At 46.3% G+C, this 55,877-nt stretch carries 62 protein-coding genes and 1 other RNA gene (2 of these 63 cut by a window edge); 21 read left to right on the top strand and 42 right to left on the bottom strand.

All coding sequences use genetic code 11. From position 1 onward, the window contains the following. The 8 genes from ACXADP_RS06170 to ACXADP_RS06135 form a co-directional block, all read right to left on the bottom strand. A protein-coding gene (locus tag ACXADP_RS06170; RefSeq protein ID WP_474969313.1) for a thioredoxin family protein crosses the window boundary here: on the bottom strand, positions 1-103 show its 5' portion. 206 nt of this gene lie to the left of the window's left edge; only the first 103 of its 309 coding nucleotides appear in the window; it begins with the start codon at positions 101-103; its stop codon lies beyond the left edge, outside the window. Between the two features lie 9 nt (positions 104-112). Continuing rightward, positions 113-460, bottom strand: a complete 348-nt coding sequence (locus ACXADP_RS06165; protein WP_027956410.1) for a toprim domain-containing protein — start codon at positions 458-460, stop codon at positions 113-115. Positions 461-588: 128 nt separating this feature from the next. Then, on the bottom strand, positions 589-972 hold the full coding sequence (gene gcvH, locus ACXADP_RS06160) for a glycine cleavage system protein GcvH (RefSeq protein ID WP_027956409.1): 384 nt from the start codon (positions 970-972) through the stop codon (positions 589-591). Between the two features lie 84 nt (positions 973-1,056). Then, a complete protein-coding gene (locus tag ACXADP_RS06155; RefSeq protein WP_474969314.1) occupies positions 1,057-1,416 on the bottom strand; it encodes an arsenate reductase family protein in 360 nt (119 codons plus the stop codon). A 238-nt stretch (positions 1,417-1,654) separates the two neighbouring features. Next, positions 1,655-3,436 (bottom strand): acyl-CoA dehydrogenase family protein, encoded by a 1,782-nt coding sequence (locus tag ACXADP_RS06150; protein ID WP_474971097.1) that lies wholly within the window; start codon positions 3,434-3,436, stop codon positions 1,655-1,657. A gap of 16 nt (positions 3,437-3,452) precedes the next feature. Then, positions 3,453-4,628, bottom strand: a complete 1,176-nt coding sequence (locus ACXADP_RS06145) for an acetyl-CoA C-acetyltransferase (RefSeq protein ID WP_474969316.1) — start codon at positions 4,626-4,628, stop codon at positions 3,453-3,455. A 30-nt stretch (positions 4,629-4,658) separates the two neighbouring features. After that, the gene (locus tag ACXADP_RS06140; RefSeq protein WP_474971096.1) at positions 4,659-7,061 is read right to left on the bottom strand and encodes a 3-hydroxyacyl-CoA dehydrogenase/enoyl-CoA hydratase family protein; all 2,403 of its coding nucleotides are present in this window, start codon (positions 7,059-7,061) and stop codon (positions 4,659-4,661) included. Between the two features lie 225 nt (positions 7,062-7,286). Further along, the gene (locus tag ACXADP_RS06135) at positions 7,287-8,204 is read right to left on the bottom strand and encodes a proline dehydrogenase family protein (protein ID WP_474969318.1); all 918 of its coding nucleotides are present in this window, start codon (positions 8,202-8,204) and stop codon (positions 7,287-7,289) included. Positions 8,205-8,401: 197 nt separating this feature from the next. Between ACXADP_RS06135 and ACXADP_RS06130 the strand changes: the two genes are divergently transcribed. After that, positions 8,402-8,665 carry a hypothetical protein gene (locus ACXADP_RS06130; protein WP_474969319.1) on the top strand — a complete coding sequence of 88 codons (264 nt, stop codon included), beginning with the start codon at positions 8,402-8,404 and terminating at the stop codon, positions 8,663-8,665. An 11-nt stretch (positions 8,666-8,676) separates the two neighbouring features. Further along, positions 8,677-9,012 (top strand): spore coat protein, encoded by a 336-nt coding sequence (locus ACXADP_RS06125; protein WP_474971095.1) that lies wholly within the window; start codon positions 8,677-8,679, stop codon positions 9,010-9,012. Positions 9,013-9,173: 161 nt separating this feature from the next. Here the strand turns inward: ACXADP_RS06125 and ACXADP_RS06120 are convergent, their stop codons facing one another. From ACXADP_RS06120 to ACXADP_RS06080, 9 genes are all read right to left on the bottom strand, one after another. Further along, the gene (locus ACXADP_RS06120) at positions 9,174-9,380 is read right to left on the bottom strand and encodes a copper ion binding protein (protein ID WP_474969321.1); all 207 of its coding nucleotides are present in this window, start codon (positions 9,378-9,380) and stop codon (positions 9,174-9,176) included. Between the two features lie 89 nt (positions 9,381-9,469). After that, positions 9,470-10,234: an STAS domain-containing protein gene (locus tag ACXADP_RS06115; protein ID WP_474969322.1), complete on the bottom strand. Its 765-nt coding sequence runs from the start codon at positions 10,232-10,234 to the stop codon at positions 9,470-9,472. Next, a complete protein-coding gene (locus tag ACXADP_RS06110) occupies positions 10,221-10,889 on the bottom strand; it encodes a cobalamin B12-binding domain-containing protein (protein ID WP_474971094.1) in 669 nt (222 codons plus the stop codon). Before ACXADP_RS06110 ends, ACXADP_RS06115 begins: the two co-directional genes overlap by 14 nt. Then, positions 10,886-11,254 (bottom strand): hypothetical protein, encoded by a 369-nt coding sequence (locus ACXADP_RS06105; RefSeq protein WP_474969324.1) that lies wholly within the window; start codon positions 11,252-11,254, stop codon positions 10,886-10,888. The genes ACXADP_RS06110 and ACXADP_RS06105 overlap by 4 nt, the downstream gene beginning before the upstream one ends. Then, the gene (locus ACXADP_RS06100) at positions 11,251-11,556 is read right to left on the bottom strand and encodes an antibiotic biosynthesis monooxygenase family protein (RefSeq protein ID WP_474969325.1); all 306 of its coding nucleotides are present in this window, start codon (positions 11,554-11,556) and stop codon (positions 11,251-11,253) included. Before ACXADP_RS06100 ends, ACXADP_RS06105 begins: the two co-directional genes overlap by 4 nt. 171 nt (positions 11,557-11,727) lie before the next feature. Then, a complete protein-coding gene (locus ACXADP_RS06095) occupies positions 11,728-12,534 on the bottom strand; it encodes a VLRF1 family aeRF1-type release factor (protein ID WP_027956395.1) in 807 nt (268 codons plus the stop codon). A gap of 65 nt (positions 12,535-12,599) precedes the next feature. Continuing rightward, positions 12,600-12,827: a DUF4129 domain-containing protein gene (locus ACXADP_RS06090; protein WP_474969326.1), complete on the bottom strand. Its 228-nt coding sequence runs from the start codon at positions 12,825-12,827 to the stop codon at positions 12,600-12,602. A gap of 175 nt (positions 12,828-13,002) precedes the next feature. Beyond that, a complete protein-coding gene (locus ACXADP_RS06085; protein WP_474969327.1) occupies positions 13,003-13,890 on the bottom strand; it encodes a glycine betaine ABC transporter substrate-binding protein in 888 nt (295 codons plus the stop codon). Positions 13,891-14,047: 157 nt separating this feature from the next. Next, a complete protein-coding gene (locus ACXADP_RS06080) occupies positions 14,048-14,230 on the bottom strand; it encodes a YfhD family protein (RefSeq protein ID WP_027956393.1) in 183 nt (60 codons plus the stop codon). 299 nt (positions 14,231-14,529) lie between these two features. Between ACXADP_RS06080 and wrbA the strand changes: the two genes are divergently transcribed. Next, positions 14,530-15,141, top strand: coding sequence for an NAD(P)H:quinone oxidoreductase (gene wrbA, locus ACXADP_RS06075; RefSeq protein ID WP_474969328.1), 612 nt, complete (start codon positions 14,530-14,532; stop codon positions 15,139-15,141). Between the two features lie 54 nt (positions 15,142-15,195). Here wrbA and ACXADP_RS06070 read toward each other — a convergent pair whose 3' ends face one another. After that, on the bottom strand, positions 15,196-16,359 hold the full coding sequence (locus ACXADP_RS06070) for an MFS transporter (protein ID WP_474971093.1): 1,164 nt from the start codon (positions 16,357-16,359) through the stop codon (positions 15,196-15,198). A gap of 132 nt (positions 16,360-16,491) precedes the next feature. On the opposite strand from ACXADP_RS06070, the gene ACXADP_RS06065 reads away from it, so the two are divergent. Then, positions 16,492-17,250, top strand: a complete 759-nt coding sequence (locus ACXADP_RS06065) for a TrmB family transcriptional regulator (protein ID WP_474971092.1) — start codon at positions 16,492-16,494, stop codon at positions 17,248-17,250. Positions 17,251-17,348: 98 nt separating this feature from the next. Here ACXADP_RS06065 and ACXADP_RS06060 read toward each other — a convergent pair whose 3' ends face one another. Further along, positions 17,349-17,588: a hypothetical protein gene (locus ACXADP_RS06060; protein ID WP_206933550.1), complete on the bottom strand. Its 240-nt coding sequence runs from the start codon at positions 17,586-17,588 to the stop codon at positions 17,349-17,351. A gap of 72 nt (positions 17,589-17,660) precedes the next feature. Further along, positions 17,661-18,254: a serine/threonine protein kinase gene (locus ACXADP_RS06055; protein WP_474969331.1), complete on the bottom strand. Its 594-nt coding sequence runs from the start codon at positions 18,252-18,254 to the stop codon at positions 17,661-17,663. A gap of 143 nt (positions 18,255-18,397) precedes the next feature. Between ACXADP_RS06055 and ACXADP_RS06050 the strand changes: the two genes are divergently transcribed. After that, entirely contained in the window at positions 18,398-18,775 is a 378-nt protein-coding gene (locus tag ACXADP_RS06050; protein WP_474969332.1) for a hypothetical protein, read from the top strand. 49 nt (positions 18,776-18,824) lie between these two features. On the opposite strand, the gene ACXADP_RS06045 is transcribed toward ACXADP_RS06050, so the two are convergent. Then, the gene (locus ACXADP_RS06045) at positions 18,825-19,019 is read right to left on the bottom strand and encodes a YozQ family protein (RefSeq protein WP_474969333.1); all 195 of its coding nucleotides are present in this window, start codon (positions 19,017-19,019) and stop codon (positions 18,825-18,827) included. 117 nt (positions 19,020-19,136) lie between these two features. Between ACXADP_RS06045 and ACXADP_RS06040 the strand changes: the two genes are divergently transcribed. Next, positions 19,137-19,274: a hypothetical protein gene (locus tag ACXADP_RS06040; RefSeq protein ID WP_474969334.1), complete on the top strand. Its 138-nt coding sequence runs from the start codon at positions 19,137-19,139 to the stop codon at positions 19,272-19,274. Positions 19,275-19,805: 531 nt separating this feature from the next. On the opposite strand, the gene hpaB is transcribed toward ACXADP_RS06040, so the two are convergent. Beyond that, the gene (gene hpaB, locus ACXADP_RS06035; RefSeq protein ID WP_474971091.1) at positions 19,806-21,245 is read right to left on the bottom strand and encodes a 4-hydroxyphenylacetate 3-monooxygenase, oxygenase component; all 1,440 of its coding nucleotides are present in this window, start codon (positions 21,243-21,245) and stop codon (positions 19,806-19,808) included. Between the two features lie 118 nt (positions 21,246-21,363). Continuing rightward, a complete protein-coding gene (gene aceA / locus ACXADP_RS06030; protein ID WP_474971090.1) occupies positions 21,364-22,650 on the bottom strand; it encodes an isocitrate lyase in 1,287 nt (428 codons plus the stop codon). Positions 22,651-23,188: 538 nt separating this feature from the next. Between aceA and ACXADP_RS06025 the strand changes: the two genes are divergently transcribed. After that, entirely contained in the window at positions 23,189-23,599 is a 411-nt protein-coding gene (locus ACXADP_RS06025) for a VOC family protein (RefSeq protein ID WP_474971089.1), read from the top strand. Positions 23,600-23,676: 77 nt separating this feature from the next. Here ACXADP_RS06025 and ACXADP_RS06020 read toward each other — a convergent pair whose 3' ends face one another. The 3 genes from ACXADP_RS06020 to ACXADP_RS06010 form a co-directional block, all read right to left on the bottom strand. Continuing rightward, positions 23,677-24,249 (bottom strand): histidine phosphatase family protein, encoded by a 573-nt coding sequence (locus ACXADP_RS06020; protein ID WP_474969339.1) that lies wholly within the window; start codon positions 24,247-24,249, stop codon positions 23,677-23,679. Positions 24,250-24,360: 111 nt separating this feature from the next. Beyond that, the gene (gene ilvD / locus ACXADP_RS06015; RefSeq protein WP_474969340.1) at positions 24,361-26,061 is read right to left on the bottom strand and encodes a dihydroxy-acid dehydratase; all 1,701 of its coding nucleotides are present in this window, start codon (positions 26,059-26,061) and stop codon (positions 24,361-24,363) included. 192 nt (positions 26,062-26,253) lie between these two features. Beyond that, entirely contained in the window at positions 26,254-26,412 is a 159-nt protein-coding gene (locus ACXADP_RS06010; protein WP_084163208.1) for a DUF1540 domain-containing protein, read from the bottom strand. A gap of 245 nt (positions 26,413-26,657) precedes the next feature. Here ACXADP_RS06010 and murB point away from each other — a divergent pair, with 245 nt between their 5' ends. Then, a complete protein-coding gene (gene murB / locus ACXADP_RS06005; protein ID WP_474971088.1) occupies positions 26,658-27,578 on the top strand; it encodes a UDP-N-acetylmuramate dehydrogenase in 921 nt (306 codons plus the stop codon). A 35-nt stretch (positions 27,579-27,613) separates the two neighbouring features. On the opposite strand, the gene ACXADP_RS06000 is transcribed toward murB, so the two are convergent. Both ACXADP_RS06000 and ACXADP_RS05995 read right to left on the bottom strand, forming a co-directional pair. Further along, the gene (locus ACXADP_RS06000) at positions 27,614-28,591 is read right to left on the bottom strand and encodes a zinc-binding dehydrogenase (protein ID WP_474971087.1); all 978 of its coding nucleotides are present in this window, start codon (positions 28,589-28,591) and stop codon (positions 27,614-27,616) included. Between the two features lie 155 nt (positions 28,592-28,746). Beyond that, the gene (locus ACXADP_RS05995; RefSeq protein ID WP_474971086.1) at positions 28,747-29,340 is read right to left on the bottom strand and encodes a YpjP family protein; all 594 of its coding nucleotides are present in this window, start codon (positions 29,338-29,340) and stop codon (positions 28,747-28,749) included. A 202-nt stretch (positions 29,341-29,542) separates the two neighbouring features. On the opposite strand from ACXADP_RS05995, the gene ACXADP_RS05990 reads away from it, so the two are divergent. The 3 genes from ACXADP_RS05990 (at position 29,543) to ACXADP_RS05980 (ending at position 31,723) form a co-directional block, all read left to right on the top strand. Next, positions 29,543-30,163, top strand: a complete 621-nt coding sequence (locus tag ACXADP_RS05990) for a spore coat protein (protein WP_474971085.1) — start codon at positions 29,543-29,545, stop codon at positions 30,161-30,163. A gap of 127 nt (positions 30,164-30,290) precedes the next feature. Then, complete coding sequence (locus tag ACXADP_RS05985) at positions 30,291-30,914, top strand: LysE family transporter (RefSeq protein ID WP_474971084.1); 624 nt, start codon at positions 30,291-30,293, stop codon at positions 30,912-30,914. Positions 30,915-30,976: 62 nt separating this feature from the next. Further along, positions 30,977-31,723, top strand: a complete 747-nt coding sequence (locus ACXADP_RS05980) for a YqcI/YcgG family protein (RefSeq protein ID WP_474969346.1) — start codon at positions 30,977-30,979, stop codon at positions 31,721-31,723. Here ACXADP_RS05980 and ACXADP_RS05975 read toward each other — a convergent pair. After that, the gene (locus ACXADP_RS05975; protein WP_474969347.1) at positions 31,712-33,031 is read right to left on the bottom strand and encodes an amino acid permease; all 1,320 of its coding nucleotides are present in this window, start codon (positions 33,029-33,031) and stop codon (positions 31,712-31,714) included. The two genes, ACXADP_RS05980 and ACXADP_RS05975, sit on opposite strands and share 12 nt — an antisense overlap. A 122-nt stretch (positions 33,032-33,153) precedes the next feature. On the opposite strand from ACXADP_RS05975, the gene ACXADP_RS05970 reads away from it, so the two are divergent. After that, positions 33,154-34,095 carry an arginine deiminase family protein gene (locus tag ACXADP_RS05970; RefSeq protein ID WP_474969348.1) on the top strand — a complete coding sequence of 314 codons (942 nt, stop codon included), beginning with the start codon at positions 33,154-33,156 and terminating at the stop codon, positions 34,093-34,095. A gap of 68 nt (positions 34,096-34,163) precedes the next feature. Here ACXADP_RS05970 and ACXADP_RS05965 read toward each other — a convergent pair whose 3' ends face one another. Further along, positions 34,164-37,313, bottom strand: coding sequence for an efflux RND transporter permease subunit (locus tag ACXADP_RS05965; RefSeq protein WP_474971083.1), 3,150 nt, complete (start codon positions 37,311-37,313; stop codon positions 34,164-34,166). A gap of 106 nt (positions 37,314-37,419) precedes the next feature. On the opposite strand from ACXADP_RS05965, the gene ACXADP_RS05960 reads away from it, so the two are divergent. After that, positions 37,420-38,265 carry a TetR/AcrR family transcriptional regulator gene (locus ACXADP_RS05960; protein ID WP_474971082.1) on the top strand — a complete coding sequence of 282 codons (846 nt, stop codon included), beginning with the start codon at positions 37,420-37,422 and terminating at the stop codon, positions 38,263-38,265. Between the two features lie 35 nt (positions 38,266-38,300). Here the strand turns inward: ACXADP_RS05960 and ACXADP_RS05955 are convergent, their stop codons facing one another. From ACXADP_RS05955 to smpB, 5 genes are all read right to left on the bottom strand, one after another. Beyond that, positions 38,301-38,453: a hypothetical protein gene (locus tag ACXADP_RS05955; protein ID WP_474971081.1), complete on the bottom strand. Its 153-nt coding sequence runs from the start codon at positions 38,451-38,453 to the stop codon at positions 38,301-38,303. A 27-nt stretch (positions 38,454-38,480) separates the two neighbouring features. Further along, the gene (locus tag ACXADP_RS05950; protein ID WP_474969353.1) at positions 38,481-39,131 is read right to left on the bottom strand and encodes a GTP pyrophosphokinase; all 651 of its coding nucleotides are present in this window, start codon (positions 39,129-39,131) and stop codon (positions 38,481-38,483) included. Continuing rightward, positions 39,124-39,558 (bottom strand): DUF5392 family protein, encoded by a 435-nt coding sequence (locus ACXADP_RS05945; protein ID WP_474969354.1) that lies wholly within the window; start codon positions 39,556-39,558, stop codon positions 39,124-39,126. The genes ACXADP_RS05950 and ACXADP_RS05945 overlap by 8 nt, the downstream gene beginning before the upstream one ends. Positions 39,559-40,132: 574 nt before the next feature. Continuing rightward, positions 40,133-40,495: a transfer-messenger RNA gene (gene ssrA / locus ACXADP_RS05940) on the bottom strand. 97 nt (positions 40,496-40,592) lie between these two features. After that, complete coding sequence (gene smpB, locus ACXADP_RS05935) at positions 40,593-41,057, bottom strand: SsrA-binding protein SmpB (protein ID WP_027956362.1); 465 nt, start codon at positions 41,055-41,057, stop codon at positions 40,593-40,595. 159 nt (positions 41,058-41,216) lie between these two features. Between smpB and ACXADP_RS05930 the strand changes: the two genes are divergently transcribed. Together ACXADP_RS05930 and ACXADP_RS05925 are read left to right on the top strand one after the other, a co-directional pair. Beyond that, positions 41,217-42,089, top strand: a complete 873-nt coding sequence (locus tag ACXADP_RS05930; RefSeq protein WP_474971080.1) for a GNAT family N-acetyltransferase — start codon at positions 41,217-41,219, stop codon at positions 42,087-42,089. Positions 42,090-42,161: 72 nt separating this feature from the next. Then, positions 42,162-42,581, top strand: coding sequence for a Thoeris anti-defense Tad2 family protein (locus ACXADP_RS05925; RefSeq protein ID WP_474969356.1), 420 nt, complete (start codon positions 42,162-42,164; stop codon positions 42,579-42,581). 346 nt (positions 42,582-42,927) lie between these two features. Here the strand turns inward: ACXADP_RS05925 and rnr are convergent, their stop codons facing one another. From rnr to secG, 3 genes are all read right to left on the bottom strand, one after another. Next, complete coding sequence (rnr, locus tag ACXADP_RS05920) at positions 42,928-45,222, bottom strand: ribonuclease R (RefSeq protein WP_474969357.1); 2,295 nt, start codon at positions 45,220-45,222, stop codon at positions 42,928-42,930. A 36-nt stretch (positions 45,223-45,258) separates the two neighbouring features. Beyond that, positions 45,259-46,002 (bottom strand): alpha/beta hydrolase, encoded by a 744-nt coding sequence (locus tag ACXADP_RS05915; RefSeq protein WP_474971079.1) that lies wholly within the window; start codon positions 46,000-46,002, stop codon positions 45,259-45,261. Between the two features lie 335 nt (positions 46,003-46,337). Beyond that, on the bottom strand, positions 46,338-46,568 hold the full coding sequence (gene secG, locus ACXADP_RS05910) for a preprotein translocase subunit SecG (protein ID WP_027956357.1): 231 nt from the start codon (positions 46,566-46,568) through the stop codon (positions 46,338-46,340). Positions 46,569-46,772: 204 nt separating this feature from the next. Between secG and ACXADP_RS05905 the strand changes: the two genes are divergently transcribed. From ACXADP_RS05905 to ytzI, 6 genes are read left to right on the top strand one after another with little or no spacing between them, the layout of a single operon-like run. Beyond that, on the top strand, positions 46,773-47,522 hold the full coding sequence (locus tag ACXADP_RS05905) for a DeoR/GlpR family DNA-binding transcription regulator (RefSeq protein WP_474969359.1): 750 nt from the start codon (positions 46,773-46,775) through the stop codon (positions 47,520-47,522). Further along, positions 47,519-48,433, top strand: a complete 915-nt coding sequence (pfkB, locus tag ACXADP_RS05900) for a 1-phosphofructokinase (RefSeq protein WP_474971078.1) — start codon at positions 47,519-47,521, stop codon at positions 48,431-48,433. Before ACXADP_RS05905 ends, pfkB begins: the two co-directional genes overlap by 4 nt. Positions 48,434-48,447: 14 nt before the next feature. Beyond that, positions 48,448-50,349 (top strand): PTS fructose transporter subunit IIABC, encoded by a 1,902-nt coding sequence (locus ACXADP_RS05895; protein WP_474971077.1) that lies wholly within the window; start codon positions 48,448-48,450, stop codon positions 50,347-50,349. A gap of 57 nt (positions 50,350-50,406) precedes the next feature. Further along, the gene (locus tag ACXADP_RS05890; protein WP_027956353.1) at positions 50,407-50,673 is read left to right on the top strand and encodes a phosphocarrier protein HPr; all 267 of its coding nucleotides are present in this window, start codon (positions 50,407-50,409) and stop codon (positions 50,671-50,673) included. A 4-nt stretch (positions 50,674-50,677) separates the two neighbouring features. Then, positions 50,678-52,396: a phosphoenolpyruvate--protein phosphotransferase gene (ptsP, locus tag ACXADP_RS05885; protein WP_474971076.1), complete on the top strand. Its 1,719-nt coding sequence runs from the start codon at positions 50,678-50,680 to the stop codon at positions 52,394-52,396. Between the two features lie 54 nt (positions 52,397-52,450). Further along, positions 52,451-52,642 (top strand): YtzI protein, encoded by a 192-nt coding sequence (ytzI, locus tag ACXADP_RS05880; RefSeq protein WP_474971075.1) that lies wholly within the window; start codon positions 52,451-52,453, stop codon positions 52,640-52,642. Positions 52,643-52,655: 13 nt separating this feature from the next. Here the strand turns inward: ytzI and ACXADP_RS05875 are convergent, their stop codons facing one another. The 4 genes from ACXADP_RS05875 to gpmI all read right to left on the bottom strand — a co-directional run. Next, positions 52,656-53,234, bottom strand: a complete 579-nt coding sequence (locus tag ACXADP_RS05875) for a nitroreductase family protein (RefSeq protein WP_474969364.1) — start codon at positions 53,232-53,234, stop codon at positions 52,656-52,658. 10 nt (positions 53,235-53,244) lie between these two features. After that, on the bottom strand, positions 53,245-53,829 hold the full coding sequence (locus tag ACXADP_RS05870) for a YdcF family protein (RefSeq protein WP_206933510.1): 585 nt from the start codon (positions 53,827-53,829) through the stop codon (positions 53,245-53,247). A gap of 92 nt (positions 53,830-53,921) precedes the next feature. Then, the gene (gene eno, locus ACXADP_RS05865; RefSeq protein ID WP_474969365.1) at positions 53,922-55,208 is read right to left on the bottom strand and encodes a phosphopyruvate hydratase; all 1,287 of its coding nucleotides are present in this window, start codon (positions 55,206-55,208) and stop codon (positions 53,922-53,924) included. Positions 55,209-55,221: 13 nt separating this feature from the next. Next, positions 55,222-55,877, bottom strand: the 3' portion of a protein-coding gene (gene gpmI / locus ACXADP_RS05860; RefSeq protein WP_474969366.1) for a 2,3-bisphosphoglycerate-independent phosphoglycerate mutase. The gene runs 883 nt beyond the window's last position; 656 of the gene's 1,539 nt are visible here — the last part of the coding sequence; its start codon lies beyond the right edge, outside the window; it ends in the stop codon at positions 55,222-55,224.

Raw genomic sequence — 55,877 nt, 5'->3', positions numbered from 1 at the left:
GGGCAAGGTGGCACGTCCCGCAAAAAGGGCTGTGAATAAATGTCATCGTTTTTTCATCCGAGGACAGCACCCAGGCTGCCTCATTTTGTATTAAATTCTGCAAAGCTTCCTCCTAAATTAAATACATCGACTTCACGCTGAAATGACGGCTTAACAGGGCACGGGCGAGTTCCGGCTCGGGAGTAGCCGCCACTTCTCTAAAGGCTTTATCAATATAAATATGCTCTGCGTGCGGAAGTTCCTCTGTCAGCATCTTCCGTAGTTTAAAACCGGAATCATCTTCATCCACAAGGATATAGACCGATCGTTCATCCAGGTTATGTTCAAAGATCATTTCTTCCATTCGCTCAATACCGAGCGTCCCATGGGTACAGATGATTTCGATTTTCTCATCCAGTACTTTGTTCAATTTCTTCTTATCTGTAATCCCTTCAACAATCAAAATCCGTTCTCCATCCATCTTCATCACCTACTATATAGAAACAGACCATGCCATATGGCATGGTCTGAACATGATTAAGATCAAGCACGATCATGTCAGACAAGGAATCATCAGTCCTGCCTGTACAACGGGCTTACTTGTTTTGATTAATCTTCATCAATCATCGCTTCATATTCTTCAGAAGACATCAGCTGCTCAACTTCTGAAGAATCGCTTGGTTCAACAACAACCATCCAGGCTTTATCATAAGGAGACTCATTCACAAACTCAGGGCTGTCTTCCAAATCTTCATTCACTTCTACAACTTTACCGCTGATCGGTGCATATAATTCGGAAACGGTTTTTACAGATTCCACACTTCCGAAAGGCTCGTCTGTTTTTAGTTCTTCTCCCACTTCAGGAAGCTCAACAAAAACGATGTCGCCAAGTTCAGATTGAGCAAAATCCGTGATTCCGACTCTGACTTTTTCTCCTTCTTCTTTCACCCATTCGTGTTCCTGAGAATAACGTAGATCTTTTGGTAAGCTCATATTCGATTACCTCCACAGTTCTTGTTTTTGTTTAATGACAGTTATAAACATAAAAGCCTTCTGCTTTTATTTCCAATGTTCTGCTCATCGGCCCCAGACGTTTTCAAATTCATCGGCTTTGAAACCAACAGTGACATTTGTTCCATCAGTGACGATGGGCCGTTTGATGAGCATCCCGTCTGAAGCGAGCAGGCGCAGCATTTCTTCTTCATCTGCATCTTTCAGCTTTTCCTTCAGGTTTAACTCCCGATACTTCTTCCCACTGGTGTTGAAAAATTTCTTAACCGGTCGTTCACTCCTGGCCGTGAGGTCCTTCAACTCTTCCTGTGAAGGGGGATGTTCAACAATATGTACAGATTCGTAAGGAACCCCTTCATCATCCAGCCATTTTTTCGCTTTTTTACAAGTACCGCAGTTTGGGTACCAGTAGAAGGTAACAGGCATATGCTCCTCCTCCTTCCAACTTGTTACGTCTTATTTTATCACAATGGAGACAATCTTTTCATTGAAAATTACTTTTCCCTCCAATTCCTTTTTCATTCTTTTACATCCTTCCTTCTCTTTATTCAAATGCCTCCAAAAACACTTTTTCCCGGGAAAATTGAATGTCCCTGTGAGGAGAGGATCCCTTCCTCTCTACATGCCAAAAGCCCGCACTTTCAAGTGCGGGCTGGTCACTGATTTATACGTAATATCTTTCGGACTCAATTAATCCCTGGGCAATTTCCCGCTTCTTCGGAATGACGTTCGTCGGTGTATGACGTGTCAGTTTACGAAGAGCACCAAGCATCATACGCAGGGAGTCGCCGGTTTCAGACGCAATCAACGTTTCTTTCGCATGGGCCTCGATTCTGTTAAAGGCTTCCTGTACATACACCTGCGTGTAGAGGAGCTTCTGCTTATTCTTTTCTTCACCAGAACGATGGATGGCTTTCTCCGTACGAAGCAGGGCTGATTCCATGTTATAGATTTCACCGACCATATCAGCGATATTGACGAGCACTTCCTGTTCTTTATCGAGCTTTTCTCCGTACTTCTGAGCGGCAAGGCCGGCGGCAAGAAGTCCGATTTTCTTGGCATTTTTAACTAAATACTTCTCCTGCTCCAATGGCTCCAAACCAGGTTCTTCCGGCATCATCATCATGATTTCCTCCTGGAGTGTCTGAGCTTTTTGGAGGAGAGGAAGTTCCCCTTTCATCGCTTTCTTAAGCAGTGTACCCGGGACGATCATCCGGTTGATTTCATTCGTTCCTTCAAAAATACGGTTGATCCGGGAATCGCGGTACATCCTTTCAACTTCGTACTCCGCCATGAAACCATAACCCCCGTGGATTTGTACGGCTTCATCGGAAGCAAAGTCGAGCAGTTCGGTACCGAACACTTTATTCAAGGAGCATTCAATCGCATATTCAGCAATAACCTTCGCAACAGCTGCCCCGTCTTTCAGCTCTTCATCAGTAAGTTTGCCCATGCTCTGTTCAAACAGCCCGACGGTCCGGTAAACGGAACTTTCATTGGCATACGTGTTTGCGGCAACCGAACCAATTTTCTCCTGGATCAATGGGAACTGTGCAATCGGAGTTTTAAACTGTTTTCTTTCTTTGGCGTATTTCACAGACAGTTCAATCGCCCGTTTCGCTCCGCCAACACCACCGATGGCCAGCTTGTAGCGACCAACATTCAGTATGTTAAAGGCAATAACATGGCCTTTTCCGATGTCCCCAAGGACGTTTTCCACCGGAACTTCTGCATCTTCAAGAATCAATGTACGGGTGGAAGAACTCTTAATTCCCATTTTCTTCTCTTCCGGACCGGTAGATACACCTGGATACTCTCTCTCTACAATAAATGCTGTGAATTTGTCTCCATCAATCTTGGCATACACAACAAATACATCAGCAAAGGCGGAGTTGGTAATCCACTGTTTTTCCCCGTTCAAAATGTAGTGGGTGCCCGATTCATTAAGCTTCGCTGTCGTTTTAGCTCCAAGTGCATCAGACCCTGATCCCGGCTCTGTCAGGGCATAAGCGGCAATCTTTTCACCTGTAGCGAGTACAGGGAGGTATTTATTTTTCTGATCATGATTCCCGAAGAACACAATAGGAAGAGACCCGATCCCCACGTGCGCACCATGAGTGACGGAAAACCCGCCGGCACGGGAGAACTTCTCCGTAATTAAGGATGAACTGATTTTATCCAGCTGGAGACCGCCATATTCTTCAGGTACATCGGCACCGAGCAGTCCAAGATCGCCCGCTTTCTTCAAAAGAGCGACAGAATGTTCAAACTCATGGTTTTCCAGATTCTCAATCTTTGGAACAACTTCACCAAGAACAAAGTCTTCAGCCGTCTTGGCAATCATCAAATGTTCATCTGTAAAGTCCTCCGGGGTAATGACCTGATCGGCCGTTACATCCTCGACAATAAATCCGCCACCTTTAATCATCTCTTTTAATTCACTCATTGGTTGAGCCTCCCCATTAGATTAATTCAAATACCCCGGCAGCACCCATACCGCCGCCGATACACATCGTTACGACACCAAATTGCTCGTTTCTTCTCTTCATTTCATGGATAAGACTCAGCGTCAATTTCGTCCCTGTACAGCCCAGCGGATGGCCAAGGGCAATCGCTCCTCCATTGACATTGACTTTCTCAGGATCAAGACCCAGCTCACGTATGACGCGCAGCGACTGAGAAGCAAACGCTTCATTCAGTTCAAATAGACCAATATCCTGAATGGACAACCCTGCTATTTTCAATGCTTTAGGCACCGCTTCAATGGGGCCGACCCCCATAATTTCTGGTTCTACACCTGCGACAGCAAAAGATCGGAATTTCACGAGTGGCTGGAGCCCCTCTGACTTCGCTTTCTCATGATCCATCACCAGAACGGATGCAGCGCCGTCGCTCATCTGTGAAGAGTTTCCTGCTGTCACGGAACCTCTGGTAGAAAATGCCGGCTTCAGCTTTGCAAGTATTTCCTGTCTTGTGCCGGGACGCACTCCTTCATCGACTGTAAACATCGTTTTCGTTTCCTTCACTTTGTGATCAGCACCAAGTTCTCGATTTGTCACTTCCACCGGTACGATTTCGTCCTCGAATTTCCCTTCCTGAATCGCACGTGCCGCACGTTCATGACTCTGAACAGCAAAAGCATCCTGGTCTTCTCGCGAGATCCCGAAGCGCCCGGCAACCTCTTCAGCTGTATGACCCATGGACATGTAATACTCAGGGGCCTGCTCCACCAATTCAATATTCGGCTTGATCACGTGTCCACCCATAGGGATCAGGCTCATCGATTCGGCTCCTCCCGCAAGTGCGGTGTCACTGTGTCCAAGCATGATTTTTTCAGCGGCGTAGGCGATACTCTGAAGACCTGAAGAACAGTATCGGTTTATCGTAATCGCAGGAACTTTATGATGCAGCCCTGCCAGCCCGGAAATATTGCGGGCCATGTTCATTCCCTGCTCAGCTTCAGGCATGGCGCATCCGATAATGACATCATCAATATTCCCTTCATAACCTCCGGCTCTTTTTAAAGTTTCTTTTATCGTTAAAGCGGCCAGATCATCCGGTCTTGTATGAGCGAGTGCGCCTTTTTTAGCGCGTCCCACCGGTGTTCTTGCTCCCGCTACAATCACTGCTTCTTTCAATGTATGTCCCCTCCTCTATGTCCTCTCCTTTTAGTTACGGAGCGGCTTTCCTTTCATAAGCATGTGCTGCATACGAGCCTGCGATTTCGGCTCACCAATCAGGCTGAGGAATGCCTCTCTCTCCAAGTCCAGCAAATACTGCTCATCGACGAGTGTCCCTTGTTTCAGTCGTCCGCCAGCCAGTACAAAGGCCAGCTTTTCAGCAATTTTCATGTCATGCTCACTTGCGTATCCGCTTAAAACGAGAGACTTCGCTCCAAGAATCATTGTAGCCAGCCCTTGTTCTCCTGTGACGGGGACCTTCGTCCGCTTTGGTGCTTTGTATCCGGAACCGGCCAGACCAAGAACCTTCTGCTTGGCATCATGCAGCAGATGATCTCCGTTTGTACTTACTGCATCTCTTTGATCCAAAAATCCGTTTTCAAGAGCTTCTTCTCCAGAAGTAGATACTTTCGCCATCGCAATCTTTTCAAAGACACTGACGGCCGCCTTTTGAAGGTCAACCTCCACACCCTCAGGGATATTCCGCAGGTGTTTGATATACAGCTCCTTGTTTCCACCACCGCCGGGGATCAGCCCGACTCCTGTTTCGACAAGACCCATGTACGTCTCTGGAGAAGCTTGAATCGCAGCAGACGGAAGGCAGACCTCCGCTCCTCCGCCAAGCGTCATTCCGAATGGTGCTGCAACAACCGGCTTATCGGAATACTTCAATTTCATCATGCTGTCCTGGAAGTTCTTTACGACCATTTCAATTTCAAAGAAGTTGTAATCCTGAGCTTCCATCAGCATCATGCCGAGGTTGGCACCCACACAGAAGTTCTTGGCCTGATTGCCGACGACGAGACCGTGCCAGTCATTCTCATCTACATAATCCACAGCGAAGTTCATCATCTGTACAATATCCAGCCCTATCGCATTACTTCGGGAATGAAATTCGAGAGCAGCCACTCCATCACCTAAGTCAATGAGGCTCGCACCTGCATTTTTCTTAATCACATCTCTTTTCTCTTTCAGACGCTTCAGATTGATTTGTTTTTTATTAAAGACCTTCTCTTTGTACTCCCCATTGTGGTAGTAGTAAACTTTTCCATTTTCGTGTTTATAAAAGGATGGATTCTTATGATCGACCAGCTGCTCCACCCATGAAGGAACCGTTTCCCCTTCGGCCTTCATCCGTTCAACGGAAGATTCAACACCAACAGCGTCCCATATCTCGAATGGACCTGCTTCCCAGCCGAACCCCCACTTCATGGCATCGTCAATAGCAGAAATATCATCAGCGATTTCTCCTGCCAATTCTCCTGAATACAGCAGCACCGGTTTGATGATGGACCAGATCAAGTCACCGGCACGATCTCCTTCTGCCTGAACGAGGGTTTTGAGCTTGCGGTGCAGCCCTTTCTCTTGTTTGGCCGCCTCTGTTGCTTTTGTTTTTAATTTTCCACGCGGCTCATAATCAAGCGTTTCAGGATTCAACTGAAGAATCTCACTGCCTTCTGCTGTTTTATTTTTCAGGAAGAACCCTTGACCGCTTTTCGATCCGAGCCATCCTTTTTCAAGCATCGCCGTCATAAAACCTGGAACTTCAAAAGCTTTCTTCTCGTCTCCTTCCACCTGTTCATAGACATTGTTGGCGACATGGATAAAGGTATCCAGGCCTACAACATCAAGCGTACGGAAGGTTGCGCTTTTCGGACGGCCGATCAACGGGCCGGTTACAGAATCCACCTCACCGACGGAGTATCCTTTTTCAAGCATCTTCTGCACGGTGATGAGGAGGCCGTACGTACCGATACGGTTGGCAATAAAGTTCGGTGTATCCTTGGCTTCCACCACACCTTTACCAAGCACATCCTCTCCAAATGTTTTCATAAACGAGAGGACTTCCGGATCTGTCGCAGCCGTCGGAATCACTTCCAGAAGCTTCAAGTATCGCGGCGGGTTGAAGAAATGCGTTCCGAGAAAATGCTTCTTAAAATCATCGCTGCAGTCGGCGGACATGGCCTCAATGGAGATGCCGGATGTATTGGAGCTAACGATCGAACCGGGCTTACGGTATTGATCCACCTGGGCAAGCACTTTCTTTTTGATATCCAGGTTTTCGACGACGACTTCTATAATCCAGTCGACCTCGCCCAGACGGCTCATATCGTCGGTAAAGTTGCCCGTTTCAATCAAATCAAGATTTTTTTTACTTGTCAGTGGAGACGGCTTCTGCTTTAGGAGAGCTTTCTTATTCTCAACGGCTATACGATTCCGCACCGCTGGGTGTTCAACCGTCAACCCTTTACTCTTTTCCTGCTCGGATAATTCCCGGGGTGCAATGTCCATCATCAGCACAGGGATTCCTGTGTTGGCCAGGTGGGCAGCAATGCCGGCCCCCATCACCCCTGAGCCTAAAACTGCAGCCCGTTTAATTTTTTGTTTCATCATTTCTCCCCCTATCTCTTTGAATGAATACTCATTCATTTTACGGTCAAAAAAATATAGTGCTGAACCGGTATCTACGTCTAATATAAAATATATTCAGACATTTCGCAATCCTTTTCTCCATAAATCTTAAAAATTCTTCCAAGTCCATTTCGTTATGTTAGTGTATGAGCGTCCGGCCGGTTTTGATTAAAAAAAGGAAAGACCGTGCGGGACAGCCCTTCCTCATCTTCCAAATACTCCTTTTAGCACGAAAGCGACGTTTGCCGGCCGTTCTGCGAGACGACGCATGAAGTATCCATACCAATCATTCCCATAAGGTACGTACACACGCATTTTATACCCTTCCTCCACCAATTCTTTCTGACGTTCCACTCGAATCCCGTACAGCATTTGAAATTCAAACTGATCTTTTGATAGGCCTTCACTCTCCACCAATTTCTTTGTATACTCGATCATTTCATCATCATGTGTAGCTACTGCTGTATAATGGCCGTTCATCAAGTGGATCCGGATAATTTTCTTTAAGTTGTCATCCACGTCTTTCTTATCCGGGAAGGCCACTTTGGCAGATTCCTTATAGGCTCCTTTCACAAGTCTCAGGTTCGGGGAATACTCATCAAGCGATTCTATATCTTCAACCGTCCGGTACAAATACGACTGGAGGACGGTTCCGATATGATCATATTCCTCCCTCAACTGCTTGAAAATCTCCAGGGTTCTGCCGCAGCGTTCGTAATCTTCCATATCAATGGTCACAAACACATCATTTTTTTCTGCCGCATCAAGGATCTTCCTCATGTTCTCCATCACAAGCGATTCGGAAATATCCAGCCCCATGGACGTCAGTTTAAGGGAAAGTTGTGAATCGAGATGATGTTCTGCTATGGCTTCAATCGCGGCGATACATCCTTCCGCTGCTTCTCTGGCTTCTACCTCACTGTCAATGAACTCTCCAAGGTGGTCAATCGTGACTGCCATACCCTGGTCATTCAAAAGCCGGATGGTTCTCACAGCATCAGGTACAGAAACACCAGCGACAAACTTACCGGCACCAAAACGGAGTCCATATTTTTTCGCAAGCTTTGTAAAGAAACGGTTTTTCGATAAAAAAAGAAAGAAATTGCGCATCACCTTTTCCATCATGAAGCCCCCTGACTTGTGGTGGGTGTGTTTTTTATAATTTTCAGAAATGTAAACGTTTGTGATTCTATCTTATCATTTTTCTTAATAAAGGGTGAATATTTTCATCTGATATTCGACAAATAAAACCCATCTTTCATTTATACTTCATCCTTAAACAGCCATACTAACAGGGAAAACATAAAGGAGGGAGTTCCATGCAGCAGAACCCGGCAACTGGGTCCATGCAGGGCGCACAGCCGATGGCTCAGGCCCCTGATGTTGTGACCATAAAAGATCAACTATATCTTGCGGACATGCTTTCCTGGAATTTAAACGCTTGTAAAAAAGCTCATTTTTTCGCTCAAAATTGTCAAACCCCTGAAATCCAGGCGGCGTTGGACGAAGCCGGCCAAATGCACCAGCGTCACTACAATAGAATACTGGAGCACCTGAATACACAGGCCAGTAAACCGAATTGAGGAGGGCCGTTATGAATCCGAACCAACCACAAAAAATTCAAAATCCTGAAACGACTGTACCACAGACACCGCAGATGAATGAGCGGGATTTCGTCAACGATCTACTGGCTACGGAGAAGTACATGACATCGTCGTACAGTACAACATTGAATGAGGCGAGTAACCAAGCGATTTATCAGGATCTGGCAACCATCTTCAAGGAAACACAAGACTGTCAGAGAAACCTGTATAACCTCATGTTCAAACACGGATGGTATGCTCTGGAGCAGGAAGAGAACCAAAAGCTTGACCAGGCCTATCAGAAATTTTCCGGTTATCAATCACAGCTTCCTTATACAGTGCAGTAAAAAAAGCCCGGGGCCCCGGGCTTTTCTTATTGTTAAGTATGTGATTAAGGTGGCTTGCGTCCATCATCCCGGTTCCCTATCCTGCTCTGCATCCCATTAAAAAAGCTGTCGGGATCCTTCCCGACAGCCTGAACAGGCCTGGAAAGCCAGGCCCTTTATCCTTATCCAACGACCTCATACCCTTGGGCATGGATGGATTCTTTAATTAGATTTTTACCGACATAGGCTTCGTCGTACACCACATTGACCTTACCACTGTCGAGATGAACCTCTGCTCCGTGCACACCTTCAAGTTTTTCTACTGTATCTTTAACCGTTTTCTGGCAGTGCTCACATGTCATACCGTTCACTTCAAGCGTCATTTCCATTACAAAACACCCTTTCTATTTTCTCGTTTACTTTACCTATTCCACATTGGAAGAGGGGAATAAACCGAAAATCAGCAGAAAGCAGCGCTTTACTGCACACAGTATTTGTAAATGGCTTGCTGAAGAGAATGAAGATAAGAAACTTCAATAGGAAAACGGATATGCTGGAGTTTTGGAACCTGTTCAGGCCGTACTCCTGTAATGACCACAGCGGCTCCCATATAAAATAAAGAAGCGGTCAGACTTTTCAAAGCCTGAGCCCCATCTTTCGGAATATCTCCAACGGCAGTGAAATCCAGCAGCACCCGTTCAATACCACCTTGATTGACACGTTGGAGCAGCGGTTCTTCGACGACATCCATTTTATCCAGGGATAAATCACCAAACAAAGGGATCAACGCCGTTTCCTCTGTAAGAGTAATAAAAGGAGCCGAAAGACGGTTGTTCAACTCCAACGCTTCCTCCAGTTTTTCTTTTTCCTCAAGAAGTTGAAAATTCGTATCATTCAGGCGGGCGCGCAGTTGATTCATCATCGTGGTGACACGCTCCATCTGGTCATCCTTCAATATGAGCAGAACTTCTGCATGAAGGTCATTACTCCATTTGACGTGCAGATCACACGTTACAGGGTTCCTTGCGTTTCCAAAAGGCTTCAGCTGGACTTCCAATGTTACCTTTTTCACTTCCGGATTGATCCACTTTTTCAGCTTGGAAAGACTGCCTTCATCAAATAAGTCCAGGAAATTCTGCGTGATGACAAAGCTGTCTTCTGCTTCCTTGGAATAAGATTGCAGGATGAAGTTTTTGTTGATTGTAAAAACGGGCAGAGGAAAAGAATGGTCAACTCGTTTCATTGATGGATTCTTCCCTTCCTTTTTTGAACCAATGCGTCAGATGTCCGATATTTTTAATTACCATAACCTTCTCGGATTCAAACTCCGACAAGTCAAACTTATAAGCAAGACGGCCGCCGATCATGATGGTCGGCTTCCAATCCAGCTGGGTGAAGGCCTCGATGGATTTCTTTATGGCAGGAATACGATAGGACAAAGCCGCTGATATTCCTATTACATCAGGCTGGAATTTTTTAATTTGTAACATGGAATGTTCCATTGGAAGATCCGGCCCTAAATAACGGACGCGCCAGCCATGCTCTTTGAAAGTGTCGGCGACCATTTTCAGCCCGATATAATGCTGCTCCTCTTCCACTCCGAAGAGAAGGACTTTATAACTTTGCTGCTGACGGCGTTTAGGAGCCCGGTGGTCAGACTCGATTTTTGAAAGAACAAAATCACATATGGCTGTAGCCAGATGCTCATCCGCAACCGATATTTCATTGTTCTCCCACAGCTTTCCCACATGGTACATTGCCGGGGTGATCAGATTTTCAAACACGTAGGCCCTTGGATGGTTCTCCAGGAGACGATACGTGTAGTTCAATGCTTTCTCTTCATCTCCACTCAAAAAAACTTGAGCAAGTTGTTCATGATCCAGATCCAAAATAGTCACCTCTCGTTCAGAGTATGAAGTCGTTTGAGAGCCTGGTCTAAATAGACGATGAACATCTGCTTCTCGTCCTCATCCACAAGAGACTGTCCATCCAGCAGGCGGACGAGCCGCTGAAAATTATCAATAATCAGTCCGGTCGGCACGTTTCTGGACGTCAATACGTTGTTGAGCCAGTCCGTATAGTCCATAAAAAAGTCTACACTTCTCATCTCGTAAGCCGCAGCCAGATGGTCCAAATGATGATGATTGTCTTCTTCGGTCCGGTCTCTCCCATTCTGGCCGAATTTCTCCCAAAGATAGGGATAGGCTTCATAGATTTCTTCTGTTACGATCCGGACAAGGTGGGCCTGTTCCGTGTTATTCATGTTGCCACCACCTCATACTTCTTCACTATTGGAACAATTCCCTTCAACTCTTCGTCAGGGTAATGTTTTTCAAGCTCATGAATTTTCTTGAACTGCTCACTTCTTGCCCAATTCAAATAAGCTTGTTTAGATTCCCACTCCAAGTGAACCGTCAACTCTCCCCGCTTCCGATCGTTCTGGAGAAGCTGAAAAGATAAGAATCCCTCTGCTTCATCTACGAGGCGGGAGCGATTCCGATAAATCTGTATGAGATCATCAGCTTTGTGTTCCGGGACCACTACAGTGGAGTCTACAACAAACATGTCCATTTCCCCAATCTCATTTATTTTCGCTGTATACTATTTTACCATAGCCTCTGAAAATCTGTATAATGGAAAGATTAAACGGGCCTGTGCCGGTCCATATCCAGTTTGGATGGTATGTATAAAATGACACATGAAAAAGCACCGGTTCCCCGGTGCTTTTCTAATAAATTATTGGACAACCTCATCGAGCACATGCATCTCTTCATGGTCCAGAAGGTTTTTGTTAATCATGTCTTCCGCTTCCTTATTCATATGGTCCTGAAGGTCTTTCAATTCTTCCTTGTCACCAACGAGGTAGAAGCGCTCCCAGCCATATTGTTTAGCGGCGCGGTCAATCTTTGGAGCTACGCTCTTATACCAGCGGTAACGGTTGGCTTCGAAGCGCTCTTCAAATTGATCCTGCTTCGAATTCTTCGCTCCGCCTGAACCCATGGACGCCTGGGCTCTGTCTGGACCCTGGTGCATGCGCCAATCCTCTGTATTCAAGTCAAGCTCAAACAATTGTGTATCCTTCAACGTTCCCAGTTCAGCATCCAGCAGCTTAATCTGGTTTTTCTGAGTCAGGACGACACCGGTTTTCGGGAATTTCTGCTGCATTTCCTTCAGCTGATCCAACACTGGAGCTTCCTCCCAGTAGAATTCAGTCTTAACCGGCATCTGGAATCTTTCAGCAAACCAGACCGTATCATCACCTGTAGCAAACAATACGACACTTTTTGCAAAATGCTGCTCGTTTTCTTCTATGAAAGTTTCAACTTTTTCTTTCACTGCCCAGTAGTTTCTTTTCTCATCTGAGTCCCCATCTTCCTGAAGGTAGGACTCAAAGTTGTTCAACCCATTCTTCAAATGGATTTTCCATTCGCCGCCTTGTTGATCAGGGTCGGATGGATCTGTATTCAAATACATCGTAAATACTTTTTGTGGCTTTTCTAAGTGAATATGCTCTAGTTTCTCTAATTCTTTGTTTAAATCCATAATTCAGCGACTCCTTTCAATAGTTCAACTAGCTATATTGTCTATGTTTCCTGAAAGATGATCGCTTAAACTTCTTTTCTACAGGCAAGCTGCTTCTTCAATCCATCCAGCTGGTCTGCGAACTGTTTTGACTCCTGCTCGGTGAGGTTTATTCCTCCGTAACGGGCTTTTTCATAGATCTCAACGACAGGATAGGAGAGCTCCAGCCTCCGGAACCACGCTCCTGCGGATTCACAGGTATGCCTGGGGAACCCAAGCTTTTCTGCTTCCTTCTCGAATCGGCGGAACTGCACTGAATTTTTTAACGGAAAACCGGACCTGCCAAAGAGAAGATTTCTGTTTCTCCCCTCGGTCTGACTGTCCTTTTCTTATATCCGGCATAATCCGATCTTCATGCCGGATATAAGAAAAGCTGCCGATTGGATCATCGGCAGCTCGGAGATCCACCAGGGGCAGATCGTTTCAGAGTTATTCTTTTGTCCATTCATCTACAAGATCCTGATGCTCATCCAGCCATTGGCGGGCACCTTCTTCCTCAGAATCCGCTTCATTTATGGAAGCCATGAGACTCCCAAGCTGATTGTCATCAAGCTTGAAGCTGTCCCACCACTTCACCACTTCAGGGTGATCCTCTTTCAATCCAAGTCTTGCTGCATAGGAAATATTTTCAGAATCCCCATAAACATTTTTCGTATCTTCCAGAATCTTCACATCCATTTCTGCAAAGACCCAGTGCGGCTTCCAAAGTGTCGCTACAATCGGCTCTTCATCAGCCATGGCATTTTTAAGTTCTGTAATCATTGTCGGCTCTCCAGAAGAAAGCAGGGAATAGTCCAAGTCGTATTCTTTAATGGCTTCCTCTGTCAAATTCATAATGCTTGCTCCGGCAGAAATCCCTACAATTTGATTGTCGGAAAACTGATCTGTATTTTTCAGGTCCTCGACCGTATTGATATCTTCCATATAAGACGGAACGGCCAAACCAAGTTCTGTTCCCTCATACCATGTCTCGCGCCAATCGATCTCATCTTTATATTTTTCATAAAAAGGCTGGTCTGTATTCGGAAGCCAGATTTCTGTTCCGATATCGAGGTCACCACTCGCTAGTGCTTCATATAGAAACCCTTTTTCAACCTGTTCCAGCTCCACCGAATATCCTTGATCTTCAAGAATAAGCTTCCACATGTTCGATACAGCCACATTCTCAGCCCAGTTGTTCATTCCAATATGTATCGTGCCTTTATCACCATCACTGCCTGCGTCTGTGCTGCTTTCCTCTGTGGATTCTCCACAGGCCGTCAATACGATCAAACCGGCCATCAGAAAAACGGGCAGCCATCTTTTCCACTGTTTCATACGAACGCCTCCTTTAAAACATTCATCCATTTCTTATGCGTTTCACTCACAATTTCGAATTATACCATAAACATAATTAAGTTCAAACAATTTATTCTGTATAAAAAATATATACAAAAACAGTCTCCAGGATGAAACCTGAAGACTGTTGTTTTTCTTACATACGTTTATGAGCTCTGCGGTCGGCCGCTTTCGCTCGTTCTTGAGCGATCTTATCTTCCCTGTCAGCCAGTTCTTCAGAAAACTCAACATCGATGTTCGCATGTTTTTGACTTTTAGGAGTCTGCGGAAGCTTTCGTTTCTGCTTCCCTTTTCCTTTGTGATGTTCATCTCTGCCCATCTCAATCGCCTCCTCACATGTGGAACAATCTTATTATGCGCCGCTCCAAGGTACCTATTCTTAAGGATGCCAGCCAAAATTTTTCCCTTTTTCCAAAATCATTTCTTTTTGTGTTGACACCCCGGAAGACTCGATATATAATTAATCTCGAATTCAAGATAAATAACCACACATTTTTACCCATATATCTCGAATTCGAGAGTATGGATAAAAAGATGCGCAAGTCATTCAGCAGGAAGGTGAACAAAATGGGATTTATGAAAAAGTTATTCAATAATCAACCAAAGGAGAGGGAGCATATGTCAAACGTAAAAGCAGCTGTGATTTTTTATACAATGGGTGGAACCAACTATACAATGGCTCAATGGGCGGCCAAAGGAGCAGAAGAAGCCGGAGCTGAAGTTAAATTGCTGAAGGTGGATGAACTCGCACCTCAATCCGTGATTGAAGCGAACGAAGGATGGAAAGCGACCGTAGAAAAAATCAAGGATATCCCGACCGCCACATCTGAAGATATTGAATGGGCTGATGTCATCATCTTCAGTATGCCGACGCGCTTCGGAAACCTTCCTTCTCAAATGAAGCAGTTCATCGATATGCAGGGAGGGCTCTGGGCAAACGGCAGAACGATTAATAAAGTGGTCAGCGGCATGACTTCTGCCCAGAACCCTCATGGCGGTCAGGAAGCGACTCTTCTTTCCCTCTACACCTCCATGATGCATTGGGGAGCAATCATTGCGGCTCCCGGATACACGGACCCGGTAATTTTCGGTGCCGGTGGGAACCCATATGGAACGAGTGTTTCTGTCGATCAGGAAGGGAACATGGTCGAGGATGTAGAAGCTGCTGCCAAGCATCAGGCCGCCCGGACGGTTCAAATCGCTCAAACGATGAAAAAAGGACAGCAGTAACAAGCAACGAATCGAAAAAACAGGACATCTGCATTCAGATGTCCTGTTTTTTTGTCAGGCTGCTTTTTCTTCCTTCGATTCGGTTTTACGAGTGATAGAGAAGCCAGCCGTCAGCAGTGCTGCAAGAATAAAGAATCCACCTACTGTCGGGTTAAGAGAAACCGTCCCCTGTTCAATGACGAAACCGCCAATCAATGATCCAAAAGCGATTCCGAAATGAAGAGCTGAATTATTTAAACTCTGCTGTATGTCTGCCGATTCTGGTGCTGAAGAAATCAAATAATTCTGCTGCGCAGGTGTTACAGCCCAGCTGAGCGCACTCCAAACGACGAGGACAACAAGGAAGACCGGCAGTACAGATGTCGTGAAGGGAATCGTAAAAATAGCTGCTGCAAACACAAGGATAATTCCGATGATACTCTTTCCCGAGCCGAATTTATCAGAGAGCACACCTCCGATTCCCCCGCCGATCACCGCTGCCGTTCCAAATACGAAATAAATCACACTGACCCATGTACCGTTCATTCCCATGACCGTTTTCAAATAAGGCGTTAAATAAGCATAGAGGGTCAAATGCCCGGTTAAAAATAAAAAGGAGGTCATTTGAGCACTCCATATTTTCTTATTTTTCAACGTCTGAAGCTGTCTCCTCACGGATAAGACAGGTTTAGGGGCTACGCTCTCAAGTAGAAGCATGACCGCTGCCATGGATAAGAGTGTCAGGATGCTGATGAGTAGAAATGGAGCGCGCCATCCAAACGCATTTCCTATCGTCAGACCGATGGGGACACCGAGCACGAGCGACCCGGAGATGCCCATGAAAATGGTGCCGATCGCTCGACCTCTGTACTTCTTGTCAACGACTGAAGATGCCATTGTTACAGCCAGCACTACAAGAAGTGACCCTGTTGCTGCAGTCAGGACTCTTGCTGCCATGATGATGGAATAAGTAGGACTCCAAAAGGCAAGCAGATTGCCGATAAAGAATATTACTAAGGTGGTCATCATCAATTTTTTACGTTCTACGCGGGCCGTCACTGTTAAAAGGACCGGGGAGGATACAGCGAAGACTAAGGAAAAAACAGAAATGAGAAGTCCCGCTTTTCCAAGGGAGACATTCAGATCTTCCGCGACCAGGTCCAGAATCCCACCAATAATCAACTCAACAGTTCCGACGACAAAAGCGACGAGCGCCAGCAGGTATACTTTTTTATTCATCTCATGAACCCTCTCTTCTTTTGGTTACCACTACAATGGTAACTACATAGGCTTAGAAAGACAAGAGGGAATATTTACGCGCGATGGGGTCATCGTGTATCCTGAGGACAATAAGAAGAAAAGAGGAAGCCCATGTTACAGAATTTCGGTTTTACCCAGTATGAAAGTCAAGTCTATGAAGTCCTGTCCTCCAGTGATCAAGCGCTGGATGCCGCAACGGTCGTTAAATTTTCCCATGTTCCTAAATCCAAAGTGTATGAAGTCCTGCAGCGGCTCGAAGAAAAAGGATTGATCCTAACGTCTTTTCATGAAAAAAAGAAGATGTACACAGCCCTTCCTATTGAAATGACGATAAAAAAACTGACGGCTGAATTTGATGATCACATTGAACAACTGCGAAATCACAAATCAGAGATTCCAGACGCTGATGAACGCGTCTGGACCTTGAAGAATAACCACAGCATTCACGTCCTTATGGAAAATTTGATGGAGAAGGCTGCCAATGAAATACTGCTGACAGGCTGGAACGATGAACTGACTCCGTTCTTGGACCTCCTTGAAAGAAAGCAGGCAGAAGGTATTCATGTGGAATTGTTATCTGTCGGGGAAATTCCTGTCGGAGAACTGGATCCCCACACCCTTGTCCCGGATGAAAAACATCAAGGACTAGAACGGCATAAACTCCTGATCGTCGATGGAAGGGAAGTGCTGTTCGCTGGAATGGAAAGGGATCAATTCCAGGGGGTGCATACGTTTTCCAAACCTCTCGTAAAGTTTTTCACTGAATTCTTCTATCACGATGTCGCCCTTTTGGAAATTACTAAAAAACACCAGGAAACATTAAAAAAAGATGATGCCATTACTTCCATATTAATGAAACTCCGCTATTAAAGAAGTTCTGCCGCATGCAGCGTGTCACGTTCACATATGATGGCCGCTGCCACTTGACCGCAAAAAAAAGACTGTCGATCAATCGACAGTCTTTTCGTTTATACTTTTTCTACAATGTATGTTTTCTTATTACGGAAATACTTCTCCCCATCATTGGATGAATGTTCAAAGAAGCCTTCAAAAGCATCCACAACCTTATATTCCCGCTCAGGTTCTGTGAAAAGCTGGGATTCGTTATTGGATAGAACAACGACGTCTGTTGTTGAAACAAAACTGTCCAGTTCTTTCGCCTTGTAGTTTTTTCCTACTTCCACATCACTTAATCGATATTCTGTCACGATTCATTCCACCTTTCCTGGTATTTATAGAGCGTTTCCCAGAACCTGGGTGGACAAAACCCTTTCCTCCACTTAAATCGGCAGCAGTTTTCTCCGGTACAGACGGATAATGAATTCAATGAAGAAAACCGGATACTTTTTCGGCACAAACTTCCGCCGGTACAGCGTACGGTAGGCTTTTTTCAAATCCTGCCACTGCGGGCATTCAAAATCCTGTGTGAACCTTACGACATCTATAACTTTGACCTGCCCATCTGGTGTCAGCATAATATTTTTCAAATGTGTATCTGAAGGATTCAATCCGATTTGAAAGGCGAAAGCAAGAGCCGCATCCACCCGGTTGATCATGTCTTCCGTAATCGGAATTCCTTTCACAAGGCAATCATAAAATGTGATCCCTTCCACATATTCCATAACGATGAAATCGTCGCCTTTTCCATAAAAGGCCGGGAAAAATTCATGATTGTCCAGCTTCTCATACACTCCGGCCTCCACTTCGGCGAGCTTCTCATAACCGGGATAAAACACTTTCACAGCGATTCCTGTTTCTCTTATGCGGAAAACAGAAGCACTCCTTCCCTTTCCAATCAGCTCGAAGGATGGGGGGATGTTGATAATCTGGGAGTCATGGAACACAACTTCCTTCACAAGGGTTTGGACATTCATAGAAAGATTCTCCTTTGCGAAAACCTTTGTTTTTATAATTATATCAAATTTTTTAAAAATTAAAGTAAAAATAACTCTTGTTATTTGACTGTGATAATCATTATCAACTATACTGAGTTTACTCAGTTGAAAGGAGCATGATCATGGAACAATTTTTTTATGTTGTCGAACCTTTTGAATATCGTCCTGAAACCTCTGAAGATGCCCAAGCGGACGTGAAGAGCTTTGCCCATGGAGACATCCTGCATGTCACAGGTCTCCCCCTTTACGTCGATCAGATGGGATGGTTCGTTGAAGTTCAAAAAAATGAAGACGCTCCTTTTTCCCTATCTATCCCTTATATGGATGACTGTTACGACCAAGGTCTGCTCTTCACCGAAATGGACCTGGACCTGGCCATCAATTATTACGAGTTTAAAATAGATCAAAGCCTGGTCAGCAAAGACGAAGGTTCCTTCCATGAGAGCAAAAGCGCTCTGGACCGATTCAAACAGCTGCATCCAGGATTTATGAAAGCATAATAAAGGGAAGCGTATGAAACGCTTCCCTTTTCTGCTGTTTATCAAGTCTCTACTTCTTCTTTTTTCCCGGCTTCCTGATTTCAATGCCATCGTCTGTGATCCTATGGCCTTCATCGTTCTGCTGATCGATTTTTGCATCGTACGTACCTTCTGTAAGGGTATCCGACACCTGCTCTCTCGTTACCGCTAACCCCTCAGCAGAAAACTCCTCAGCATAAGATGGTGTTTTACGTTTTCCTTTCATTCATCATCCCTCCTTCTCTTTTAGAATGCTCGTATCCAGAACGGAGCATTCCATCCAGAACCTTTCAGGATGAAATACCTCCACCTGTCACAACCTACAGAAGAGGAGGTGGAGAGTATGAGTAAAAAAAGCAATGCATTTAAAGGAAGAGGAAAAACTTCCGTCAACCCGCAGGGGTTAACGGAGGATGCCGCTGATCAGCAGCCGGATTCCCAGCTCGAGCAGAAAGCCAAAAAAAGCAATGCTAAAAGGTAAAATCCGGCTGTTCGTCAGCTCAGCTTGTAGAGAAACCCCGGTCTCTTTACAAGCTTTCTTCTTTCTTACGCCAGGAGCCAAATCCCCTTCCCTTTCCGCGGACGAGCGCACGAGCTTTTAGCAGGAGTGGAAGGGGCACCGCTCCTTGGGAGCTCTTTAATATCGAAAAAGACTCTCCTTCACCCTGCTCACCCTTGATGGATGGAGGACCATCTTTTTCACATCCCGGCAGCAAGCCGTCATCAGCCCTTTTTCTTTTCCACGCATGTGGCAATAGCGCAAATTTGTGAACCTGCTTCGTGCACAGTCTCTCTCCTCTATACTCTAACTTCGGCACGAGGGGCGTTCGGTGGTGATGCCTGCGGGAACAGCACGGGCCGAAGATCCACTTGGGCAGACGACCTTCCTGACCAAGTCAGCGGAGGGAGTGGCCATTCATCCACCGATAAGCGGAACGTGACCCTTCCCACGACAAATGGACACCAATAACTGGTTAGCACAGGCTTTTTCTACAGCCAAAAAAGCTGACTGTTAGTCAGCTTTTTTTATACACTGCTCGATCCAGCTTACCATGTCCGTATCATCGTACAGCCGGTAAATGGTCTGGGAAAGGCGGACAGGATCACCGAAAAAGAACCGTTCATACAATGTCTGCCGAGCCCCAAAGCTGCTCATTGTCATATCCCACGCCAGTCGGAATAAGGCGACACGTTCCTTCCCTGCTTTTTCGGCTCCCCTGAGATAATGATCAAGATCCCCTCCCCGTTCTCCTTGAAAATCTGCTTCTGCAGGTATGGTCATCATCCCACTTGCGCCCAGAATCTGAATGATTTCTGTGAAACGCGGATAGAGCTCTTGAAATTGATTGACCGCTATATAAAGAGGGACTTTATTTGGAACAAAAACCCCCGTTTCATCTACTTCACCTTCCAACTCGGCCTTCAGCACCAGTGCCTTCATCGTCTCCAGACCTTTCATGATTTCCACCACTTTACTCTGTACATGCTGATAATCACTGATATTGATCATCTCTACGATGGATTGAGCAAGACCGAGGATGAACTCTGTCTTCACAATCTGCCTGGAAGTAATTTGATGAAGGGTAAAAGGAACAAACTTACCATGGACATAAAGGTTGGTCGCAGCGCGGAGATTTTCATGGAGGAAGACACGCTCCCATGGTACAACTACATGGTCAAACAAGACAATGGTGTCCATTTCTTCAAATTGAGAGGCCAGCGGATAATCAAAACGCGAACCATTTTGGGCAAAAGATTCCCGACAGACAAAAGACACACCAGCCGTATTACTAGGAATGGAAAAACCATAGGCCTGTGAGCTGTCCTGTGCACCGGGGGCTGAAAACACGAGAAGTTCATCTGTCATGCCTCCTTGTGTAGCCAGAAGCTTTGCCCCGTCAATGATGATTCCCTCATCTGTATGATCGACAACGGCTGCGTTTGTCACATCTTTTTCCAGAAAGGCGAGACTGGAGCGGTTGGTCTGGGGATTGACGAAGGTGTGGGTAAAGGACAAATCATTTTCACGTGCATATTCATAAAAAGACAACAGCCGGTCAGGAAAACATCCGGGTTCATTATCCAGCACGTCTACGGACGCGGCGAAGGAAGCGAGCACCGTATTCATGTAATCAGGACTTCTCCCCATCACACCTCCCGAGAAACGGGCCCAATGCTGGATCATCGTTCTTCGTTTCTCTAAATCCGCCCGTGTTTTTGGTATGAGATAGGAAAGACCGATTTTGTGTCCCGTCGTTTCTGACGCATACACCATCTGTTCTTCCAAGGATGGGGAATTTTGTAAATCATAAAGAGCGGCCTGGCTTTTAATGACTCCTTCAAAGGCTTCATGCTCGGAGATGTTTCCTTGCACCCGTTTTCCGCGCAGCCATACTTCGGACTGCAGGGCATTTATTCGTTTAATGTATTCTTTTCCTGTAATCACCGGCATGTCATCACTCCCGTTTCTTAGAGCACTGAAAAGGCTTGATAACATACCCTATTATATTGGGCGGATTTTGTACGTCGTCCCACATAAAAACCCGCCAATTAAATTGGCGGGCGCTTAACTAAGAACGAATCGTCTGGGAAAACTGTTCCGTCTCGGTCGATCCTTTCAAAGCGGTTGTGGAGGAGGTACCTCCAGTAATGACTTGAGCCACTTCATCAAAATACCCTGTCCCGACTTCCCTCTGGTGGCGCGTAGCTGAGTAACCATGCGTTTCACTTGCAAACTCTGCCTGCTGCAATTGTGAATAGGCGGCCATTCCATGAGTTTTGTATTGGCGGGCCAGCTCAAACATACTGTGGTTCAAGGCATGGAAGCCGGCAAGAGTGACAAATTGGAATTTATACCCCATAGCCGCGAGCTCCCTCTGGAACGAGGCAATCGTTTCATCGTTCAGCTTCTTCTTCCAGTTAAACGAAGGAGAGCAATTGTAGGCGAGCAGTTTGCCAGGGAACTTTTCATGAATGGCTTCAGCAAAACGCCGCGCTTCTTCCAGATCCGGCTCGGAAGTTTCACACCAGACCAGATCAGCATAAGGAGCATACGCAAGCCCTCTGGCAATGGCCTGATCCAGCCCGGCGGTTGTTTTATAAAAGCCTTCTGCAGTCCTCTCCCCTGTTAAGAAAGGCGCATCCTGATCATCAATATCACTGGTAATGAGATCAGCAGCGTTGGCATCCGTTCTGGCTATGATCAAGGCAGGCACTCCCATCACATCAGCGGCAAACCTCGCGGAAATCAAATTACGGACAGCCGTCTGCGTCGGGAGCAGCACCTTTCCACCAAGGTGCCCGCATTTTTTCTCTGAGGACAGCTGATCCTCAAAATGGACACCGGCCGCTCCAGCCTCAATCATCCCTTTCATTAACTCAAATACATTCAGCTGTCCCCCAAAACCTGCTTCCGCATCCGCAACGATCGGCGCAAACCAATCAATCTCCTCCCGGCCTTCCATATAATGAATCTGATCCGCTCTCTGGAGGGCCTGGTTGATCCGCTTAACGACCTGGGGCACGCTGTTGGCAGGATACAGGCTCTGATCCGGATACATCTGCCCCGAAAGGTTCGCATCGGCAGCGACCTGCCATCCACTTAAGTATATAGCCTTCAACCCGGCTTTCACCTGCTGCATCGCTTGATTTCCCGTTAAAGCTCCCAGCGCATGCACATACTCTTCCTCATGAAGAAGGTTCCAAAGTTTACGGGCACCGCTCTCTGCCAACGTATGTGTGATGTCAATCGAACCTCTTAATCGAATGACTTCTTCCGCTTCGTAAGGTCTTTCAATGCCATTCCACCGCTTATCCTCTCTCCAGCTTTTTTTCAGTTTTTCAACACGTTCGTTCATTTCTCCATCCCCTTTCAATCATCTTTCTGTTGCATAATAAAAACTAAATTAACAATCTGATATATAACAGATGCTGCAAAAATTATTCTTCTCTTTTAGATAGACAGTGATCACATTCCAACATATACGTGTAATGATGATTTTCAACTTCAGAACCACATTGCGGACATGGGATGGAAACAGTTTTCGGATGATTCATTATTTCTCCTCCTTTGTTATAACAGAAATTATTTTGTTTATCTGTTATGGTACAGTTTACTTTGGCAGGCAGGAAATTGCAACCGTTTTTTGAAAATTTTTTATATTTGTGTGTCAGCCTATGTAAACCGCCATTATACGAGAGTTTAAAGGGTTGTAAAATATATATTTACTTCCTGCGTCGGAATACGGAGCATGCTATACTTCCTTTGTAAGCGGTATCCGTTTCTTATTGAATGACCTGTACTATTACAGTTTAAAACAAGAACAAACGTTCTTGTTTTGTCAGAAGGGAACCGTTATACTGTTCGTAGACTCAAATAGAAAAGGAGTGTTCACAATGAAACATCAGGCTACCCCGTATTTTACTTTTAATGGTCAGGCGGAAGAAGCATTGAATGATTACAAAGAAATATTCGAAGGTGAGATTACAGACAAGCAGACGTTTGGAGAGGCCGATTTTGAAACGCCACCTGAAATGGATGACCGTCTCATGCATGCCCGTTTTAAAAAAGGGCCTCTTCTTTTCATGGTCTCTGACTCTTTTCTCGATCAACAGGTTGAAGTGGGAAATAACATATCGATGGCTTTGGAAATGGACAGTCCGGAAGAGATTGACATAATTTACAACCGATTGAAAGACAAAGGGACGGTCATCATGGAACTGCAGGATACGTTCTGGGGGGCCACGTTCGCTAAAGTGAGAGACTACTACGGAATTACTTGGGATTTGAACTATACGAAAAAATAAAAAACCGGCTGACGAGTACGATCTCGTCAGCCGGTTCAATCCCTTTTCACCATGAGTGTCCACACATACTCTTTTCGTTACATATCCAAGTGCCTTGTACAGTTGAAACGTTCACACGACCATTGGTTGTCACGAAGCACCACTTCTGATATGGACGTGTTTTTCATTGTTTCTTCGTTTACATGGGACGGATCCAGCATGTGCAGCATTTGGCTGATGATGCCGCCGTGACTCACTACTAATATCTGTTTCCCTTGATGCTCTGCCCTCAGATCAGCGATGAAAGATCGACAGCGCTTGAGCACATCTTCTTCCGATTCTCTTCCCAGATCAAGGTCACGCCACCCCTCCCCCCATTTTTCAATTCTTTCTGCTTCTGTCGTCCCTTCGATTTGTCCGCCTCCGACTTCCTGCAGACGTTCATCCAGATGAACAGCAACATCCAGCTCGTGTGCAGCGACCCGGGCTGTCTGGACGGCTCTCTTCAACGGGCTGCTGTACAACACATCCCAGTTCTCTTTCCCAAGCCGTGCGGAAAGAAGGGCTGCCTGCTCATTCCCTTCGTCATCCAACGGGATATCCGAGCCGCCCTGAGCCCGTTTTTCTTTATTCCATGCTGTACTTCCATGTCTGATCCATACTATTTTCATCCTTCACTCCCCTTACCTTTATGTATTTTGATGCTCTGCTCATTATACATGTCGAGTTCCTTATCCTGATGGATCAAAGAATCCCACTCTCTGAGAGAGTGGGATGGGATGTTAATTGTCTAAATCCAGGTCAGTAACAGCCCCTTTGGCAGAGGAAGATACAAGCCGGGCATATTTAGCCAGGACACCTGTTTTATGCTTCGGTTCAGGTTTTACCCATGCCTGCTTACGTCGTTCGTATTCTTCATCACTGACATCAAAATTGATCTGCTGGGTATCACTATCTATAGTGATGGTATCTCCGGTTTCCAGAAGGCCGATCGGTCCACCGACAAAGGCTTCTGGAGCGACGTGGCCGATGACGAACCCGTGGGAGCCCCCTGAGAAACGACCGTCGGTAATCAAGGCCACTTTTCCTCCCAGGCCTTTCCCTACAATCATAGCCGTTATGGAAAGCATCTCCGGCATACCAGGTCCCCCTTTCGGACCTACATTACGGATGACAACGACATCGCCTTCCTGTACGTCATCACCAACGATGGCATTCGTTGCTTCTTCTTCACTGTTATACACTTTAGCAGGACCTTCAAAACGGCTGATCTTCTGACCAGACATTTTGGCTACAGCGCCCTCCGGAGCCAGATTCCCTTTCAAAACGACAAGAGGACCTTTCGGCTTGATCGGCTTATCAAACGGAACAATAACTTTCTGGCCTTCTTTCAATGATGGAACTTCTGCCAGGTTTTCCGCTACTGTTTTCCCGGTAACCGTCAAGCAGTCTCCGTGAAGCAGGCCTTCTTCCAATAGCAGCTTCATAACTGCGGGCACACCGCCGCTTTCATATAGGTCCTGCATCACATATTTCCCGCTCGGCTTCATGTCGGCAATGTGAGGAACTTCCTGACGGATGCGCTCAAAGTCATCCAGATCAAGATCGACACCTGCTGAATGTGCCATAGCCAGAAGGTGGAGGAACGCATTGGTCGAACCTCCAAGGGCCATGACAACCGTAATCGCATTTTCGAACGCTTCTTTTGTCATGATATCACGAGGATAGATTTCTTTCTCAAGCAGTTCAACAACAAGCTCTCCTGCCTGGCGGCATTCGTTTTCCTTATAGTCATGAACGGCAGGCGTAGAGGAAGATCCAGGGATACTCATTCCAAGAGCCTCTACCGCAGATGCCATCGTATTGGCTGTGTACATTCCTCCACACGCACCGGCGCCTGGACAGGCGTGGCATTCCACTCTGTGCAGCTGTTCCTCATCAATACTGCCTTCATGATACTGACCAACCGCTTCAAAAGAGGAAACAATGTCAATATCTTCTCCATCCAGTTTACCCGGCTGGATGGTACCTCCGTAAACATAGACCGATGGAACGTTCAGGCGGCCGAGTGAGATCAGGCATCCAGGTGTTGTTTTATCACAGCCTCCGATCGCTACAATGCCATCAAGACGCTCCGCATTTGTAACGGTTTCGATGGAATCCGCAATGACTTCACGGCTTGGAAGGGAATAAAACATTCCTTCATGCCCCATTGCAATGCCGTCAGCTACTGTAATGGTATTAAAAATCATAGGGGCTCCGCCATTGTCTGAAGCTCCACCCTTGGCCTGCTCAGCCAGTTTATCAATATGTACATTACATGGGGTTACTTCACTCCATGTGCTGGCGATGCCGATCATCGGCTTTTTAAAATCCTCATCCTTAAACCCAACAGCTCTCAACATCGAACGGTTCGGGACCCGGTTGACACCCTCACTGATGACTTTACTTCTGATTCTCAAATCTTTTTTAGTCTTGTCCATCCCTTACACCTCTCATTGCTTTTTATCTATTCTGTCGTTAGGAAACAACTTATCATGATGATACTAACAAGAGGCACTCTTGGCAATGACTTTTCTGAATATAGGGAACCTTCCGCATAATTAAAGCGCTTTCCAGGAGGGAAAAATAAGAAAAAAAGGCCTGCAGCTACACAGGCCTTCTTCTATAGGAAGTTACACATTTGCCGGTTTAAACGTTTTACAATCGGTTTCTTCACTGTTGGTGGCTTTGGTTCCCTTATGGCTGACAACGAAAATTTCATCAGCACCACAAGCCGAGCCATTCTTATTATATACACAGTTTTTAACCTCACAACGGACGTCAAGTGCCATTTCCTACACCTCCTATAGACTTAGGTTTTACAAATGCCGGCCCTTTATCCTGTATCCATGGTCTCCATGAAGAAATTCCTACTCAATGTTCCTTTTGTTTTGTGATAAAATAATAAACGTGATTGTGAAAAATGGAAAACGCACTCTACCGGCGCACGTATCATAAACTGTTACAAACAAGCCGGGCTGAATCTACATGATGTACGTAACTGCTTAGAGGAAACCAAAAAATAGGACGGATGTTTATGGAAAAAAAACACATGATTTATAATAAACTGTTAAACCTTGTCAAAGAGGAAAACGTCAAAGTCGATGAACCATTAAAAGACCACCTCTACACGAAACTGGGCGGCCGAGCGGACTTTTTTATCACACCGACGTCTTATAAGGAAATTCAAAATGTCGTCAAGCTGTCCAACGAGGATGAGATCCCCTTTACACTCCTTGGCAATGGATCCAACCTTATCATTAAGGACGGGGGAATCCGCGGGATCGTCATCAACTTAAAACACTTGAACTCCATCAATGCAGACGAGGAAATGGTGACGGCTCAAAGTGGAGCACGAATCATCGATGCTTCCCGTTTTGCTCTTGAAAAGCAGTTAGCCGGACTGGAATTCGCCTGTGGCATTCCCGGGACTGTAGGGGGCGCGTTGTATATGAACGCTGGTGCCTATGGCGGAGAAATCAAAGATGTTCTTGACCACGCTTATGTGGTCGACAAAGAAGGCAGACTCGTCAAGCGTATGGCTTCCGAGCTCGATCTTGATTACCGTACCAGTAATATCCCTGATCGCGGCGATATTGTTGTGGAGGCTTGTTTCCGCCTGACCCCGGGAACCCGTCAGGAAATTAAAGAAATTATGGATGACCTGACCTTCAAAAGAGAATCCAAACAGCCTCTGGAGTACCCTTCCTGCGGCAGTGTATTCAAACGACCGCCTGGATATTTCGCAGGAAAATTGATTCAGGACAGCAACCTGCAGGGCACGAGTATCGGCGGAGCGGAAGTTTCCACCAAACACGCCGGCTTTATTGTGAACAAGGATAATGCCACGACTACTGACTACATTTCACTGATCGAGCATGTGCAGAAGACTGTCAAAGAGAAGTTTGGTGTAGACCTCGAGCGTGAGGTCCGCATTATTGGTGAAGATAAAGAATAACGAAAAGCCTGCGCGGTATCCGCGCAGGCTTTCTTTTATTTCAATACAGCTACTATCTTGCCTTTCACATGCCGTTCTGAAAGCCGGACGAGGGCCTCCGGTACTTCTTCAAGCGAAATGGTTTCCTCCACAAGTGGAGAGACTTTCCCCTCTTTCACCAGTTTCAGCAAGTCATCTCCGATAACGGCAAGATCTTTCTGGGATTGGAAGTCTGCCTTATGGGCGGCTGCCAGAGCAATTTCATGATAAGAGACGACCGTTGTGAATGGTTTGACCTTTTTAAAGTCAGGAGCTCCTGCAATGTAAACAAGATGTCCCATAAACGCAATATAATCGAGAGAGGCTGTTGCATTTTCGCTGCTCACCGCATCGACAACAGCATCAACCCCCCGGCCATCGGTAATTTCCATGACTCTCTCATACACATCTTCATTCCTATAGTCGATGGCATAATCCGCTCCCAGGGATAATACATAATCGTGGTTGGAAGAGGAAGCTGTCGTTAAGACCGTTTTCCCGGCTGCTTTAGCCAGCTGGATACCAAATCCGCCTACCCCGCCGGCACCAGCGTGGATGAGGATCGTTTGAACCTGATCCAGTGGAAGCTTACGGTGAATGGCTTGATAAGCTGTATATCCCGCCGTAGGAAGAGCAGCCGCTTCGGTAAAGCTTACTTCGTCAGGGATTTTTGATGCAGTATGAGCCTGAATGACCGCATACTCTGCAAATCCGCCCTTTTTGGTCAAGTCCCCGTGATACACGACACGGTCGCCGATTTCAAATGAGGAAACATCCGAACCCTTATCTGTTACAATCCCTGCTGTATCAAGACCGAGGATATGGGGATACTCCCAGCTGGGATTCCCATTCCCTGCTGTTTTGTAATCCACGGGGTTCAGCCCTGCCGCATGCACCTCCACGACAATTCCGCCTTTTCCTGCTGTTGGTTTTTCGATTTCCTCTACCTGCATTTCCTGCCAATCACGCTTTTCATGTAAAAGCAATGCTTTCATGATTTCCCTCTCCTTTTTTATCCAAGTCTTTGTCACTTATGATAATTAGTAAATTCTCCTGTGACAAGAAGGTACTTTTCAGTAACCTACTTACCATTTAGTAACTACGTAAAACCGGACAACAAAAAAGACAGTCTTAGATGACTGTCTTCTGTTCAGGACATCCACTTTGGAGGAGTGTTCTTCTCCCAGTAGATCTCGCCGATTTCATGGTGTTTCATATACGCGTCTTCTTTTAAATGGTAATGGAAATTGAACCAGTACCCTTCCCCGGGACGTTTATCTCTCCGCACATGGAAGCGGGCAATTTCTTCATCCGTGTGTCCATTATATAAATTGAACATTCTCTCCCCATATCCAGGGGCAGGGTCTTCTGTGATTTTCATATAGGGAACGTGCGCTTCGTCCGTGTTGGATAAGAGGTCGACCATGACGTTTTCCATTTCAGGAAAAATCACTTCCGACAACTCATCGTCCACTTTTCCCATAATCCTCGGTCCCATTTTGGCCTCTGTCCGGGCAAAGGCCTCTTCCGTTATTGAACGGAAAGGATCTTCTTCGTCTTCTGTAAGAACATCCGGCAGAATCTGCTGGTCATCCTCCGCCACGGAATGTTCATTCAGGTGACCGGCGTCCGTGATCTCCTTCTTTTCAGCGGCTTCTGTATCCACATGGGCCGGCGGCACGTACAGACCGAGTGTTAATACAGAAATAAGTACGACAAATATCCTTCTCATAAGTGGCTTCATTCTGTCGGTCTCCCTTGTTTATATTCTGTCTTTATTGTATCACGATTTCCTTCAAAATCCACGACCTCACACTCCCCGTAATGAAATAGTAATGAAGGCAGTCAGGGGGGGAAATCCCTTGTTACATTCCATCTTTTGAAATACATGAGGAGAGAAGATCCGGGCAACCTTAAGATGTACGAAGCTACGAGGAGGAATAAGGATGAAACAACAAAATATGAATCAGCAGCAGGGGGCGCAGATGCCGCCGACTCACATGAACCCGAATCACGGCGGTCATGAACTTTTTGATGCCCATGAGGTCATTGCAGGCTTAATCAACCTGCTCGACCAGTATCAAATGTACAGTCAGCATATTCAGGACCCGGAACTCCAATCCATTCAACAGCGTCAGCACGCTTTTGTCACCCAGATGTATAATACAATTGTCCAGAGTTTCAGTAGTGGCCAGGACCCTGCACAGGCGACGCAGCAGTATAAAATGCAGCAGAGCAATGAAGTGGTTTACGGCGTGAAGCCTGGTCAGCCGAAAAAACCGAACCAGTCCGTCAGCGAGCTGGCGGACAAAGGTCTGTCTGCCTATATGCTTGGGCAGACAAAGGGACTTGCCACACTTCTGGCTATGACCGCCCTGGAAATGACCAACCCGGTTCTCCGGCGCGTCATCGCAGACAGTGTACCGAATTTTATTGAGATGAGCTATGAGGTTTTCCTTTATCAAAACAAACACGGCTATTACCAGGTACCTCAGCTTCAGCAGCAGGATATGAACCTGATGCTGCAAAGCTACACAACGGCGCCTGACGGAAACATGCCCCATTAACAGAAAAACAGGCGGCCGATCCGGCGGCCTGTTTTTTTCTATCCATCATCGATTTTCAGTCAAGGTCCTTCCACAATGTTCATATTTATGTAGTATAGAGACAAGTTCTACATACAAGGAGGCATTTATGTTTTTTAGTTATATTCTGCTGGGCCTGTCGTTATCCGCCCCCGTCGGTCCTATCAATGCGGCTCAATTGGATAAAGGCATCCGCTATGGATTCCTTCATGCCTGGCTCGTCGGCGTCGGAGCCATGGCTGCAGACGGATTGTTTATGCTGCTCATTTATTTTGGTCTCGCTGATTACGTACAGATTCCGCTCATCAAAACCTTTTTGTGGTCGTTCGGTGCTTTTGTCCTTATTTATACAGGTGTAGAAAGTATCGCAGGAGCGAAGAATACGGATGCCCACCGGTCTGCCCCTTCAAAAGGCTCCCGGGGGAGATCATTCCGGACAGGCTTTTTCATGGCTTTATCCAATCCCTTGAACATTTTATTCTGGGTTGGCATTTACGGCTCCATCCTCGCAGAAATATCCTCCACGTACGAGGAGACCCAGCTCCTTATTTATAGTGGAGGGATCTTTATCGGTATCATGATCTGGGATATCACGATGGCCTCGGCCGCTTCGGGAGCACGAAAATGGCTGACCACCCGCCTTCTTTCTTCCATCTCAATCCTTTCAGGGATCATTTTAATAGGATTCGGTCTTTACTTCGGTATTCAGGCTGTACAGATGTTGATGGGATAGACAGTCACCCATTCTCTCCCTCCTCCATAGGATATGGATGTAACTACAGGAGGGAGATTTTGATGCTTTACACAAAAGAAGAGATAGAAAACCCGAAGACTGCACTGGAAACCTGGCAGGAGCGTTCCTTTACCGCGTTTGGTGACATGTTGACAAGCAGGGACCATGCCTACCCCTGCGTCCCGGGCATCCAGGGGTACACCAACGGGATGCTGCGTTTTGGTTTTCTAGAAGACCCACGTAGTTCTTCCGCTTCTGAGCAACTGGGGAAACTCCTGAAAAGCTACGGCGAAGTTTCCCGGCAGACAGGCAGCTATACATCCCTTGTCGTTTTCTGTGACACAAGGGCGCTGTTGAAAGATCAGCTTGAAATCAAGGATTACGAGAAGGTGTTCTGGACCCTGCTCAATCAAACCCATGCTCTTGACGAGAAAGAATGGCCCGAGGATATTTCGCAGGATCCCGAAGATCCTTCCTGGGAATTCTGTTTTCACGGAGAGCCTTATTTCGCCTTTTGTGCCACTCCCGCCCATACAAAAAGAAACAGCCGGTGTTTTCCTTCCTTGCTGCTTGCTTTTCAGCCAAGATGGGTGTTTGAAGATATCAATGATTCGACCACTTACGGACGACGCCTTAAAAATGTCATCCGGAAGCGACTCGTTGACTACGACGACCTTCCCGCCCATCCAGCCTTAAAATGGTATGGTCAGGAAGATAACCATGAATGGGAACAGTATTTTCTACGTGATGATGATACTTCTTTACCCCAATGTCCTTTCCTGGCTAAAACCAGGAGCCTACGCCCCTGATTCAGGGGCTTTCTTCAATTTGATCCACGTCGCAAGGGCAATGACGGCTAAAAAAGCAAGGCTTACAAAAAAACCGATCCTTGTCATAGAATCCATCAGTGTTCCACTCACGGCCAGACCTAAAAACAGCAGTCCCGTCCACACGAACAAACCATCCCTGAACCCTTTTCCCATGAGTTTACGGTAGGAAAGCAGGATAAACGCCCAGTTATATAAAAGCATCAAACCCGCTGCTGTCGTCACGTATTCGAACAGCCTGTCCGGTAATAGAACAGCCAGAATAATGGACAGGACGACGACAAAAATTGTAAGAACGAAAGCTGGTTTAGATACCTTTCCTTCTTCCTTCTGGATGAAGATACCAGGTGCATCCCCTTCTTCACTTAAAGCCATGATCATTGTAGTGACCGCATACAGAGAAGCTGCCATCGTGGAAAAGCCGGCAATAATAAGGACAGCGTTGAAAACATGCGGTACCAAGGGGAGTGAATAGCCGGTAAGAGCGGTTAGAAACGGACTTTCATCGGTCGTTATTTTTTCAATCGACGTCAACGTAACCACGAAGTAAAAAGCCGCCATATACACCACGGTTAATACGATGAGCATCAACGTGCCTGATTTAGGGGCATCCTTTGGATCTTTCAACTCCCCCGCCATCAATCCCATCACTTCAATCCCCCCAAAAGCGTAAAACGCATAAAGCAGGGCCACCCACAAACCGGTCCAGCCTTTTTCAAAAAAATTATGGAATACACCGGCCGCATCGGCGGTACCAGCCGAACGGTCAATTACTCCGGTCAAGGCTAAAGCGGCAATGATAATAAACATGAGAACAGCGGATATTTTAATGATTCCGAACATGTTTTCCATCTGCTCCACTTTGCGCACACCAAGCCAGATGACAAGGAGACCTAAAAGGGCGAACACAAGAGCAAACACCCATAACGGAAGCTTCGGAAACCAAAATTGGGCAAAGATGGCCAGAGCTGTGAGCTGACTGCCCATAATCAACATTTCACACGACCAGTACACCCACCCGTTGCTGAACCCCGCCCATGATCCGAAGGCCTGTTTGGCGTACGTACGAAACGATCCTTTTTCAGGGTGTGCCGCCGTCAGGGCAGCAAGGCAGCGGAAAACGATATACGTTCCGGTACCAGCCGCAAGGTAGACGAAAATAACGGGGGGGCCTGCTTTCGAGATGGCTATGCTGGAACCTAGAAAAAAACCTGTTCCAATAATGCATCCAATTCCTATAAACGACATCTGCCACCATGTTAGTGTTCCCTGGGTACTTTCCTTCTTCACAGCCGCTTCCCTCCTTTATATCTAGTTTGATGTGAAGCGGAGGTTTTATGTAAATCGTTCCGGGAATGTCTTTCACCATTTCGGAAAAAGTAATAAGGAATGAATGAGGAAGGAACGTGATCATGATGCTCATACACCCCTTTTGTTGTAATGAATATGACGAATTAAAAAAAGTGATTATGTGTTCACCTTCTACGACCAGGATTCCCACCCAGGCAGCAGCCGATGATGTGCAGTGGGAAAAGCCGGTGAACCCTGAGAAAACGGCTGCGGCTTTTCAAGAGATGACAGAAGCCATGACTCGGGAAGGTGTGGAGGTCATTGATTATTCCGGCCATCTCCCTGAGCCTGATCAAGCCTTTCATGCCCGATTGATCAATCGGGTTTTTGCAAGGGATCTCGCCTGTGTTTTTGGTACGCTCGTCGTTCCCGGTGAAGCCGGCATATCCATGAGAAGACCGGAATACCTGTATGCCCACAAACTTTTTGAAAACTGGTTCCCTGAAGACCGTTTCTCACTTCAAGCCAATAATGAGACCAACGCTCTTGAGTTTGGTGATGTCCTCGTTCTAAGTAAAGAGGCGGTTTTTATTAACACAGGACTTCGGACGAGCTTTGAAAGTGTCCTGAAGCTGCTTCCGCGCCTATGGGAGGAAGGGTTTTCTGAAGTGGGTGTCATCGATCTTCCAAGACGGGGGGATACGATGCACATGGATATGAACTGTAATGTAGCGGCCCACGATCTTCTTATCGCCAAAAGTTATATGAAGTACTTCCCCGTTCACGTTTTCACAGCTAAAGAGAGATCCTATATGATGATGGACGACTTCATTCCTCGTCACGGATATGACATTTTTTGGACAGATGAGATAACGCACACCGTAGCCGATATTAATTTTCTGAATCTGAACCCGGACACTCTGTTGGTAAGTACGAAAGCCCATAAGAAAGTGCTTCATCATGAAAAGTTGAAAAAGAAAAACATCATCCGTATCGATGTGGACGAATTGGAAAATGGCGGCGGAGGCATCCGCTGCATGACGCTGCCGGTGGAAAGAAGATGATTTTTTCCGATTTAAATCATAAAAGAAGACTCCACGATTCCCCGTGGAGTCTTCCTCATTACAATCCTTTATGCTTTTTTCTTTTTACCAATTTTACTGAGCATCTCATACACAACCGGTACAATCAGCAGTGTTAACAATGTGGAACTTGCAAGACCACCGATGACAGTAATTCCCAGTCCTTTACTGATGATCGAGCCGCCTTCAAAGCCGAGGGCTAATGGAAGCAGTGCTCCGATTGTTGCCAGAGCTGTCATCAATATTGGGCGGATACGTGTCATTCCTGCGTCAAGCAGCGCTTCACGCGTAGAGAAGCCATCTTTTTCTCTTTGAATGACTCGGTCAATCAATACAATACCGTTCGTTACGACGATACCAATGAGCATAAGAGCCCCGATCATAGCCGAGATACTTAACGTTTCTCCGCCAATCAGTAAGCCGACTACTGCTCCGATGATCGTAAACGGAAGAGAAAACAGGATCGCAAATGGCGCGAGTGCACCTTCAAAGAAGATGACCAGCACAACATACACAATGGCGATGGCTGCCAGCATGGCTAATCCAAGCTGACTGAAGGACTCGTTAATATCCTCCGTCACACCACCGATGGATAGGTCAATGGAAGCCGGGTGATCAATCTGATCCAGCTCTTCCTGAACACTTGCAGATACAGATCCGATATCATCCGTTGTCGTCTTGGCACTGACACTTGCATACACCTGGCCGTTCCGGCGGCTGATCGTATCTTCAGTCGTGCCTTCTTCAACTTCTACGACTTCACTGATCGGTACAGATGTACCTAGTGGTGACTGGATTTCGTTATCGGTTAAATCATCAATATTACTGTAATTGTCCTGCTCTACTTCCAGGTACACCTGAAGTTCTTCTCCATCTTCCTGAATGGTGGTGATTTCTGTACGTTCACCATTGGAACTGAGCTCCATTCCCAATTGACCCGCTGTCAAACCGAGCTGGCTCATTTTTTCCTGGTCGGCAACCAGTGTATATTCCTCATACGATTCGGAAAGAGAGGAGGAAGCGTCTTTCAATTCATCCTGATCTTCGAGCAGTGTTTGTACTTCTTCTACATATGGCTTGATTTCATCCGTATTGTCACCAAAGACTTGAACTTCAATTTCATTGCTGGACCCTGTGGAGGAGAAGTCCTGACTTGCCCATTCCCCTTCATCCGTCATCGCTTTCAAGTCTTCGAGCACCTGCTCTTTTTCTGATTCAAAGTTTTCTGTTTCGCTGTCATATTCAACGAAAAAGGCTGCCTGATTGGATGCTCCCGGGCTCATCGGATTTTCTCCACCGACAGAATATTGAATCGTCTGCACATTGTCCCGCCCGTCAAAGTATTCATGGGCTTCGGAAGCAATCTCTTCAACATCTTCAATCGTCTGACCCGGTGCCGGGCTGTACGTCGGCATGACCATCTTCTGCTCTTCTGAAGGAAGGAAGCTGACCCCTACAAGAGGGATAAGAGCGATACTTCCAACGAGAATAGCTACAGCTACTAGAGAAGTAATAATCTTATGGTTTAACACACGGTTTAATACTGAGCGGTACCATTTCGCAATTTTACCCGGGCCTTCCTGGTGTCCCTTTTGAGCTCTTTCTTTCGTAAGAAGGGAATGAGACATCATCGGTACGATCGTAACAGCAACCACTAAGGAAGCAAGGAGTGCAAAGACGACCGTTAACGCGAACGGCAGGAATACCTGACCGACGACACCTTCAACTAATCCAAGCGGAAGGAATACCGCTATCGTTACAATGGTTGAAGAAAGAATCGGCATAAACATTTCTTTCGTAGCCGCTCGAACTAAAGCCTTCCCTTCAAGTTCTTCGTCTTTAAGCGCCATCCGCCTGTAGATGTTCTCCACGACAACAATGGAATCATCCACAACCCGGCCGATAGCCACAGTCATGGCTCCGAGCGTCATAATGTTCAAGGTAATGTCCATCTGATTCAATATAAGAATCGCGATCAGCAGTGATAATGGAATGGACACAACAGAAATCAGTGTTGTTCTAAAGTTACGGAGGAACAACAGAATGACAAGAATAGCGAACAATCCGCCGAACAACGCTTTGTTCAGCATCGTACTTACAGATTCTTCAATCGGTTCTCCCTGGTCAAAGGAATAGATAAACTCAAGACCATCTAAATCACTTTCAAGATCTTCGGTCGTTTCCTTCACAAGATTCACCACGTCCACGGTGTTTGCTTCCTGTGATTTTACAATTTGAATGGAGATGGATTCCTCCCCATTGGTTCTTGAAATCGATTCCGTCTGTCCAACAATCTCAAGATCCGCAATGTCCTGAAGCTGAACAGTTGGAACCCCCTCGGCCTGCTGTGCCTGAGCATCGGCTGCCCCTTGCTGAGCTGCAGCGGCATCGCTCTGCTGCCCCTGCGCTGCTCCTGCCGCCTGCTGACTTTGAGCAGAGGACGAATCACTCTGGGATGGGATCGCAGGAATTTCAAGCTGTTTCAAATCTTCAAGGGAAGACACATTGCCATCAATCATGACAGACTTCTGTGTATCATCAAAGTTATAAAGCCCGAGCGGGAACGTCACGTTCGACCCTTGGATGATATTCTGCACAGTTTCCTGATCCATGCCTCTTTCAGCAAGAGCTTCCTCATCAAAGGACATCTGCACTTCCTGGACCTGCTGTCCGGATATCTGTACATCTGCAACACCTTCCAGACCTTCCAGCTGTGGTTTAATCGAATCTTCAACCTCAGCGGTCAGTTCTTCAAGGCTCTGTCCTTCGCTGATCACACTCATACTTAAGACTGGAAAAGCATTGAAGTTGATGCGGGACACGTCCGGTTCCTGCACATCATCCGGAAGCGCAGCCGAATCCACAGCTTCCTGCAGTTCATCCTCAGCTTCATCTAAATCCTTGCTGTATCCATACTCCAACTGGATATTTGAAGCGTTTTGGAAAGAACTCGAACTTACCGTTTTTACTCCACTTAAATTTTGAACCTGCTGTTCCAACGGTTCCGAAACTTCTCCGGCTACTTCGGCTGGAGTAGCACCCGGGTAGACCGTTGTTACGGTTATAATCGGCGGTTCAATATCAGGTATGGTTTCCAATTTCATATTCAAGCCCGAATAGAGCCCTGCTGCTGTTATAATAATAGTCATTAACCAGACAGCAAACTTATTGTTCATTGAAAAATCAATGATCTTCTTCACTTTATATTCTCCCCCTCTAATTGACTAATCGGTCATCACGTTCTACAATATACATGACCGGTCAGTCACCAGTCAAGTGTTACACTATTTGAAAGGTGCTATCTATATGGATCAGAAAAAACTCAATATCATCGAGACTTCTATAAAATTATTCGCTAGAAAAGGATTCAGCTCTACATCCGTTCAGGAAATCGCCAAAGCAGCCAATATTTCCAAGGGAGCTTTTTATCTTCACTTTGATACAAAGGATGACCTTCTTTACGAATTGTTCGAACATTACTGGAGGCGGATGCAGAAGAGAATCAACGAAGTATCTTCCACCCCTATGCCGCCAAAGGAGAAATTCATCCATCAATTGAAGGTGTCCATGGAGGAAGTGGCGGACCACCGCGAATTCATCATCATGCAGGTACGCGAGCAGGTGATCCCGTTCAATGATATGATCGAGAATTTAATCAGACGGATGCGGTATCATTCCGTGTTGTTCTACCGTAACCACATCCTTGCCATTTACGGGACCAAGGCAGAACCCTACGCCTGGGAAGCGAGCCTGACCGTCCAGAGCTTATTCAAAACGTACATGGACCTTATGATTATGGATAAAATGGAGTTCAGTCTTTTGAAGGTCGCGGAGTCAATAGCCAACAAAATGGATGCTATTATGGAAGGGTTTGAAAACGGCCATGACTGCCCCGTCATAACAGACGAAGTCATTAAACGGGTTATCCCTGAAAATTACCAGTTCAACCAGCTGGAAGACATTGTCTTCCAGCTTCAAGAAATTTATGCCCAGAGGGATGATGTGGATTTGAAAGATACAGCAGACATTCTTCTTCAGGAGTTGAAATCCGAAGCACCGAGACCAGCCGTTATAAAAGGAATGGTCTTTAACCTGGAAAGATATGATGAATATATAGACCTGTCCACACAAATCCGCGCCCATTATATGTAGAAAAGGAAGCCGCCGTTGAAGGCGGCTTTTTCTTATCAATGAAAGGCATTTTTCCATTTCGGTACATTCAGGTCCAGCAGCGGCTTTACCTCTTTTTTCTTTTTTGACGTCACTTGTATATTCACACCCTGACTTCTAAGACGGCTGATAAACGTGTCCCGCTTCTTATCGACCGTGTGCTTTTCCATCTTTGCCCACCTCACCTTTTTCATTGGTTAAACGTGTGACGCTTCCAACATATCGACTTCTTTCTTCAAACCGCTCATCTTGTCATCCAGCGCATGGACAGTTTCCGCAGCCTTCAACAGCTCTCCAGCGAGATGATCGGGGACGCTTTTTTCATATTTGTAGTACAGCTTATGCTCAATACCTGCCCAGAAATCCATCGCTACCGTTCTGATCTGAACTTCAACTTTGACCATCTCCGTTCGATTGGATAAAAACACAGGGACTTCCAAAATAAGATGGAGGCTTTTATAGCCGTTCGGTTTTGGGTTTTCGATGTAGTCTTTCACCTCGATCACATGGATATCATCCTGCTGATCAAGCATGTCATAAATCTTATAGATATCAGAAACAAAAGAGCAGATGATCCTTATCCCTGCGATATCCTGAACATATTCCCGTGCATTTTCCTTAGTAGGATCACAGCCTTTTCTTTTCAACTTTTCTGCAATGCCGGCAGGGTCCTTCACTCTCGATTTTAAATGCTCAATAGGGTTATGGTTATACAAGTATTTAAATTCTTCGTTAAGAATTTTCAACTTTGTGTTGATTTCATCCAGACCAAATTTATACAAGATTAAAAGGTCCTTCCACTCTCCTATGTGCAGCTTTGTCATTTCTACGACCTCTTCCTTATTCATTCCCTGACCACTCTCTTTCTGCTTCGAGAAATTCTGCGAATACTTTAACGGATTGGTTCGGATTTTCTTCCAGTTGTGTTTTGAATCGGTTGAGCCGGATCGGATTCATCCCTGCTGCCTTATCCATCCGCTCTTTCATATAACTGACCATCATTTCCTGCACTTCTTTCAAGAGAACCTTCACCTCTTTTTGAAGGGCTAAAGCCACAGCCCCCGCGGCACTAAACAGAAGAACCGGGACGACCGCCATCGTCTCAGTGAAGAAGACGAGGCTGATGATATTAAACACAGCCATCGGCAGCATAAATAGAGAAACAAGCGAATACCTCCGCATTTTTTTCGTTTTTGGTTCTGTTATTTTCTCCATTTTCTCGAATTCCTTAGACATATACGTTGGCATGGAAACTTTCATGGATTGTAAGTTCACTCTGTTCCTCTCCTTTTAAAGAAATAAAAAACGACCTGTACAAGGTACAGATCGTTTCAGACAATAAGGGACCTGTACCATAGTGGTAAGGTCTTGCTAACAGCGTCTGCTGCCGATAAAGCCGAGAGACAAGTCTCTGTAATGACGACGTTACCGTAAAAGCTACTCCCCTTAGAAGGACGTTATATGATTATGACTCTATCATACACACAAGTGACCAGGTAGTCAACAGATAGTGCCCCACCAGTAAAAGAATACCGCTTTGACTGATCGGTCACCCTGTCATTTATAAAATGCGTATAATTATACATCCGCAACTTCAGCACAGGCATAAGCACCACCCGGAATTCTAAATGAAGCCTCCGCGCTCTCAAGGTTCCCCGGTACTAAAAAGATTACCCTTCAGAGATACAGGCACCAAAGAACACAACAGACACCAAGGAGGCTGACACGGGGATCAATACGTTAAAGAACCGTTATAGCAGATGACACATAAAAACTTTTAGAAAAATCAGGAATCACACTGGATGCGCTTTCTTTTTTACCCATAAAAAAAAACCACCAATATATGTATTGGTGGAGACGGTGGGAGTCGAACCCACGTCCGGAGATATCGGCACCCGGGCTTCTACGAGCGTAGTTGATATATTTATAGTTCACTGTCTCTTCGGCCTATCAACAGGCTTCCAAGCAGCTAGCCTGTTTAGTCTCTTCGTTTTTCCTCAGGCGGTGGAAAAACGCGTAGCCCACTTCAGTTTGAGACCCTTCATCCAGCACATGGGCGATGCCGGGAAGGATCAGCTATAGACTACTTACGCAGCTACAGCTAGGTTTTCGTTAGATTCGCCAGTTATATTTAGGCAAATGACGGTTTACGAGACGTCACTCGACTCGCGACCCGGGCTCGACCTATCCCCGTCGAATCCGTAACGTCCCCGTTAGGATTAAAGAGAACAGCCAAGCTGTCGTCTTGCTTGTCGAATTAACGACAATAACTATTATAGCATATTAAAATATTTTTTCAAGGGGCGTGCTTACTTCAAGCTTTCCTTGATTGCGCGGTCGATCTCCCGCTTCTGCTGTTTCTGCTTCAAATCTTCACGCTTATCATATTTCTTCTTCCCTTTACCAAGGCCGATTAAAACTTTAGCGACGCCGTTTTTAATATAGACCTTCAAAGGGACAAGGGAATACCCTTTCTGCTGGGTCTGTCCAATCAACTGGTTGATTTCCTTACGGTGCAGCAGAAGCTTACGCGCCCGTGTAGGATCATGGTTGAAAATATTGCCCTGTTCATATGGTGAAATGTGCATGTTATGCAGATATACTTCTCCTTTATGAATACGGGCGAAGCTGTCCTTTAAGTTCAACCGTCCGTTACGGATCGATTTGATTTCTGTGCCCTGCAGAACCACACCTGCTTCAAATGTTTCTTCGATCGTGTAGTCATGGCGGGCTTTTTTATTCTGAGCCAATGTCTTTCCATTTCCTCTAGGCATAGTGACTTCCTCCTCTGTTACGTCCCTTTATTGTACCACGCCGACTTCGTTGATTCCAACGGATAACCTATTGATGAAAGCGGATGCCTCTCCATAGACTTCCTTATTCGAATTATGAGAATATAAAGGTGGAAAAAGAAGAAGAAAGGGGCAGAATCGATGAATCAGGTGCTCCAGGTCAAAACGCTGACCGTGGATGATATATACATCCTTCAGGCGATGGAAACAGGCATTGAGGACGATTACGTCGTCCGGATTTTTGAGCGCCTTGTTACCTCTGAAGAGCATAGACTGTTCGGCTTATTCCAAGATAGACGGATGCTCTCTGTAGCCGGCTACAGCTTATTTGGAAAGAAGCAGTTTGCTATGCTGGGGAGGCTCCGCAGTGACCAGCGGTACTTGGCTAAAGGACACGCCACCCACCTTCTCTCCGCCATCATTAACGAATTAACCACCTCCCCCGGCATCCGGTGGCTTGGTGCGAACACACACATCGGAAACCTTCCAGCAAGGAGGGTCCTTGGAAAGCTCAGGCTTGACCAAGGTCCTGTAAGCCATTACCTTACTTTAAAGCGGCCGGATTTTCTCACTGGACACACCAAAGGGAGAGCGTGGAGGACGGTCCATAATCTGGAAGATAAGCGGAAGCTCCTTCAGACGTTAAAAAGCAACGCTCTCGGCACTTTCCCTTATGAATGTTATTATCCCTTCCCTTATGATGAAGCCTTTTTCACTGATCAATACCTCGGTGACTCTTCTTTCTATATCAGTCCCGACCACCAGCGGTTCATCATCATCAAAAATGACACAAAGAAATACGATTACTCCCACGTTAAATATTTCTGGGATGATCATTATGAACAGCCCGGCTTTTTCGAAACGGTCCTTAAACACTGGGAACAAAACCCCGGTAATACGGGATGCTGGATCGACTTTTCACCCTTGGGATTTAAAAGTATCCCTGACCTGACTCCCTATGATGTACAGGATCCTTGGATCTTATATGGACAATGGGTGAAAACTTCATTCTAACAGTTGACAGGAAGCGTTTGCAGTCTATAAAATCCATAAGGTGAAAATTTCCACGAGAAAGGACTTATTGCAATGGACTTTATGAAAGCCGCACAAATGTTAGATGAAGGTCATGCTTTGAAACGTCATTCCTGGAAGAACCCTGGATATATTACAAAAGATAAAGAAGGCGTCATTGTCTTTTTTGATCATAACGAACCATCTGTGTATCAGCTTACGGCTGAAGATGCGCTGGCATCTGATTGGGAATCATCTGTAAAAGATAACTGGATGATTGTTTCTGTTTCCCACGATCGAGAATTGATGGAAGGGAAATTGTTCATTTCCTACCACATCCGTTCTGAAAAGGAAGGCCACATTTTGAACAACCATATTGTTCCGCGGGAGGAACTCTCTCAATGGTCCACCTATGTGGATCTGGACCTTGAAGAGTCTGCCCGCCACTTAAACGAAAAAGATGTTGCCAATGTTCAGCACACGTTAAGTGCCTAAACTAAAGACTCGTCTTTTCAGCTTGTAGAGAAGCCTCTGTTTCTTTACAAGCTTTTTTTCTTTCTTACCGCCAGGATCGAAAGCCCCTTTGGGAATTCTTTAACATCAAAAAAGACTCTCCTTCACCTTTTCCCACGCAAGCGGCAACAGCGCAGCCCATCCCGGTCTTGTGAATCAAAAAATGTTCGGTTGTGACACCTGTGGGAACTTCAGCTGTGCGCGGGACAAGCATCCACCGATAAGCGGAACGAGCCCCCCTCCCCACAACATCCGGCCGATTCCAACTGGATGACACAGACTATTTTACATACTGAAAAGACGCGCCTTCCGGCGCGTCTTTTGTACTCTATTTCTTTTTCTTACTTCCTTTTTTAGGAACGCCTTTGTTTCTATAGAAAGGTTTGTTCCCTTTCTGTTTGTTTTTCTTTTTCTCTTTTTCTTTCTTCCGGTCGGGGCCTTTGGATTCAATTTTCTTCGGGCGTTCCGGACGCTTCCGCTCTTTACGCGGCTTCATCCCGTCAATTTCAAAGTCAACGACTCTTTCCTCAATATTGACGTTGGTTACACGTATGGTGACCTCATCACCGATCCGGAACACATTTCCAGTCCGTTCCCCGATCATCGCATACTGCTTCTCATGGAAGTGGTAATAGTCATCAGTCAGAGTACTGACATGAACAAGACCCTCCACCGTGTTCGGCAGCTCGACGAACATGCCGAAGCTGGTGACAGAACTGATGACACCTTCATACTCCTCACCGACTTTATCCTGCATGTATTCGGCTTTCTTCAGGTCATCGGTTTCACGCTCGGCATCAACTGCTGCACGCTCCATTTCCGAGGAGTGGCGGGCGATTTCCGGCATCTGGTCTTTCCAATGCTTCCGCGTTTTGTAATCCACCTTATTCTCTACCAGATACGTCCGGATTAACCGGTGAACGATCAAGTCAGGATAACGGCGGATCGGGGACGTGAAGTGCGTATAATAATCCGTAGCAAGTCCAAAGTGTCCAAGTCCCTGCGGATCATATTTCGCCTGCTGCATGGAGCGGAGCATTAGTTTGGATATGATCATATCCTCCTGCGTCCCCTTCACTTCTTCCAGCACCTTCTGCAGCGCTTGAGGGTGGACACTGTCCGCCGTTCCTTTTACGACGTAGCCCATATTGGCTACAAAGTCGAAGAACGTCTGCAGCTTATCCTCAGCCGGCTCCTGGTGGATACGGTGGATGAATGGGACTTCCATCCAGTGGAAGTGTTCAGCAACCGTTTCGTTCGCTGCAAGCATGAATTCCTCAATGAGACGTTCTGCTACTGAACGCTCACGCAGGCGCACATCAACGGCTTTTCCTTCCTCATCTACGACAACACCCGCTTCTTTGAAGTCAAAATCAATCGCGCCGCGGTCCATCCGTTTACCACGGAGAATCGAAGCAAGGTTTTCCATGTTCTGGAACATCGGAACAAGATCTTTATACTTTTCCATCAAGGCAGGATCTTCGTTCGTTAAGATTTCGTTGACATCTTTATAAGTCATACGCTCGTTTGTTTTGATTACGCTTTGGAAAATCTCATGGGAAACAACTTCCCCTTTTGGACTGATTTCCATTTCACAGGAAAGAGTGAGACGGTCCACCTGAGGGTTGAGTGAGCAGATGCCGTTGGAAAGCCTGTGAGGGATCATCGGAATAACCCGGTCAACAAGGTACACACTTGTAGCCCGCTGTCTGGCTTCCTGATCGATCGCAGAGCCTTCACCGACGTAATAGGTGACATCAGCAATGTGGACGCCAAGGTGATAATTCCCGTTGTCCAGCTGTTTCACCGCAACAGCATCATCCAGATCTTTCGCATCGGCCCCGTCAATCGTTACAATCGTCTCGTCCCGCAGATCTCTGCGGTTCTTGATTTCATCCTCGCTGATCTGGTCAGGCGTTTCTGCTGCCTGTTCCAGGACTTCGTTTGGAAAATCAATTTTTATCCCGTGTTTATGAATGATTGAAAGAATGTCGATTCCCGGATCATTTTTGTGACCGAGGATTTCTACAATCTCTCCTTCGGCGCTCATCCGGTCTTCAGGAAACTTGGTAATATTCACAATAACCTTGTGACCGTCTACAGCTCCGTTGTTCTGGGATTTAGGAATGAAGATATCATTGGGAATCCGCTTATCATCCGCGATGACAAAGCCAAAGTTGCGGCTGGACTCATACGTACCCACGACTCTTGTCGTCGCCCTTTCCAATATACGGATGACGGCACCTTCAGGGCGCGATCCGTCTTCCTTCCGTTTTTCAATACGGACGAAGACTTTATCATTGTTCATCGCTGAATGAAGGTCGGAATGGTGAATATAAACGTCGTCGCTGTCTTCATCATCAGGAATTAGAAAAGCGAACCCCTTCGCATGCATTTGAATGCGGCCGCGGATCAGGTTCATTTTTTCCGGAAGTCCAAAACGGTTCTTCCTCGTTTGGACAAGCTCTCCTTCTTCTTCCAATTCATTTAAGGATTTCATCAATACTTTAAATTCCTCAGAGCTTCCAAGTTCCATCGTATCCTGCAATTCCTGCACAGATAGAGGCTTCGAAGCGGTTTCTTTAAATAAGTTTAAAATCTGCTGTTTTAATTCAGTCGTCAATTGCCTTACCTCCTTTTGAGTGAAGGACCAGACGCGTCAGGACCAGTCAAGGGAATTCAGGAACTGCAGGATATCTTCATGCAGTTCTTCTTTTTCCTTGTCCATCGTAATGACATGTCCGGAATTTTCGTACCATTTGATTTGTTTATCGTCTGTTTCTACCTCTTCGTATATATAATCGGCACTGCTTGTATTGATCATATCATCCTGTGTTCCCTGTACTACGAAGGTCGGCGTATAAATTTGATCAATGTTATCGTGTACTTCATTGATTAGTCCGCCAAGTTCTGTGAACATTTCCTTCGATTCATCAAGCAGGTCCTGGATTTCCTTTTCAATGGTCTCTTCACCTTTTCCTTCCAGCTGCTTATACTGACGTGCTTTGAATTCGAACGTTTTCGTCAGCTGTTTCTCGTTATCGAAGAAAACAGGGGAACACATCGTGATCAGACCTTTGACTGGAGCGGAATAAGCGGTTTTCAGTCCCAGAACACCACCAAGGGACAATCCTGCCACAGCGATTTCCTTATATCCGAGTTCCCTCAAGTGATTCAATGCTTCCTGTACATCGCTCCACCAGTCTTCAGGTCTTGCATCAAGCAGAGCTTCAAACTCTCTGCCATGACCGGCATAAATAGGGGCATGGGTGGTGTACCCGTGCTTCTGTAAAAACCGGCCCAGCATGCGCACATCGGCAGAGTGGCCGGTGAATCCATGTAATAATAATACCGCACGGTCTCCTCCCTCAAACGTAAATGGCTGAGGTTGTTTGATCTTCATGTTCATTCTCTCCTTACTTCATCTATGTCCTATATTGATAAATTTCATTCTTTTCAGCAATGTATTCTATTTTACCAAAATTACACCGCCCTGGCACATTCTGCGTATCCGTCTGCCGGAAGGGTTAAACCTATATTCAGACTTCCCATCTGGTTCCCTCAACAAACCTCTGCATTTCATAACAGGATTCAAGCAACGATGAGCAGAAAAACCCACGTAAACCTTCCAGGGCATCATTGCAGAAAAAAAACAGCTGCATCCGTATATTTTCCCTTAAAAAAAGAAAAACCACGCATTGTATAAACGCGTGGTTTTTAACGTTCAGCTGTCATCCATTAAACGATATAGCCTGTAAGGAAAGCCAAAACGAAGAACAGGACTCCGGTTACAACGGTCGATCTATGCAGAACAGCGTCGATTCCGCGGGCTTTCTGCTTTCCGAACAACTGCTCAGCTCCACCGGAAATAGCTCCGGACAACCCTGCACTCTTTCCGGATTGTAAAAGTACTAAAACGATAAGTGCGATTGTATCTATGGTCAGCAAAGTGATAACAAGTGTTTCCATGATGTTCGAACACCTCCTAAAGACGTACAAATAACTATTTTAAATGTAGCATAAAAGCCGGAAGCCGGCAAGAACATCCCGTTTCCTTTACTAGAAGGCTCATGATTGGTGTTGATATTTTTTGATTGTTTTTGAAAGAATATGCTTGTTTTTTGAAAGGGCTTTCTTTATAATACAAGTATAAAGATCAAGGAGATGACTCCAATGCTTACACCTGAAAGACACGAGCGGATATTAGAAACAGTCAAAAACAATCAGACCGCATCCATTAAACAGCTCGTCGAAGTTACTCAGGCGTCAGAGTCAACCATCCGCCGCGACCTTGATGAATTGGAAAGACAAGGTCACCTGCGGCGCGTCCACGGCGGGGCATCGATCAAGCAGTCTGCTGCCGATGAACCGGCCATGAAGGACAAGCAGACGAAATTCCAAGAGGAAAAGCGGGCCATCGCTTCCTATGCCGCTTCTTTTGTCAAAGATGGTGATTCGGTTTTTGTTGATGCTGGTTCGACAACTTACGAAATGATTCCTTTTCTAAAACAGAAGGATATTATCGTGGTAACCAATGGTCTGGATCACCTGCTGGCTCTTACGGACCATGGCATTCGAACGTATGTACTCGGTGGACTGGTGAAATCCCGTACGGGGGCTGTTGTAGGAGCAGGAGCTTTACAGAACCTCAAACAGTACCGCTTTGACAACTGCTTCATGGGCGTGAACGGCATTACGCTGGAGGATGGTTTCACAACCCCGGACCCAGAGGAAGCAGCGATTAAGCAGCGGACACTGCAGCTCTCGAGCGAACGATTTATATTAGCCGATCATACCAAGTTCGGGGAAACGTCCTTCACCCAGTTCGCAGCCATACATGAGGCAGATATTATTACAAATGATAATGGCATGACATACACGGACTATGCCGAAAAAACGAATATAAAGGTTGTGACAACATGATTTATACCTGCACGCTGAATCCATCCATTGATTACATCATGCATGTGGATTCATTTGAAGCTGGTGGATTAAACCGAGCCGGGCAGACATTTTTCTACCCTGGAGGAAAAGGCATTAATGTCTCCAGGGTCGTCAACCGGATGGGTGTCCAATCCAGGGCTCTCGGTTTCATCGGTGGTTTCAGCGGTGACTTCATCCGTGATTTCCTTGACGAAGAAGGGGTCCAGCACCAGTTTATGAACACCGGTCAAAAAACAAGGGTAAACGTAAAACTGAAATCTGGAGACGAAACAGAAATCAACGGCCCGGGGCCTGCCTTGTCCGAAGACATGCAGCAGGCACTGCTGGATCAGGTTCAGCAATTGACCAATGAAGACATCTTAGTCCTCGCTGGCAGTGTTCCTTCTTCTCTTCCGGGTGATTATTATGAGCAGATCACGAATATCTGCAGAAGAAATCATACAAAAGTGGTTCTTGATACATCAGGAAAAGCGCTGACACAGATTCTCGGCCAGCCCTTGTTCCTCATGAAGCCGAACCATCATGAACTGGGAGATCTATATAATGTAGAAATCCACACGCCTGAAGATGCTGCATTTTATGGGAAGAAACTCGTAGATCAAGGAGTCGAAAACGTGATCGTTTCCATGGGCGGCCAGGGAGCCGTATATGTGAGCCGCGAAGAACAATGGTATGCCAATGTGCCTGAAGGGACGGTCAAAAACTCGGTAGGAGCCGGTGATTCCGTCGTTGCGGGATTCCTCGCTGCCTATTCAGAAGGAAAGTCCTTGGCAGAGGCCTTCCGATTCGGAGTCGCATCTGGGAGTGCTACAGCGTTTCAGGATGACCTTTGTGAGCAGGAGGATGTTCTTCACCTGCTTGAGCAAATCAACGTATCACCAATTCAATAAAGGAGTGATTCGAAATGAGAATTACTGACTTGTTAACAGAAGAGACGATTGTACTGAACATGTCCGCTTCTTCAAAGCCGGAAGCGATCGATGAATTAGTCGATAAGCTGGATGAAGCCGGCCGTCTAAACGACCGGAATGGCTTTAAGAAAGCGATCGAAGATAGAGAAGGCCAAAGCACAACGGGAATCGGAGATGGAATCGCCATCCCCCATGCGAAAACAAGTGCTGTCCAGAATCCCGCCATTGCATTCGGACGCTCACAGGAAGGCCTTGATTATGAGTCCCTTGATGGCCAGCCGACACATTTATTCTTTATGATTGCTGCATCCGAGGGGGCAAACAACACGCACTTGGAAACACTCTCCCGTCTATCCTCTTTCCTGATGGATAATACATTCCGTGAGCAGTTGGAAGCCGCTCAGACGAAAGAGGAAATCATTGCAGCGATTAATGCGAAAGAAGCCGAGGACGAGGAGCCTGATGAGGAGACCAACGATCAGCCTTCCGGAAAAATCCTGGCCGTCACCGCGTGTCCGACTGGAATTGCCCACACGTACATGGCTGCTGATAAGCTGAAAGCTACAGCGAAGGAAATGGGCGTACCGATTAAAGTACAGACGAACGGATCCAGCGGTGTAAAAAACCGTTTGACGAAAGAAGACATCGCTGACGCTGCAGCTATTATTGTAGCTGCTGATACAAAGGTGGATATGGAAGATTTCCATGGAAAGCATGTCATTGAAGTGCCTGTAGCCAAAGCGATTCACGAGCCGAAGGAACTGATCAATAAAGCCTTGAATCAGGATGCTCCTGTGTTTCAGGGAAGTGGAGGCAGCTCCAAGGAAGCCTCCAGTGAAAAAGGCCAGCGGACTGGCTTTTACAAGCATCTGATGAATGGTGTTTCCAACATGCTCCCATTCGTTGTCGGAGGGGGAATCCTAATTGCGATCTCCTTCTTCTGGGGAATCAACTCAGCCGACCCGAACAGTGCTGAATACAACCGATTCGCTGAAATGCTCAGCATTATCGGCGGCGGCAATGCCTTCTTCCTGCTCGTCCCTGTACTGGCCGGCTTTATCGCATCCAGTATTGCGGACAGACCTGGTTTTGCTCCTGGTATGGTCGGTGGTTTGATTGCCATTACACAGACCGTCGAAGGTGCAGGAAATGGCTCCGGTTTCTTAGGTGGACTTATTGCTGGTTTCCTTGCTGGTTATTTAACACTTGGCGTGAAGAAAATGCTTGAAGGCCTGCCTGCTGTTATGGACGGCTTGAAAACAGTCCTGCTTTATCCTGTGTTCGCCATCTTCGGTACAGGTATGATTATGCTTTTGATCAACCCGGCTTTAACAAGCGTTTACACGTGGTTGTTTGATCTTCTGGATTCCATGAGCGGTTCCAACCTCGCTCTGCTCGGATTGATTGTCGGCGGCATGATGGCGGTCGATATGGGCGGCCCTGTCAACAAAGCGGCCTACACATTCGGCATTGCAGCGCTTGATGCAGGGAACTATACGTTTATTGCTGCTGCAATGGCTGGTGGAATGGTTCCACCACTTGCTATGGGACTTGCCACAACATTCTTCAAAAATAAATTCACGAAAGAAGAACGCGAAACAGGTAAGGCCGCTTATCCACTCGGTGCTTTCTTCATTACAGAAGGAGCGATTCCGTTCGCAGCTGCCGATCCGGTTCGTGTCATTCCATCCATGGTAGCCGGAAGTGCGCTCACTGGTATGCTGACAATGTTGTTCGGTATCGGTCTCCGCGCCCCGCACGGCGGTATTATCGTAGCTCCACTTGTTGAAGGTGGAATCGGACAAATCCTTCTTTATCTGCTGGCTATTATTGCCGGGTCAATTCTTTCTGCAATTGTCGTAGGATTCTTGAAAAAAGACCTCCAAAAGGCTTAAAATAAGAAAGTTAGGGTAATTCAATAACAACCAATTTTTATAAGGAGGATATCTACTATGGTAGAAAAAACTTTTACAATTACATCTGCTGATGGTGTACACGCTCGTCCTGCGACCGTTCTAGTCCAGAACGCCGGGAAGTACGAGTCTGATATTAATCTTCACTACAAAGAAAAATCCGTTAATCTGAAGTCCATCATGGGCATCATGAGTCTTGGGATTCCAGCTAATGCCGAAGTGAAAATCACGGCAGAAGGCAGTGACGAACAGGAAGCGATCGATCACTTGGAAACAACAATGAAGAATGAAAGCTTGGGGGAATAACAGCATGACACAGCTTCAAGGTATTGCAGCTTCCAGCGGTATTGCCATCGCAAAAGTCTACCGTCTGGAAGCTCCGGACCTTTCTTTCGATAAAAAGAAAGTAGAAGATCCGGAACAAGAGATCTCCCGTCTTCAAGATGCGCTTGAGATCTCAAAAACAGAACTTGAAAAAATCAAGGCCCATACAAAAAAATCACTTGGTGATGAGCATGCAGAAATTTTCTCAGCCCACCTGCTCGTTCTTAGTGATCCAGAATTGATCCAGCCGATTGAAGACAAAATTAAAAATGATAACGTTAACGCAGAAGCAGCTCTTTCCGAAACAGCGAATATGTTCATCGACATGTTCAAGAACATGGACAATGAGTATATGCGCGAACGCGCTGCGGACATCAATGATGTAACGAAACGTGTAATGGCTCACCTGCTTGGCGTTACGTTCCCGGATCCTGCACTTATCAATGAAGAAGTTGTCATTGTAGCGGATGATCTGACACCTTCCGATACCGCTCAGTTGAACAAACAGTTCGTTAAAGGGTTCACAACAGATATTGGTGGACGTACATCCCACTCAGCCATTATGGCCCGCTCTCTTGAAATCCCGGCCGTTGTCGGTACAAAAGAGATCACGGCCAAAGCTGGGAAGGATATCATGATTATTGTAGACGGCATCAACGGCGACGTCATCGTTGATCCATCTGAAGAACAGATTTCTACTTACCAACAGAAGCAGGAAGACTTCGAGAAGCAGAAACAGGAGTGGGCGAAGCTGAAAGACGAGCCTACCCTCACCTCTGAAGGAGAGCACGTGGAGCTTGTAGCCAACATTGGTACGCCGGAAGACGTTGAAGGTGTCCTGAACAACGGCGGGGAAGGTGTCGGCCTTTACCGTACAGAATTCCTATACATGGGCAAGAGCCAGCTCCCTACGGAAGAAGAGCAGTTTGAAGCCTACTCCTCAGTACTGAAGCAAATGGGTGACCAGCCTGTTGTCGTCCGTACGCTTGATATCGGTGGAGATAAGGAGCTTTCCTACCTTGATCTTCCTGAAGAAATGAACCCGTTCCTTGGGTACCGCGCAATCCGTCTGTGCCTGGAGCGTGATGATATCTTCCGTGTTCAACTGCGTGCATTGCTGCGTGCGAGTGTCCACGGAAACTTGAAGATCATGTTCCCAATGATCGCTACTCTTGATGAGTTCCGTCAAGCTAAATCGATCCTTGAAGAAGAGCGTGCCAATCTGACAAGCGAAGGGTATGACATTGCTGATGGCATTGAAATCGGTATGATGGTGGAAATTCCAGCGACAGCTGTCATTGCCCGTCAGTTCGCTAAAGAAGTGGATTTCTTCAGTATTGGAACCAATGACCTGATTCAATATACAATGGCTGCCGACCGTATGAACGAACGCGTGTCCTACTTGTACCAGCCATACAACCCGGCGATTCTGAATCTGATCAACAACGTCATCGAAGCTGCGCACGCAGAAGGCAAATGGGCCGGTATGTGCGGAGAGATGGCCGGCGATGAGATTGCCATCCCGATCCTGCTTGGGCTAGGCCTGGATGAGTTCAGCATGAGTGCCACGTCCATCCTTCCTGCCCGTACACAGATCAAGGATCTGTCCAAGAAAGAACTCGCTGCTTATAAAGACGAAATTCTTTCTATGGGTACCGCCGAAGAAGTCGTTGCCTTCATTAAAGAAAAAACACAGATGAAGTAATTTTCCTCAAAGGATGGGGGACAATAAAACCGACCAGTTGTGAATGACCCTGCCATGACAAAGAAGAAAGTGGTGAAGCTTTTGACTTTCGCAGTCATTATGATTGTCTGTATTGGTATTGTCTTAGGCATTGCCGCATTGTTCGGAATGGCTGTTCATAAAGGTTATGAATATAACCATACCATCGACCCTCTGCCTGAGGATAAAGAAGCTGTACACCCAGCAAAAAAAGCTGACACCCGCTAGGGTGTCAGCTTTTTTATGTTCGAATAACCTTCATTTTATCTCCAATATCTGTGCGCTGTTTCGCTTTAGGGATCCGCTTTGGATAGCCGATCTGAAGCACAGAGACCAGTTTATAGAAAGATGGATCCACACCTACTCCCTTTGCAAACTCTGGATCGTGAAGGTAAGGACTGGTCGTCCAGAGTACGCCTACACCAGCTTCCCAGGCAAGCAGCTGGACATTTTGAATATACGCACATACGGCTGCATAGTCTTCTTCGAACTTGCGCTCATCTTCGTCCTTCGGCATGTAAATGAGAGCGTGGTGTGGAATCTGCAGAAGAAAATCACCAATCCCCTTTTTCAACTGCCGGGATTTCTCTTCATCATAGCCTTCAAAGAACCCTTGACGCTCATAGCTGTCGAGCACAGCCTCTGCGTAACGTTCTTTTCCCTGTTCCTGGTAAAGGTGAACATTCCACGGCTCTTTCATCCGATGGGTCGGCGCCCATGCCGCTGTACGGAAAATATTTTTCAACACCTCTTCATCCACAAGTTTCGGTTCATATTCGTGAATCGAACGGCGTTTTTTCACCGCTTCCACTAATTCCATCTTCCTCACCTCAAACAATCAGCAGATTGGTCAGCTGGTGCCCCATCCAGAAACCCCACTCCCGGAGAAAGAAAGGCAGCTTTGTATCCAGCGATTGATAAGCTGAATACTGGGTCGGTACACCTTTGGCAGACATCCCATAACTCTCTGCCATAGCGACTGCCCGCTTTAAATGAAACTGATCGCTGACAATTAAAAACGTTTCTAAGTTTTTTTCCTCTGTTACTTCCTTTGCATTGATGATATTGTCTTCTGTCATCAAAGAGCTGTCTTCATAAAGGATATCTTCTTCAGGGACTCCTTTTTCCAAAGCATACTCCCGTCCTACTTCCGCTTCAGAGGAAGCAGCCTGTTCACTTTTTCCGCCTGTAAAGATCAGGTAGTCCACATGCCCTTTCTCATACAGCTCAATTCCCTGCTTCAAGCGCCCTTCAAATACCGGGCTCGGTTTACCATTCCACTGAGCAGCTCCCAGCACGATGGCGGCATCCGCCTCAGGCGGCTGGCTGCCTTCCCCGAAGGTCCATACCGAATAAGCCGTGTACGCGCTGTACAACAGAGTGATGATCATTCCCATTACAATGAACTTCTTCATTCGTGATCGTTCTCCTACTCCATTAACGTATGTATCTAGTTTATCACATAAAAAAGCCTCTCTGAATCCATCAGAGAGGCTTTTGAGCAGAATTACTTATTCAGGTTGTAGAAAGCTTTCTCACCAGCGTAAACGGCTGTACCAAGCAGCTGATCTTCGATACGAAGAAGCTGGTTGTATTTCGCTACGCGGTCCGTACGGGACGGAGCACCTGTTTTAATTTGACCGGCGTTTGTCGCAACAGCGATGTCAGCGATCGTAGCATCTTCTGTTTCACCAGAACGGTGGGAGATGACGGCTGTGTAGCCGGCGCGCTTCGCCATTTCAATGGCTTCGAATGTTTCAGTAAGTGTACCGATCTGGTTCACTTTGATAAGGATGGAGTTTCCTACACCCTCTTCAATCGCACGGGAAAGCTTTTCTGTGTTGGTTACGAACAAGTCGTCCCCTACAAGCTGTACGCGGTCGCCGATACGGTCTGTAAGAAGTTTCGTACCTTCCCAGTCGTTCTCGTCAAGACCATCTTCGATAGAAACGATTGGATACTTGTTCACAAGCTCTTCGTACCAGTCCACCATTTCTTCAGAAGTACGTACAACGCCTTCACCTTTCAGGTTGTACTTACCATCTTCGTAAATTTCAGAAGAGGCAACGTCCATCGCAAGCTTCACTTCAGCATCCGGCTTGTAGCCAGCTGCTTCAATCGCTTCGATGATTGTAGAAAGAGCTTCTTCGTTAGAACCTAAGTCAGGAGCAAATCCACCTTCATCACCGACACCAGTGTTGTAGCCTTTGCTGCTTAGTACTTTCTTAAGGGAGTGGAAAATTTCCGCACCCATGCGTAGAGCTTCCTTGAAAGTAGGAGCTCCTACAGGCATAACCATGAACTCCTGGATGTCCACGTTGTTGTCCGCGTGCTCTCCACCGTTAAGGATGTTCATCATTGGTGTTGGAAGAGTATTCGCTGTGAATCCTCCAAGATATTTGTAAAGAGGCTGTCCAACCACTTCAGCTGCTGCGTGGGCAACGGCCATGGAAACACCAAGGATTGCGTTGGCACCAAGGTTTCCTTTGTTTTCTGTACCATCAAGCTCTCTCATCATTTGGTCGATGATCACCTGCTGGGTTGCATCCATACCAAGAAGTTTTGGAGCAATTTTTTCGTTTACGTTGTCAACGGCGTTTTGAACACCTTTTCCAAGGTAACGGTTTTTGTCACCATCACGAAGTTCTACAGCTTCATACTCACCTGTAGATGCTCCACTTGGGACTAGAGCTGTACCGAAAGCTCCGGATTCAGTATAAACTTCAACTTCAACTGTTGGGTTACCACGAGAGTCAAGGACTTCACGTGCATATACGTCAGTAATATATGGCATTAATATCTCTCCCTTATTTTTTAATTAATGATTGTCCAGTCATTTCCTGCGGCTGCTCTACATTCAGCAGTTCCAGCAGGGTTGGTGAAAGATCACCAAGAATTCCGCCTTCGCGGAGATCGACGCCCTCTTTTGTCACAATGACAGGCACAGGGTTTGTCGTGTGTGCGGTCATGGCATCTCCATCCAAAGTCGTCACTTCGTCAGAGTTCCCGTGGTCCGCTGTAATAATGGCGTGTCCGCCTTTTTCATGAATTTTATCAACGATTTTACCAAGACATTCGTCGACAGCTTCAATCGCTTTGATTGTCGGCTCAAGCATGCCTGAGTGACCGACCATATCCGGATTGGCGAAGTTCAGGAGAATCGCATTGTGCTTATCCGCATCAAGCTCTGCAAGGAGAGCATCTGTCACTTCATAAGCACTCATTTCCGGTTGTAAATCGTACGTTGCCACTTTAGGTGAATCGATAAGGATGCGCTCTTCCCCGTCGAATTCAGCTTCGCGGCCGCCGCTCATAAAGAAGGTTACGTGCGGGTATTTTTCCGTTTCTGCGATACGAAGCTGTTTCATATCGTTATCGGCCAGCACTTCCCCGATCGTATTTTTCAGATCGTTCGGTGGGAACGCGATATGGCTTTTCACTTGATCGCTGTACTGTGTCATGC

The sequence above is a fragment of the Halobacillus sp. AWH4_228 genome, assembly GCF_056158365.1.
The sequence above is the reverse complement of the archived record's forward strand: the minus strand, read 5'-3'. Positions and strand labels throughout refer to the sequence as shown.

What these genes read in the sequence shown, in the direction of transcription:
- ACXADP_RS05950 (WP_474969353.1), bottom strand. Translation starts at nt 39,131, where the DNA reads ATGAATAAGGAAGAGGTCGTAGAAATGACAAAGCTGCACATAGGAGAG.
- ACXADP_RS05995 (WP_474971086.1), bottom strand. Translation starts at nt 29,340, where the DNA reads ATGAAGCCACTTATGAGAAGGATATTTGTCGTACTTATTTCTGTATTA.
- ACXADP_RS05955 (WP_474971081.1), bottom strand. Translation starts at nt 38,453, where the DNA reads ATGGAAAAGCACACGGTCGATAAGAAGCGGGACACGTTTATCAGCCGT.
- ACXADP_RS05925 (WP_474969356.1), top strand. Translation starts at nt 42,162, where the DNA reads ATGGACTTTATGAAAGCCGCACAAATGTTAGATGAAGGTCATGCTTTG.
- ACXADP_RS06050 (WP_474969332.1), top strand. Translation starts at nt 18,398, where the DNA reads ATGGAACAATTTTTTTATGTTGTCGAACCTTTTGAATATCGTCCTGAA.
- ACXADP_RS06130 (WP_474969319.1), top strand. Translation starts at nt 8,402, where the DNA reads ATGCAGCAGAACCCGGCAACTGGGTCCATGCAGGGCGCACAGCCGATG.
- ACXADP_RS06045 (WP_474969333.1), bottom strand. Translation starts at nt 19,019, where the DNA reads ATGAAAGGAAAACGTAAAACACCATCTTATGCTGAGGAGTTTTCTGCT.
- ytzI (WP_474971075.1), top strand. Translation starts at nt 52,451, where the DNA reads ATGACAAAGAAGAAAGTGGTGAAGCTTTTGACTTTCGCAGTCATTATG.
- ACXADP_RS06065 (WP_474971092.1), top strand. Translation starts at nt 16,492, where the DNA reads ATGTTACAGAATTTCGGTTTTACCCAGTATGAAAGTCAAGTCTATGAA.
- ACXADP_RS05915 (WP_474971079.1), bottom strand. Translation starts at nt 46,002, where the DNA reads ATGAAGATCAAACAACCTCAGCCATTTACGTTTGAGGGAGGAGACCGT.
- ACXADP_RS05875 (WP_474969364.1), bottom strand. Translation starts at nt 53,234, where the DNA reads ATGGAATTAGTGGAAGCGGTGAAAAAACGCCGTTCGATTCACGAATAT.
- ACXADP_RS06100 (WP_474969325.1), bottom strand. Translation starts at nt 11,556, where the DNA reads ATGTTTGTTGTAGACTCCACTGTAGTGGTCCCGGAACACAAAGCTGAT.
- ACXADP_RS05905 (WP_474969359.1), top strand. Translation starts at nt 46,773, where the DNA reads ATGCTTACACCTGAAAGACACGAGCGGATATTAGAAACAGTCAAAAAC.
- pfkB (WP_474971078.1), top strand. Translation starts at nt 47,519, where the DNA reads ATGATTTATACCTGCACGCTGAATCCATCCATTGATTACATCATGCAT.
- ACXADP_RS05890 (WP_027956353.1), top strand. Translation starts at nt 50,407, where the DNA reads ATGGTAGAAAAAACTTTTACAATTACATCTGCTGATGGTGTACACGCT.
- ACXADP_RS06115 (WP_474969322.1), bottom strand. Translation starts at nt 10,234, where the DNA reads ATGAAACGAGTTGACCATTCTTTTCCTCTGCCCGTTTTTACAATCAAC.
- ACXADP_RS06020 (WP_474969339.1), bottom strand. Translation starts at nt 24,249, where the DNA reads ATGAAAATAGTATGGATCAGACATGGAAGTACAGCATGGAATAAAGAA.
- ACXADP_RS05970 (WP_474969348.1), top strand. Translation starts at nt 33,154, where the DNA reads ATGATGCTCATACACCCCTTTTGTTGTAATGAATATGACGAATTAAAA.
- gcvH (WP_027956409.1), bottom strand. Translation starts at nt 972, where the DNA reads ATGAGCTTACCAAAAGATCTACGTTATTCTCAGGAACACGAATGGGTG.
- ACXADP_RS06080 (WP_027956393.1), bottom strand. Translation starts at nt 14,230, where the DNA reads ATGGGCAGAGATGAACATCACAAAGGAAAAGGGAAGCAGAAACGAAAG.
- ACXADP_RS06155 (WP_474969314.1), bottom strand. Translation starts at nt 1,416, where the DNA reads ATGCCTGTTACCTTCTACTGGTACCCAAACTGCGGTACTTGTAAAAAA.
- ACXADP_RS05980 (WP_474969346.1), top strand. Translation starts at nt 30,977, where the DNA reads ATGCTTTACACAAAAGAAGAGATAGAAAACCCGAAGACTGCACTGGAA.
- ACXADP_RS06010 (WP_084163208.1), bottom strand. Translation starts at nt 26,412, where the DNA reads ATGGCACTTGACGTCCGTTGTGAGGTTAAAAACTGTGTATATAATAAG.
- aceA (WP_474971090.1), bottom strand. Translation starts at nt 22,650, where the DNA reads ATGAACGAACGTGTTGAAAAACTGAAAAAAAGCTGGAGAGAGGATAAG.
- wrbA (WP_474969328.1), top strand. Translation starts at nt 14,530, where the DNA reads ATGTCAAACGTAAAAGCAGCTGTGATTTTTTATACAATGGGTGGAACC.
- ACXADP_RS06025 (WP_474971089.1), top strand. Translation starts at nt 23,189, where the DNA reads ATGAAACATCAGGCTACCCCGTATTTTACTTTTAATGGTCAGGCGGAA.
- eno (WP_474969365.1), bottom strand. Translation starts at nt 55,208, where the DNA reads ATGCCATATATTACTGACGTATATGCACGTGAAGTCCTTGACTCTCGT.
- ACXADP_RS06135 (WP_474969318.1), bottom strand. Translation starts at nt 8,204, where the DNA reads ATGGAAAAGGTGATGCGCAATTTCTTTCTTTTTTTATCGAAAAACCGT.
- ACXADP_RS05985 (WP_474971084.1), top strand. Translation starts at nt 30,291, where the DNA reads ATGTTTTTTAGTTATATTCTGCTGGGCCTGTCGTTATCCGCCCCCGTC.
- ACXADP_RS06040 (WP_474969334.1), top strand. Translation starts at nt 19,137, where the DNA reads ATGAGTAAAAAAAGCAATGCATTTAAAGGAAGAGGAAAAACTTCCGTC.
- ACXADP_RS05895 (WP_474971077.1), top strand. Translation starts at nt 48,448, where the DNA reads ATGAGAATTACTGACTTGTTAACAGAAGAGACGATTGTACTGAACATG.
- ACXADP_RS06085 (WP_474969327.1), bottom strand. Translation starts at nt 13,890, where the DNA reads ATGAAACAGTGGAAAAGATGGCTGCCCGTTTTTCTGATGGCCGGTTTG.
- ACXADP_RS06070 (WP_474971093.1), bottom strand. Translation starts at nt 16,359, where the DNA reads ATGAATAAAAAAGTATACCTGCTGGCGCTCGTCGCTTTTGTCGTCGGA.
- ptsP (WP_474971076.1), top strand. Translation starts at nt 50,678, where the DNA reads ATGACACAGCTTCAAGGTATTGCAGCTTCCAGCGGTATTGCCATCGCA.
- ACXADP_RS06095 (WP_027956395.1), bottom strand. Translation starts at nt 12,534, where the DNA reads ATGGATTTAAACAAAGAATTAGAGAAACTAGAGCATATTCACTTAGAA.
- hpaB (WP_474971091.1), bottom strand. Translation starts at nt 21,245, where the DNA reads ATGCCGGTGATTACAGGAAAAGAATACATTAAACGAATAAATGCCCTG.
- secG (WP_027956357.1), bottom strand. Translation starts at nt 46,568, where the DNA reads ATGGAAACACTTGTTATCACTTTGCTGACCATAGATACAATCGCACTT.
- ACXADP_RS06120 (WP_474969321.1), bottom strand. Translation starts at nt 9,380, where the DNA reads ATGGAAATGACGCTTGAAGTGAACGGTATGACATGTGAGCACTGCCAG.
- ACXADP_RS06150 (WP_474971097.1), bottom strand. Translation starts at nt 3,436, where the DNA reads ATGAGTGAATTAAAAGAGATGATTAAAGGTGGCGGATTTATTGTCGAG.
- ACXADP_RS05960 (WP_474971082.1), top strand. Translation starts at nt 37,420, where the DNA reads ATGGATCAGAAAAAACTCAATATCATCGAGACTTCTATAAAATTATTC.
- ACXADP_RS06105 (WP_474969324.1), bottom strand. Translation starts at nt 11,254, where the DNA reads ATGAATAACACGGAACAGGCCCACCTTGTCCGGATCGTAACAGAAGAA.
- ACXADP_RS06000 (WP_474971087.1), bottom strand. Translation starts at nt 28,591, where the DNA reads ATGAAAGCATTGCTTTTACATGAAAAGCGTGATTGGCAGGAAATGCAG.
- ACXADP_RS06140 (WP_474971096.1), bottom strand. Translation starts at nt 7,061, where the DNA reads ATGAAACAAAAAATTAAACGGGCTGCAGTTTTAGGCTCAGGGGTGATG.
- ACXADP_RS06055 (WP_474969331.1), bottom strand. Translation starts at nt 18,254, where the DNA reads ATGAATGTCCAAACCCTTGTGAAGGAAGTTGTGTTCCATGACTCCCAG.
- ACXADP_RS05990 (WP_474971085.1), top strand. Translation starts at nt 29,543, where the DNA reads ATGAAACAACAAAATATGAATCAGCAGCAGGGGGCGCAGATGCCGCCG.
- ilvD (WP_474969340.1), bottom strand. Translation starts at nt 26,061, where the DNA reads ATGGACAAGACTAAAAAAGATTTGAGAATCAGAAGTAAAGTCATCAGT.
- murB (WP_474971088.1), top strand. Translation starts at nt 26,658, where the DNA reads ATGGAAAAAAAACACATGATTTATAATAAACTGTTAAACCTTGTCAAA.
- smpB (WP_027956362.1), bottom strand. Translation starts at nt 41,057, where the DNA reads ATGCCTAGAGGAAATGGAAAGACATTGGCTCAGAATAAAAAAGCCCGC.
- ACXADP_RS05930 (WP_474971080.1), top strand. Translation starts at nt 41,217, where the DNA reads ATGAATCAGGTGCTCCAGGTCAAAACGCTGACCGTGGATGATATATAC.
- ACXADP_RS06125 (WP_474971095.1), top strand. Translation starts at nt 8,677, where the DNA reads ATGAATCCGAACCAACCACAAAAAATTCAAAATCCTGAAACGACTGTA.
- ACXADP_RS05870 (WP_206933510.1), bottom strand. Translation starts at nt 53,829, where the DNA reads ATGAAGAAGTTCATTGTAATGGGAATGATCATCACTCTGTTGTACAGC.
- ACXADP_RS06165 (WP_027956410.1), bottom strand. Translation starts at nt 460, where the DNA reads ATGGATGGAGAACGGATTTTGATTGTTGAAGGGATTACAGATAAGAAG.